At 64.3% G+C, this 55881-nt stretch carries 54 protein-coding genes (2 of these 54 only partly in view); 26 read left to right on the top strand and 28 right to left on the bottom strand.

What is annotated here, in order from left to right; translation table 11 throughout:
- From AC0WRY_RS12175 to AC0WRY_RS12230, 12 genes are all read right to left on the bottom strand, one after another.
- Positions 1-1320, bottom strand: partial view of a cation-efflux pump gene (locus tag AC0WRY_RS12175; RefSeq protein WP_194407211.1) — the 5' portion only. 54 nt of this gene lie to the left of the window's left edge; only the first 1320 of its 1374 coding nucleotides appear in the window; its start codon is at positions 1318-1320; its stop codon lies beyond the left edge, outside the window.
- A 129-nt stretch (positions 1321-1449) separates the two neighbouring features.
- Positions 1450-2418 carry a zinc-binding dehydrogenase gene (locus tag AC0WRY_RS12180; protein WP_194407212.1) on the bottom strand — a complete coding sequence of 323 codons (969 nt, stop codon included), beginning with the start codon at positions 2416-2418 and terminating at the stop codon, positions 1450-1452.
- A 25-nt stretch (positions 2419-2443) separates the two neighbouring features.
- Entirely contained in the window at positions 2444-3439 is a 996-nt protein-coding gene (locus tag AC0WRY_RS12185; protein ID WP_194407213.1) for an NAD(P)H-dependent flavin oxidoreductase, read from the bottom strand.
- Between the two features lie 245 nt (positions 3440-3684).
- Positions 3685-4335 carry a hypothetical protein gene (locus tag AC0WRY_RS12190; RefSeq protein ID WP_194407214.1) on the bottom strand — a complete coding sequence of 217 codons (651 nt, stop codon included), beginning with the start codon at positions 4333-4335 and terminating at the stop codon, positions 3685-3687.
- Positions 4336-4386: 51 nt separating this feature from the next.
- Positions 4387-4587, bottom strand: a complete 201-nt coding sequence (locus AC0WRY_RS12195; protein ID WP_049820038.1) for a hypothetical protein — start codon at positions 4585-4587, stop codon at positions 4387-4389.
- A gap of 169 nt (positions 4588-4756) precedes the next feature.
- A complete protein-coding gene (locus tag AC0WRY_RS12200; protein ID WP_491123158.1) occupies positions 4757-6163 on the bottom strand; it encodes a hypothetical protein in 1407 nt (468 codons plus the stop codon).
- Positions 6164-6813: 650 nt separating this feature from the next.
- Complete coding sequence (locus AC0WRY_RS12205) at positions 6814-7602, bottom strand: fumarylacetoacetate hydrolase family protein (protein ID WP_491123159.1); 789 nt, start codon at positions 7600-7602, stop codon at positions 6814-6816.
- Entirely contained in the window at positions 7599-8618 is a 1020-nt protein-coding gene (locus AC0WRY_RS12210; RefSeq protein WP_194407217.1) for a 2-dehydropantoate 2-reductase, read from the bottom strand. The genes AC0WRY_RS12205 and AC0WRY_RS12210 overlap by 4 nt, the downstream gene beginning before the upstream one ends.
- A 108-nt stretch (positions 8619-8726) precedes the next feature.
- Positions 8727-9155 carry a CBS domain-containing protein gene (locus AC0WRY_RS12215; protein ID WP_212067105.1) on the bottom strand — a complete coding sequence of 143 codons (429 nt, stop codon included), beginning with the start codon at positions 9153-9155 and terminating at the stop codon, positions 8727-8729.
- A 176-nt stretch (positions 9156-9331) separates the two neighbouring features.
- Positions 9332-10666: an oxalate/formate MFS antiporter gene (gene oxlT, locus AC0WRY_RS12220; RefSeq protein WP_194407219.1), complete on the bottom strand. Its 1335-nt coding sequence runs from the start codon at positions 10664-10666 to the stop codon at positions 9332-9334.
- 251 nt (positions 10667-10917) lie between these two features.
- The gene (gene oxlT / locus AC0WRY_RS12225) at positions 10918-12207 is read right to left on the bottom strand and encodes an oxalate/formate MFS antiporter (protein WP_211417589.1); all 1290 of its coding nucleotides are present in this window, start codon (positions 12205-12207) and stop codon (positions 10918-10920) included.
- Positions 12208-12451: 244 nt separating this feature from the next.
- Positions 12452-12589: a hypothetical protein gene (locus tag AC0WRY_RS12230; protein ID WP_194388353.1), complete on the bottom strand. Its 138-nt coding sequence runs from the start codon at positions 12587-12589 to the stop codon at positions 12452-12454.
- Positions 12590-12933: 344 nt separating this feature from the next.
- Here AC0WRY_RS12230 and AC0WRY_RS12235 point away from each other — a divergent pair, with 344 nt between their 5' ends.
- The gene (locus AC0WRY_RS12235; protein WP_491123160.1) at positions 12934-14265 is read left to right on the top strand and encodes an Hsp70 family protein; all 1332 of its coding nucleotides are present in this window, start codon (positions 12934-12936) and stop codon (positions 14263-14265) included.
- 145 nt (positions 14266-14410) lie between these two features.
- Here the strand turns inward: AC0WRY_RS12235 and AC0WRY_RS12240 are convergent, their stop codons facing one another.
- On the bottom strand, positions 14411-14854 hold the full coding sequence (locus AC0WRY_RS12240) for an SRPBCC family protein (RefSeq protein WP_491123161.1): 444 nt from the start codon (positions 14852-14854) through the stop codon (positions 14411-14413).
- A 220-nt stretch (positions 14855-15074) separates the two neighbouring features.
- Between AC0WRY_RS12240 and AC0WRY_RS12245 the strand changes: the two genes are divergently transcribed.
- A complete protein-coding gene (locus AC0WRY_RS12245) occupies positions 15075-16034 on the top strand; it encodes an alpha/beta hydrolase family protein (RefSeq protein ID WP_491123466.1) in 960 nt (319 codons plus the stop codon).
- 69 nt (positions 16035-16103) lie between these two features.
- Here AC0WRY_RS12245 and frc read toward each other — a convergent pair whose 3' ends face one another.
- From frc to AC0WRY_RS12260, 3 genes are all read right to left on the bottom strand, one after another.
- Complete coding sequence (gene frc / locus AC0WRY_RS12250; RefSeq protein ID WP_063195930.1) at positions 16104-17381, bottom strand: formyl-CoA transferase; 1278 nt, start codon at positions 17379-17381, stop codon at positions 16104-16106.
- A gap of 63 nt (positions 17382-17444) precedes the next feature.
- On the bottom strand, positions 17445-19178 hold the full coding sequence (oxc, locus tag AC0WRY_RS12255; RefSeq protein WP_194407223.1) for an oxalyl-CoA decarboxylase: 1734 nt from the start codon (positions 19176-19178) through the stop codon (positions 17445-17447).
- 73 nt (positions 19179-19251) lie between these two features.
- Positions 19252-19947, bottom strand: a complete 696-nt coding sequence (locus AC0WRY_RS12260; protein ID WP_194408241.1) for a GntR family transcriptional regulator — start codon at positions 19945-19947, stop codon at positions 19252-19254.
- A gap of 350 nt (positions 19948-20297) precedes the next feature.
- On the opposite strand from AC0WRY_RS12260, the gene AC0WRY_RS12265 reads away from it, so the two are divergent.
- The 11 genes from AC0WRY_RS12265 to AC0WRY_RS12315 all read left to right on the top strand — a co-directional run bounded on the left by AC0WRY_RS12265 (position 20298) and on the right by AC0WRY_RS12315 (position 33492).
- The gene (locus AC0WRY_RS12265) at positions 20298-22427 is read left to right on the top strand and encodes an acetate--CoA ligase family protein (protein ID WP_194407224.1); all 2130 of its coding nucleotides are present in this window, start codon (positions 20298-20300) and stop codon (positions 22425-22427) included.
- Positions 22428-22618: 191 nt separating this feature from the next.
- Positions 22619-23461, top strand: a complete 843-nt coding sequence (locus AC0WRY_RS12270; RefSeq protein WP_194408242.1) for an IclR family transcriptional regulator — start codon at positions 22619-22621, stop codon at positions 23459-23461.
- A gap of 104 nt (positions 23462-23565) precedes the next feature.
- The gene (locus tag AC0WRY_RS12275; RefSeq protein WP_194407225.1) at positions 23566-24534 is read left to right on the top strand and encodes a Bug family tripartite tricarboxylate transporter substrate binding protein; all 969 of its coding nucleotides are present in this window, start codon (positions 23566-23568) and stop codon (positions 24532-24534) included.
- Complete coding sequence (locus AC0WRY_RS12280; RefSeq protein ID WP_211417582.1) at positions 24531-25016, top strand: tripartite tricarboxylate transporter TctB family protein; 486 nt, start codon at positions 24531-24533, stop codon at positions 25014-25016. The genes AC0WRY_RS12275 and AC0WRY_RS12280 overlap by 4 nt, the downstream gene beginning before the upstream one ends.
- Positions 25016-26515, top strand: a complete 1500-nt coding sequence (locus AC0WRY_RS12285; protein WP_491123162.1) for a tripartite tricarboxylate transporter permease — start codon at positions 25016-25018, stop codon at positions 26513-26515. The genes AC0WRY_RS12280 and AC0WRY_RS12285 overlap by 1 nt, the downstream gene beginning before the upstream one ends.
- A 52-nt stretch (positions 26516-26567) precedes the next feature.
- Positions 26568-27365, top strand: a complete 798-nt coding sequence (locus tag AC0WRY_RS12290) for an NYN domain-containing protein (RefSeq protein WP_491123163.1) — start codon at positions 26568-26570, stop codon at positions 27363-27365.
- Between the two features lie 85 nt (positions 27366-27450).
- Positions 27451-29253: an adenine deaminase C-terminal domain-containing protein gene (locus AC0WRY_RS12295; protein ID WP_194407229.1), complete on the top strand. Its 1803-nt coding sequence runs from the start codon at positions 27451-27453 to the stop codon at positions 29251-29253.
- Positions 29254-29404: 151 nt separating this feature from the next.
- On the top strand, positions 29405-31195 hold the full coding sequence (gcl, locus tag AC0WRY_RS12300; protein ID WP_194407230.1) for a glyoxylate carboligase: 1791 nt from the start codon (positions 29405-29407) through the stop codon (positions 31193-31195).
- 13 nt (positions 31196-31208) lie between these two features.
- Positions 31209-31994, top strand: coding sequence for a hydroxypyruvate isomerase (gene hyi, locus AC0WRY_RS12305; protein ID WP_038947129.1), 786 nt, complete (start codon positions 31209-31211; stop codon positions 31992-31994).
- Between the two features lie 112 nt (positions 31995-32106).
- Positions 32107-32994, top strand: a complete 888-nt coding sequence (locus AC0WRY_RS12310; RefSeq protein WP_194407231.1) for a 2-hydroxy-3-oxopropionate reductase — start codon at positions 32107-32109, stop codon at positions 32992-32994.
- A 114-nt stretch (positions 32995-33108) separates the two neighbouring features.
- Complete coding sequence (locus AC0WRY_RS12315) at positions 33109-33492, top strand: DUF1236 domain-containing protein (RefSeq protein ID WP_018315876.1); 384 nt, start codon at positions 33109-33111, stop codon at positions 33490-33492.
- A 40-nt stretch (positions 33493-33532) separates the two neighbouring features.
- Here AC0WRY_RS12315 and AC0WRY_RS12320 read toward each other — a convergent pair whose 3' ends face one another.
- From AC0WRY_RS12320 to AC0WRY_RS12330, 3 genes are all read right to left on the bottom strand, one after another.
- On the bottom strand, positions 33533-33910 hold the full coding sequence (locus tag AC0WRY_RS12320; RefSeq protein WP_194407232.1) for a VanZ family protein: 378 nt from the start codon (positions 33908-33910) through the stop codon (positions 33533-33535).
- A gap of 77 nt (positions 33911-33987) precedes the next feature.
- On the bottom strand, positions 33988-34596 hold the full coding sequence (locus tag AC0WRY_RS12325; protein WP_194407233.1) for a thiamine pyrophosphate-dependent enzyme: 609 nt from the start codon (positions 34594-34596) through the stop codon (positions 33988-33990).
- Positions 34593-35159 carry a thiamine pyrophosphate-binding protein gene (locus tag AC0WRY_RS12330; RefSeq protein ID WP_194407234.1) on the bottom strand — a complete coding sequence of 189 codons (567 nt, stop codon included), beginning with the start codon at positions 35157-35159 and terminating at the stop codon, positions 34593-34595. Before AC0WRY_RS12330 ends, AC0WRY_RS12325 begins: the two co-directional genes overlap by 4 nt.
- Positions 35160-35400: 241 nt before the next feature.
- Between AC0WRY_RS12330 and AC0WRY_RS12335 the strand changes: the two genes are divergently transcribed.
- The 3 genes from AC0WRY_RS12335 (at position 35401) to AC0WRY_RS12345 (ending at position 37349) form a co-directional block, all read left to right on the top strand.
- Complete coding sequence (locus AC0WRY_RS12335) at positions 35401-36450, top strand: hydroxyacid dehydrogenase (RefSeq protein WP_194407235.1); 1050 nt, start codon at positions 35401-35403, stop codon at positions 36448-36450.
- A 115-nt stretch (positions 36451-36565) separates the two neighbouring features.
- The gene (locus tag AC0WRY_RS12340; protein WP_194407236.1) at positions 36566-37015 is read left to right on the top strand and encodes a flagellar basal body rod protein FlgC; all 450 of its coding nucleotides are present in this window, start codon (positions 36566-36568) and stop codon (positions 37013-37015) included.
- 121 nt (positions 37016-37136) lie between these two features.
- The gene (locus tag AC0WRY_RS12345; protein ID WP_194407237.1) at positions 37137-37349 is read left to right on the top strand and encodes a hypothetical protein; all 213 of its coding nucleotides are present in this window, start codon (positions 37137-37139) and stop codon (positions 37347-37349) included.
- A gap of 61 nt (positions 37350-37410) precedes the next feature.
- Here the strand turns inward: AC0WRY_RS12345 and AC0WRY_RS12350 are convergent, their stop codons facing one another.
- Positions 37411-37890 carry an Lrp/AsnC family transcriptional regulator gene (locus AC0WRY_RS12350; protein ID WP_194407238.1) on the bottom strand — a complete coding sequence of 160 codons (480 nt, stop codon included), beginning with the start codon at positions 37888-37890 and terminating at the stop codon, positions 37411-37413.
- 143 nt (positions 37891-38033) lie between these two features.
- On the opposite strand from AC0WRY_RS12350, the gene ald reads away from it, so the two are divergent.
- The gene (gene ald / locus AC0WRY_RS12355) at positions 38034-39149 is read left to right on the top strand and encodes an alanine dehydrogenase (protein WP_194407239.1); all 1116 of its coding nucleotides are present in this window, start codon (positions 38034-38036) and stop codon (positions 39147-39149) included.
- A gap of 36 nt (positions 39150-39185) precedes the next feature.
- Here ald and AC0WRY_RS12360 read toward each other — a convergent pair whose 3' ends face one another.
- The 3 genes from AC0WRY_RS12360 to AC0WRY_RS12370 are packed head-to-tail and all read right to left on the bottom strand — an operon-like array spanning position 39186 to position 43215.
- Positions 39186-41093, bottom strand: a complete 1908-nt coding sequence (locus AC0WRY_RS12360) for a flavin-containing monooxygenase (protein ID WP_194407240.1) — start codon at positions 41091-41093, stop codon at positions 39186-39188.
- Positions 41090-41725, bottom strand: coding sequence for a TetR/AcrR family transcriptional regulator (locus tag AC0WRY_RS12365; protein ID WP_194407241.1), 636 nt, complete (start codon positions 41723-41725; stop codon positions 41090-41092). The genes AC0WRY_RS12360 and AC0WRY_RS12365 overlap by 4 nt, the downstream gene beginning before the upstream one ends.
- Positions 41722-43215 (bottom strand): AMP-binding protein, encoded by a 1494-nt coding sequence (locus AC0WRY_RS12370; protein ID WP_194408243.1) that lies wholly within the window; start codon positions 43213-43215, stop codon positions 41722-41724. The genes AC0WRY_RS12365 and AC0WRY_RS12370 overlap by 4 nt, the downstream gene beginning before the upstream one ends.
- A gap of 174 nt (positions 43216-43389) precedes the next feature.
- Between AC0WRY_RS12370 and AC0WRY_RS12375 the strand changes: the two genes are divergently transcribed.
- From AC0WRY_RS12375 to AC0WRY_RS12405, 7 genes are all read left to right on the top strand, one after another.
- Positions 43390-44649 (top strand): ABC transporter substrate-binding protein, encoded by a 1260-nt coding sequence (locus tag AC0WRY_RS12375; protein WP_194407242.1) that lies wholly within the window; start codon positions 43390-43392, stop codon positions 44647-44649.
- Positions 44650-44738: 89 nt separating this feature from the next.
- Positions 44739-45641: a branched-chain amino acid ABC transporter permease gene (locus AC0WRY_RS12380; protein WP_194407243.1), complete on the top strand. Its 903-nt coding sequence runs from the start codon at positions 44739-44741 to the stop codon at positions 45639-45641.
- Positions 45638-46657: a branched-chain amino acid ABC transporter permease gene (locus AC0WRY_RS12385; RefSeq protein WP_194407244.1), complete on the top strand. Its 1020-nt coding sequence runs from the start codon at positions 45638-45640 to the stop codon at positions 46655-46657. Before AC0WRY_RS12380 ends, AC0WRY_RS12385 begins: the two co-directional genes overlap by 4 nt.
- Before the next feature lie 2 nt (positions 46658-46659).
- Positions 46660-47415: an ABC transporter ATP-binding protein gene (locus AC0WRY_RS12390; protein ID WP_194407245.1), complete on the top strand. Its 756-nt coding sequence runs from the start codon at positions 46660-46662 to the stop codon at positions 47413-47415.
- Positions 47412-48125, top strand: coding sequence for an ABC transporter ATP-binding protein (locus AC0WRY_RS12395; protein ID WP_194407246.1), 714 nt, complete (start codon positions 47412-47414; stop codon positions 48123-48125). The genes AC0WRY_RS12390 and AC0WRY_RS12395 overlap by 4 nt, the downstream gene beginning before the upstream one ends.
- 163 nt (positions 48126-48288) lie before the next feature.
- Positions 48289-48507 (top strand): hypothetical protein, encoded by a 219-nt coding sequence (locus AC0WRY_RS12400; protein ID WP_194407247.1) that lies wholly within the window; start codon positions 48289-48291, stop codon positions 48505-48507.
- A gap of 128 nt (positions 48508-48635) precedes the next feature.
- Entirely contained in the window at positions 48636-49694 is a 1059-nt protein-coding gene (locus AC0WRY_RS12405; protein WP_491123164.1) for a YeiH family protein, read from the top strand.
- A 132-nt stretch (positions 49695-49826) separates the two neighbouring features.
- On the opposite strand, the gene AC0WRY_RS12410 is transcribed toward AC0WRY_RS12405, so the two are convergent.
- The 5 genes from AC0WRY_RS12410 to AC0WRY_RS12430 form a co-directional block, all read right to left on the bottom strand.
- Positions 49827-50699 (bottom strand): ABC transporter ATP-binding protein, encoded by an 873-nt coding sequence (locus AC0WRY_RS12410; protein WP_285812084.1) that lies wholly within the window; start codon positions 50697-50699, stop codon positions 49827-49829.
- Entirely contained in the window at positions 50696-51604 is a 909-nt protein-coding gene (locus tag AC0WRY_RS12415; protein ID WP_491123165.1) for an ABC transporter permease, read from the bottom strand. Before AC0WRY_RS12415 ends, AC0WRY_RS12410 begins: the two co-directional genes overlap by 4 nt.
- Positions 51601-53022, bottom strand: coding sequence for an ABC transporter substrate-binding protein (locus AC0WRY_RS12420; protein WP_194407251.1), 1422 nt, complete (start codon positions 53020-53022; stop codon positions 51601-51603). The genes AC0WRY_RS12415 and AC0WRY_RS12420 overlap by 4 nt, the downstream gene beginning before the upstream one ends.
- A gap of 181 nt (positions 53023-53203) precedes the next feature.
- Entirely contained in the window at positions 53204-53980 is a 777-nt protein-coding gene (locus AC0WRY_RS12425) for a Crp/Fnr family transcriptional regulator (protein WP_211417559.1), read from the bottom strand.
- 179 nt (positions 53981-54159) lie between these two features.
- Entirely contained in the window at positions 54160-54471 is a 312-nt protein-coding gene (locus AC0WRY_RS12430; RefSeq protein ID WP_194408244.1) for a gamma-butyrobetaine hydroxylase-like domain-containing protein, read from the bottom strand.
- Positions 54472-54679: 208 nt separating this feature from the next.
- Here AC0WRY_RS12430 and AC0WRY_RS12435 point away from each other — a divergent pair, with 208 nt between their 5' ends.
- Both AC0WRY_RS12435 and AC0WRY_RS12440 read left to right on the top strand, forming a co-directional pair.
- Positions 54680-55453, top strand: a complete 774-nt coding sequence (locus AC0WRY_RS12435) for a ferredoxin--NADP reductase (RefSeq protein WP_194407253.1) — start codon at positions 54680-54682, stop codon at positions 55451-55453.
- Positions 55454-55557: 104 nt separating this feature from the next.
- Positions 55558-55881, top strand: partial view of a fumarate reductase/succinate dehydrogenase flavoprotein subunit gene (locus tag AC0WRY_RS12440; protein ID WP_194407254.1) — the 5' portion only. Its footprint extends 1419 nt past the window's final position; 324 of the gene's 1743 nt are visible here — the first part of the coding sequence; the start codon lies at positions 55558-55560; the stop codon falls past the right edge of the window.

Consider the following 55881-nt stretch of genomic DNA (forward strand, 5'->3'; position numbering starts at 1 on the left):
GCGCCGCAACGCGCGCTCGATCGCATCGACCTGCTCGTGCACCTTGATCACGCTCATCGAGGGTGTCGCGCGGCAGTGAAAGTTGACGATCTCGCCGGCATCGGTGTTGCGGACACGGACATTGTGGATGTCGTGGATCTCGCCGCCGGCGGCATAGTCCGCCAGCGCGGCGGCGATCGTCCGCACCCGCTCCGGCGCGGCATCGATGCCGAACGGAAGTTCCGGTTCCAGCGGTTCGATATGGACATCGACCTCGACGTCCTCGCCGAACTCCACCTGGATGTTGCGCTCCAGCGTGTTGGCGATGTCGTGGGCGGCGTCGAGCTGCATGCCGCCATCGACCTCGAGGTCGATGCTGACGATCAGCTTGCCGCCCAGATCGTGCACTGTGACGTGGTGGATGGCGAGCCCCGAATTGCGCGCGATGACCATGATGCGGTCGCGCACGGTCTCGTTGTCGCGCGCGACGGGCACCGCGGCGAAAGTGAGGTCGGCATCACCGAAGGTCTTGGTGACGGCGGCCTGCGCGTTGCGCTTGATGTCCTCGACACGGTCGATCGGATAGGTCCGCGGCACCTTGGCGATGGTGTCGATGAAGGTCGTCGCCCCGACCATGCGCACGCGCAGGCGCTCGACGTCGATCACCCCGGGCACGCCGCAGATCGCGGCCGTGGCCTTTTCCTGCGCACCCTCGGGAGCGCGGTCGACGAGCGTCTGCACGGTCGAGCCGGCCATGCGCAGGCCGAGAGCCGCGATCATCACGGCGACCGCCGCCGCCGCCGCGGCATCGCCCCACCAGAAGCCGAGGGCGGCGAGGATCAGGCCCACGATCACGGCGAACGAGCCCATCACGTCGGAAGCAAAGTGCAGCGCGTCGGCCGCGAGCGCCTGGCTTCGCGTCGCACGCGCGGCGCGGTGCAGGGCTCGGGCGCGCCAGAGATTGACGATGATGTCGATCACCAGCACGACGAACGGCACGGCCGAAATGGTTGGCGGCGGCGTCCCCTCGCGGAGCCGGCTATACGCCTCGACCAGGATGCCGCCGGCGAGCACGTAGAGCAGGGCGGTGACGCCGAGCGCGGAGATGCTCTCCAGCTTGCCATGGCCGTAATGGTGCTCATCGTCCGCCGGCTTGTCGGACACCCGCACCACCGCCCAGGTGATGATGGTCGCGACCAGGTCGATCGAGGAGTGCAGGGCCTCGGAGATTAGCGCGAGCGAGCCGATCGCGATTCCGACCACGAACTTGGCCGCCGCCATGGCGCCGCTGGCAAAGATCGAGATCGCCGCGACCGAGGTCTTGTCGTGCTGGGAGGTCATGGCGGGGGATTTAGCAGCCCGGGGCCGAACATCAAGCGGCGATCCACAGGAGTAGTCGCGAGTGAGTTGCAGGAGCGGGGCGATGTCATTCCGGGTTCGGTCCCGCGGACCGCCCCGGAATGACTTTCCTCACACCGTCACCACGATCTTCCCAAGATGCCTGTTCGCCTCCATGTGCTCGAACGCCCGGTCGATGTCGTCGAAGGAAAATACCTTGTCGATCGGCAGCTGCAGCTTTCGCGACTCCACCGCGCCCCAGATGTCCTTGCGGACCTCCGCGAAGATCTCGCGGACCTCCTCGATGGTGCGGGAGCGGAAGGTGACGCCGACATAGTCGATGCGGCGCGCCGCATGCAGGTCGAAGTTGAAATCGGCATGGGTGCCGCCGAGCCGGCCGACATTGACGATGCGGCCCTTCACCCTGGTCGCGGCGAGGTTCTGGTTGGCGACCTTGCCCGAGACCTGGTCGACGATGAGATCGACGCCTTCGCCGTTCGTCGCCTTCAGCACTTGGTCGACCCATTTGGGATCGGATGAGTCGACCGCGAGGTCGGCGCCGTATTCTTTCAGCCGGCCGCGCCTGACAGCATCGGTGGAGGAGCCGATCACGAGCTTTGCGCCCTTGAGCCTGGCGATCTGCATCGCCATCAGGCCGACGCCGGAGCTGGCACCCTGGATCAGCACGCTCTGGCCTGGCTTGACCCCGCCGACAGTGACCACGGCGTTGTGCATGGTCGCGAGCGCGACGGGCAGGGTGGCCGCCTCCTCGAAATTCATGTTCGAGGGTGCGTGGAACAGCCGGCCGTGATCGGCCAGCGTGTATTCGGCGAAGGCCGCGCCGCCCGAGCCCATGACGCGGTCACCGATCTTGACGCCCTTCGCATCCGGCCCGAGCTCGGCGACCTCGCCGGCCCATTCCATGCCGAGCACGGTGCCGACGCCGCCGGCCGCGCCATGGGCGTGGCCCTTGCGCATGCCGGTGTCGGCGCGATTGAGGCCGCAGGCGCGGACCTTGACGAGAACCTGCGTGCCTTTCGGCTTGGGTTGAGCGACGTCGGAAATCCGAGCGCCTTCAGGACCGTAGACATAGGCTTTCATGAAATCCTCTCGCCTCCTGAGGTGATTATTCCGCCGCTTCGCGTTGCGGCTGAACGATCATGCCTTCGAGCCGGCTGCGAATGATCGCCTCCGCCTCGCGCACGATGCGGGAGATCAGCTCGGCGCAGCTCGGGATGTCCTGGATCAGGCCCTGAACCTGGCCGGCCGACCAGATGCCTTCATCGGAATTGCCCGTGGCATAGACCATCTTGCCGCGGGCACCGGCGACGAGCTCGCGGATGTCCTCGAATTTTGCGCCTTCCTTCTCCATCGCGACCACCCTGGTCGAGATCTCGTTCTTGGCGACGCGCGAGGTGTTGCGCATGGTGCGGAAGATCAGCTCGGTCTCGCGCTCGTCATTGGCGACGATCTTCTCCTTGATGAGCTGGTGGATCGGGCTTTCCTTGGTGGCCATGAAACGCGTGCCCATGTTGATGCCGTCGGCGCCCAGCGCCAGCGCGGCGACGAGGCCGCGGGCATCGGCAAAGCCGCCGGAGGCGATCATCGGGATCTTGATCTTGTTGGCGGCGGCCGGGATCAGGATCAGGCCGGGGGTGTCGTCCTCGCCGGGATGGCCGGCGCATTCGAAACCGTCGATCGAGATGGCATCGACGCCCATGCGTTCGGCCGAGAGCGCGTGACGCACGCTGGTGCATTTGTGCACGACCTTGACGCCGTGCTTCCTGAACTCGTCGACATGCTCCTGCGGCTTGTTGCCGGCAGTCTCGACCACCTTGATGCCGCTCTCGATGATGGCGGCGCGGTACTCGGCATAGGGCGGCGGCTTGATCGCGGGCAGGATGGTGAGGTTGACGCCGAACGGCTTGTCGGTGAGGTCGCGGCAGCGCGCGATCTCCTTCCTGAGGTCCTCCGGCGTCGGCTGGGTCAGCGCGGTGATGAAGCCGAGCGCGCCGGCATTGGCGACGGCGGCGACCAGCTCGGCACGCCCGACCCATTGCATGCCGCCCTGGACGATCGGGTGCTCGACCCCCACGAGTTCAGTGAACCTTGTCTGCAGCATGATAAGTTTCCCCCAGCGATGGCCCGCAGGCTCTGTTGTCGGTTGATGCCGCAAGGATGCCGCCGGGGGTGGGAAAAGTCTATCAGCCGAGCGTGCGGTGGAGGCGGGGCGGCATGCGGGGGACGAGGAGATTCCGCGAGGCGGATAATTGGGGTGTGCCGCCTTTGCAGGGGCGTCCGCCAAGGCGACGCTGAGGCTGCTTTCTGGATTGCTTCGTCGCTACGCTCCTCGCAATGAGGGGAAAGCTACTCCGCCGACAGCCGCACCATCTGGCGGCCGCCGTTCATTTCCTTGAGGCGGTTGACGAAGTTTTCCGGGCGCTGCCAGCGGTTGGGGACCTCGAGGCCCATGAACTCGGCGATGTCGCCGATGAAGCCGGTACAATTGGCGGTCTCGGCGTTCCAGACCGGCGAGTTCGTCTGCAATTTCTTGATATAGGCGAACACGCGCTTGGCGTCGGCCTCGTTCAGATAGACGCGGTAGCTGGCGGTCAGATATTCCGGATCGAGATCGCCATAGCTCGCGCCGGTTTCCGACGGCACGAAGGTGATGTGGCCGAGCACGTAAGCGAGCGTGTCGCCGGCGGGCGTCAGCCCTGCGACCTCGACGGCCTTCTCGCTGGTCTTGCCGTACCAGACGAAGGCATGGCCCCAGCTGGCGGCCGTGCGGGCGCGGAAGTCGACGTAATAGGGACCTTTCTCCGCGCGCGCGAGCGAGCGCCGCGTCGATTGCGGCGCCGGCCGTGACGTGGAGTCGGTCGTGGCAAGCGCATTGGCATCCGCAGCGCGCTTGTTGGCTTCGTGGGCCGAAGCCGAGGGCATCAGGCAGGCGATCATCGCCGCGAGAGCGAGCCCGGCAAGAATGCAGGATCCCGATCGATCAGGTTTGTTCGTCACGCTGTGCCCCTCGACTGTCGGCCGCTTACGCTGGTCTTGCGCGCTAAAGCGTCAGTAGCGCGCCGCAACCGGGCCCGGCGCCTTGCCGATCGGGGCCTTTCCAACCGGGCTCTTGCCAATCGGCATCTTGCCGATCGGCGCCTGCTCGGAATAGACCGGCACGGGCTGGCGGCGCGGCAGATCCGCAGCGTTCGCGGCCGTCACCAGAGCAAGCGTGGCACCCAGAGCAATTACAATCTTCTTCACAGTGATACCCCTAGAAGGTTTGGCCCAAACACGGCCATGCCGTGTCCCCAGACACACCTCACAAAAGGGCGTCCGAATGCGACCAAGTTGCGGCGCGCACGGGGCATGTCAGCGGCATATGTCTGACGCGCAAAGATGTGATGTGTCTGGATGTTTCGAGACGGCGTGAAGCGCCTCACCCGATCCGATTGAGGCCATTCCTGATCGTCGCGAAGATGCCGCCGATGTCCTTGCGCAGGGCGTCGAGCGCGTTGAAATTGTCGAAGATGCGGGCGAGGCGGTCTTCGACCTCGCGCTTGCTCTGGGTCAGGGTCTCGACGCGCGAGGCCAGCGTCACGTCGCCGTTGGCCTCGATCTCGCTGACGGTCTTGGCGAGGAGATCGCGGGTCGCGCCGACCTCCGCGATCATGGCCTCGATGCCGAACACCGGCGCCTTGAGCGGGACGAGGTCGGCCTGCGACTTCGACAGCTCCGTCTTGAAGGCGTTCAGCGTCGCCAGTGTCTCCTGCAAGGCAGCCAGACGCTGGCGTGACTGGAGGACGAATTCGTTCAGCGCGTGCTGGCGGTCTGCGAGGGTCCTGCCGTCGGAATCGGTTTCGACGTCGGCGAGCGCGCGTTCGAGCTGGGCCTGGCGCTGGCCGAGCTCCTCGAAATCGAGCCGGATGCTTTTCAGGATGTCGAAGCTGTCGTCGATGCGGGCGAGACGCTGCTCGATCTCGATCTTGTTCTTCGAGAGTGTTTCGACGCGCGTCGCGAGCGGCGTCTCGCCGCCGGTCTCGAGCTCGTCGATGGTCTTGGCGAGGCGGTCGTGGCTGAGGCTGAGCTCGCCGATCAAGGCGTTGATGCCGGCATCCGAGGATCGCAGCGGCGCCAGCTCGGCGTGGGATTTCGCCAGATCCTCCTTGTGCCGGTTGAGGGTCGCGAATGTGTCCTGGACCGCGTTCACCCGCCCCAGAAGCGCCGACACGTCGCGCGCGATGTCCCGCTGCCGGTCGGCGAGGTTGTTCTTGCGGTCGTCGGTCTCGAGGTCGTGCAGCGAGCGTTCCAGCTGGTTCTGGCGGTCGCGGATCTCGGTGAAGACGGGCTCGACCGCGCGGCGCTGATCGGCAACCTTGCCGACCATCTCGCGCAGTGCCTGCTGGCGGCGGCGGATCTCGGCGAGCTGGTCGTGCATGTCGGTGGATTCGTTGCGGCCCTGCTGCAGCAGCGCGCGCTGCTCGGTCTCGCCGAGCTTGTCGTGGAGGGCGGAGACCGCTTCCCGGGGATCGCTTTCAATCAGGTGCTGGACGGTGGCGTCGAGATGGTTCTGCAGGGCGTGGGCGACGACGACGTCCTCGCGGGTCTTCTTGAGACGGTCGCGCAGCGTCTTCAGGCTGCGGTCCTGGCGTGACAGCCGCCAGGCAGACGCGCCGATCAGGGCCAGCGTCCCCGCCAGGATCGCGCCGACAGTGATGCGTTGCGGCATGGGAAGCCCCGCGAACCAGGCGGGCAGATGGGCAAAGTCGTAACCAAACGTCTGCTGGGCGAGAAACGCGATGACGGCCAGCAGCACCAACCAGGCAATCAGGAAAAACAGCCACATCGTGAATTCCTCACGCCGGCACACATTTTCGCCATGATTGCTATTGGAGAGCCGAACACCGCGCAAGGGGCTGTCGGAGGTGCATGATGCCTCGGGACGCGCGATCCACCGCTGATTGAGGGAAAGACGGCACGGCGGGGTGCCCCGGGTCTTCCCGCAGCGGTGGGGGCTCCGCCCCGGAATGACGGAGCGAGCATTTCTGTAGCCCGGATGGGCGCACGCGGGAGCATCGCGCGCGGGACCCGGACTACGCTCCATTCCACGCAGATTTCGTTACTCGCCTCAGCCGCCGACGCGACGCGGCGCGCTCATTTGCCGAGGAAGCTCGCGCGTTTCTTGTCGGCGAACCAGACGACGAAGATCGCGCCGAATGCGAGCGCAATGTACAGAGCCGTCCACAAAAGTGCATTATTGGCATTTGTCATGGCTTCCTCCCTGGCATGAGACATCGATCTCTTGCCGGAAAGGATAGTGGCGGCCGGGACGGCGCGATTTGCGCAGGATCAATTTTGCCGCGCTGCGGCGACGATGGCGATAGCCTGTAGCCCGGATGGAGCGAAGCGCAATCCGGGACCTGTGCATGACGATGGACTGCCCCGGATTACGCTTCGCTCCATCCGGGCTACTCCATCCGGGCTACGGCATCGCAGCTACAGCCGAAACTCGTTAGTGAGCTCGCCGATGCCGTCGATCGCGACGGTCACAATGTTCACCTCCTCCTTCATCACCCCAACGCCGACCGAGGTGCCGACGGCGATGAGATCGCCGGGGAGCAGGGTCATGTCATGGGAGATTTTGCTGACCAGCTCCTGCGCCGAGAAGATCATGTCGGAGATCGGATAGTTCTGCCGCTCCGCGCCGTTGAGGATGGTGCGCACCGTGAGTTTTGCCGGATCGAGGCCGGTTGCGATCACGGGGCCGAAGGGGCCGTAATCGTCGATGCCCTTGGCGCGGGCCCATTGCGGGAAGGTAGGGTCGCTGGTCAGGATGTCGTTGGCGGTGATGTCGTTGACGCAGGTGTAGCCGAAGATGAAGCCGTCGGCTTCTGCCGGCGAGACGCGCGCGCAGGTCTTGCCGATGACGATGCCGAGCTCGCCCTCATAGGTGGTCTTGCCGTCGTAGTAAGAGGGACGGCGGATCACGGCGCCCGGCGTTGTGATGCTCGTGGTTGCCTTGAGGAGATAGAGCGGCTCCGGCGGCTCGGGCTGGTTCAGCTTGGCGGCGAGCGCGTGGAAATTATTCCAGAGCGCGACGATCTTGCTGGGCGCGCAAGGCGCGAGCAGCTCGACCTCCGACAGCGCCAGCGTCCTGGCCGTGGCGGCGTTGCGGCCGAACATCTCGCCCTCATGCACGCTGATGCCCGATGAGGTCAGGGTGCCGAAACCGGTCGTGCCATTATTCCGGAAGCGCAGCCACTTCTTGATCTCGCCAGCCATCATGCCACCGCCAGTGCGCGGGGATCTGCCGGCGTCGATACGCCGTCGTAGAGCCCGGCGATGCGGGCGCGCTGGGTCACCATCGCCAGCACCGAGTCGAGTGCGGGCGTCGGGATGCCGGTGAGGCGACCCATCTCCTGCACGACGGTGACCAGCGGGTCGATCTCCATCGGGCGGCCGCGCTCGAGATCCTGGAGCATCGAGGTCTTGTGGGCGCCGACCTTGCGGGCGCCCTCGATGCGGCGCTCGACGTCGACGCGGAATTTGACCCCGAACGTCTCGGCGATCGCCTGCGTCTCCACCATGATCGCGCGCGACAGCGCACGCGTGGACGGATCGGTGCAGATCACGTCGAGCGTTGCGTGCGTGAGCGCGCTGATCGGGTTGAAGCAGACATTGCCCCAGAGCTTCAGCCAGATCTCGTCGCGGATGCGGTCGAGCACCGGGGCCTTCAGCCCGGCGGCGACGAACAGATCGGCGAGGCGCTGCACGTCTGGTGTGATCTCGCCGGAGGGCTCGCCGAGCGGGAAATTGTTGCCGTAGACGTGACGGATCACGCCGGGCGCCTCGAGCTCGGTGGCGGGATAGACGATGCAGCCGATGGCGCGCTCGGCGCCCAGCTCGCGCCACTGCCGCCCGCCGGGATCGATGCTCTCCAGCGTCGAGTTCTCGTATTGGCCGCCGTGCTTGTGGAAGTACCAATAGGGAATGCCGTTGACGGCGGTGACGATGCGGGTGTGCGGCCCGAGCAGCGGCTGCATCTTCTCGATCACGCCCGTGATCGAATGCGCCTTCAGCGTGATGATGATGTAGTCCTGCACGCCGAGCTCATTGGGGTCGTCGGTGCAGCGCGGATGCACGGTGTGCTTCTCCTCGCCCGCGAGCAGCGTCAGGCCGTGCTCGCGCATGGCGGCGAGGTGGGCGCCGCGTGCGATGAGGCTGACATCGGCGCCTGCGCGTGCGAGCTGAACCCCGAGATATCCGCCGATCGCGCCGGCGCCGTAGATACAGATCTTCATGAAATCCTCGCGGAGGGAGCCGAAGTCGGATTTTTGGGACGAAAGATCCGGTCCGGCTCGGAAGGATCCGAGCCGGGGCCGGTAGTCGCAGGGGAAGGGTCGTATCGTTTAGGCGGCCGCTTGCGGCGTGCCGTTGAGGGCCTCGTCGATGGCAGCTGCGATGTCGCGCATGCTGATCACGGAGACGAGGCTGTAATCGTCGATCACCGGCAGGTGGCGGATGTGGTGCCGGTTCATCAGGTGGCGGACGTCATCGATCGTGTCGCTCGAGGTGCAGGACACCAGCTGCTGCACCGAGACGAGCTGCGAGACCTTGACGTTGACGGCGTTCGTGCCGTGCTCGGCGACGGCGCGCACCACATCGCGCTCGGTGAACATGCCGACCGCGGTGTTACCCTCGGAGCGGACCACGTCCTTGACCACCAGTGCGCTGATGTTGTTGGCGCGCATCAGCTTGGCGGCGATACCCACCGTTTCGTTCATCCGCACCGTGACAACGCGCGGCGTCTTCTTGCGCAGAATGTCTCCGACCAGCATTGCAACCTCCCTGGGTGAATGTTGGGAGAAGTGTGGTATACATAATGCCAATCGTCAAGCGCTGGATTTGGCCGATCCGAAAAATCTTGCGACAGCGATACTGACGTTTGCCGTCGAGACAAAAAGAAAAGGGGCGCATCGCTGCGCCCCTTCTCGTTGTTGCGAATGTGCGGCGGCTACGCCGTCTCGGTCTTTGCACTTGTCTTCGCACTGCCGGTCGCGGTCTCGGTGCTCTCGGCTTCCTTGCCGAGGATGAAGGAGCGGCGCAGCGGCTTGATCACGAACAGCGCCATCAGCGCCGCCGTCGCATTCAAGGCCACTGCGACCACGAACACGGCCTTCCAGCCATAGGCCGCCGAGATCACGCTTGCGAGCGGAACGAGCAGGGAGGCGGTGCCCTTCGCGGTGTAGAGCATGCCATTATTGGTGGTTGCGAATTTCGAGCCGAAGGTGTCGCCGCAGGTCGCGGGGAACAGCGAGTAGATCTCGCCGAACACGCCGAAGTACACCGCGGTTGCCAGCACGAAGACGAGCGGGATGTGACCGTAGGCCGACAGCGTCAGCAGCATCAAGGCGGCGGTGCCGAAGGCGATGAACATGGTGTGCTCGCGGCCGATCGTGTCGGAGACGAAGCCGAAGAACGGGCGGCCGAAACCGTCGAAGATGCGGTCGAGCGAGATCGCGAAGGTCAGTGCCGCCATCTGGAAGCCGGCGAGCGTGACTGGCGTGCTCGCGATCTTGAAGTCGTGCGCGATCGGGGCGATCTGCGCCGCGGTCATCAGGCCGCCCGAGGCGACCATGACGAAGACGAGATACATCACCCAGAAAATAGGCGTCCGCAGCACTTGCGGCGGGGTGAAGTCGATCTTGGTCTGCGGCAAATTGAGCTGCTTCTTCTTCGGCGGGATCGAGAGCCGCGGCGGCTGGATGAAGAAGGCGAGCACGAACACGATCACGCCTTGGCCGATGCCGAAGGTGAGGAAGGCGTGCTGATAGCCGCTGGATGCGATCATGGCTGCGATCGGCACCACGGTGAGCGCAGCGCCCGCACCGAAGCCCGCGGCCGTCGCGCCGGCGGCAAGGCCGCGGCGATCGGGAAACCATTTCAGCGCGTTGCCGACGCAGGTGCCGTACACCGCGCCCGCGCCCATGCCGCCGATGACCGCTGCCGCGTAGAGCAGCGTGAGCGAGTCGGCATAGGAGTTGAGGATCCAGGACAGCGCGATCATCACGCCGCCGAACATGATGACGATGCGCGGGCCGTATTTGTCGACGAACCACGCCTCGACCGGCACCAGCCAGGTCTCGGTGACGACGAAGATGGTGAAAGCGAGCTGGATCGCGGCGCGCCCCCAATGATGGGCTGCGTCGATCGGATCGACGAACAGCGTCCAGCCATATTGCAGATTGGCGATCATCGCCATGCAGACGATGCCCATGGCGAGCTGGAACCAACGGAAACCGGTGCGAAGAGGCGCGGCCGTGACGGCGCCATCCGTGCTGGAAATCATCAAGAACCTCCCAACGCGCCTGATTGATTGCGACTTTGGATTGCAAGATGACCCAGTGTCGCAAATGTTGTGGCTTATCGTCGCAAGCGCAGGGCGGAGCTTGGTATACCATATTCCAGAAAGCAAGTGCTATCTGCGGCGGATTGTCACAAATCTTCGGTTCCAGCGGGGAGCTGGCGCCGCAAGCTTTCCCCAAACGAAAACGCCCGGCCGCAAGGCCGGGCGTCTGCTCGATGAAGCTGTGGTGGGCGTCAGGCGACCGTCGATTTTGCGACGACGACCTTGCGCCAGGGCTTGAGCACCGCGATCGCCAGCAGCGAGGCCAGGATGTTGGCGCCGGCTGCGATGATGAACACGCTGTCCCAGGTGCCCGACGATTGCTGCATGTAGTTTGCGATCGGTACCAGCAGCGCGGCGGTGCCCTTGGCGGTGTAGAGCAGGCCGGCATTGGTGGTCGCGAACTTGGCGCCGAACGTGTCGGTGCAGGTCGAGGGGAACAGCGAGTAGATCTCACCCCAGGCGAAGAACACGAAGCCCGAGAGCAGCACGAACCAGATCGGATCGTGACCCCAGAGGTAGAGCATCCAGATGCCGAAGCCTTCCATGCCGAAGGCGATGAACATCGTGTTCTCGCGGCCGATCATGTCGGAGATCCAGCCGAAGAACGGACGCGTCAGGCCGTTGAGCACGCGGTCGATCGTGGCCGCGAAGGTCACTGCCGTCATCGTCACCGCCATCAGCGTGACCGGCACGTTGTCGACCTTCCAGTCGGCCGCGATCGGCTTCAGGTTGGCCGTCACCATCAGGCCGCCGGCGCCGACGATCACGAACATGAAGTACATCAGCCAGAAGATCGGCTGACGCAGAACTTCGGTCGGCTGATAGTTGCGGCGGGTCTGCAGCAGATTGGCGTTCGCCACCACGTTCGGCACCTGGCCCGCCTTCGGCGACAGCAGGAAGAAGGCGAGGATGCAGATGATGATGCCTTGGCCGAGGCCGAAATAGAGGAAGGTGGTCTGGAAGCCACTGTCCTTGATCATGGCCTGGATTGGCGCGACCGTCAGCGCAGAGCCTGCACCGAAACCTGCCGCCGTGATGCCCGCGGCGAGGCCGCGCTTGTCCGGAAACCACTTCAGCGCGTTGCCGACGCAGGTGCCGTAGACGCCGCCGGCGCCGATGCCCGCAACAATCATGCCGAGGTAATAGCCGTTGAGCGTGGTGGCCTGTGCGTTGATCGCCCAGCCGATGGCGCAGAGCACGCCGCCGACCAGCACGACGATTCGCGGACCGTATTTATCGACGAACCATCCTTCGATCGGCACCAGCCAGGTCTCGAACAGCACGAAGAGGGTAAAGGCCCATTGGATCGATGCGCGATCCCAGCCGAACTTCTTCTGGATGTCGGGGACGAAGAACGTCCAGCCGTATTGATAGTTGGCGATCATCACCATCGCGCCTACACCGATCGCCAGTTGCGCCCAGCGATACGTGTCGCTAACGCGCGCGGTAGTAGGGGCGGTTGCCTGCACCATGTCCGTCATAAAGCCTCCCGTGGCGCCTCTAATTTTTCTGCGAGCGCTGGAGAGGCATTCTTGTATGCATTATGCCAAGCTTCAAGCGCTGGTCCGGCCACCGTGCGCAAATGTCGCAGCCTTGTTCAGCGGCAACTGTGACTCGGAACAGCACAAGTAGAAATGGCCCCGTCGTGCGGGGCCATTCATCAAAAGTAGCATGTGGATCGTTCTGAAACCGTCGCGCTGCGTGGCAGCGCGGGAAAGTAACGGCTTACAGGCCGAACCGCGGCAGGTCGCCGTTGTGGTTTGAGATCTCGGCGCTCGCCATCAGGAAGCTGTCGATCGCGGCCATCAGGCGGGCGAACAGCGAGGCGGAGGGGGCCAAAGCAACGGAAGCGGTCTTGGACATTGGAATTTCCTTTCTTGAGACGGTCAGTCTTGCGTCTCATGTCTGGGAACAATCTATGTATACCAGATGCCACTGTCCATGTGTTTGTTTGCATGGCAGCATGTAATGCGCCGCATTGCAGCATAACGCCGGGTTAATGCGGCCGGTTCGGGCATAAAATTGCCCATCTTGAGCCGCTGAGCGGGCCCTATCATTGCCGAAAGGCGCGAAAGCCTGGGCGGAATCCCGGAATCTCATTGCGGCGGGCGCCAGGCTCCGGCCGCACTGCAGCGGACGGGCTTGGCAGGACAAGTCAAAGCGGCTAGTGGTCCGCCCCCTTATCCAATCAACCGTCAGAGTGGTTCATGTCGAGCGCCTCGCCCGCCGTCTCGATCGGCATCGATTTTGGGACCAGCAATACGGTCGTCGCGCTCGCGGCGGACGACCGCCGGGTCGAGGCCATCCGCTTCGACCACGGCGGCCAGCGCCACAGCACCTATGTCTCGGCGCTGTGCTTCTGGGAGGACCGGCCGGGCGCCGGGGCCCAGGCCGAGGGCGGCCCGTGGGCGATCGAGACGTTCCTCGAAGGCCGCCACGTCTACCGGTTCCTCCAGTCGTTCAAGACTTTTGCCGCCAGCAGCAGCTTCCAGACCACGCAAGTGTTCCGGCAGCGCTTCAAGTTCGAGGACATCCTGGCGGCATTCCTGCGCACGCTGGCGCGCCATGGCGGTGAGAAGTTCGGCTTCGAGGCGTCCAACATCACGGTCGGCCGGCCCGTGCGCTTTGCCGGCGGCAATCCGGATGAGGCGCTGGCAATGCAGCGCTACCGTGCCGCCTTCGAGCGCCTCGGCGCCGGCCACGCGCGCTATGTTTACGAGCCGGTCGGCGCCGCGTTCTCCTTCGCCCGAAAGCTCGAGCGCGATGCCACCGTGCTGGTTGCGGATTTCGGCGGCGGCACCAGCGATTTCTCCGTGATGCGCTTTTCGCGCAAAGGCGGTGCCCTACGCGCCGAGCCGCTCGGCCATGCCGGCATCGGGATTGCCGGCGACACGTTCGACTACCGCATCGTCGATCACGTGGTCTCGCCGCGCCTGGGCAAGGGCTCCAGCTTCCGCTCCTTCGACAAGGTGCTGCCGATCCCCAGCGGCCATTACACCAATCTCGCGCGCTGGCACCAACTCGCGATGATGAAGAGCAACGGGGACTTGCGCGAGCTCCGGGAGCTTGCGCGCACCGCGCTGAAGCCTGAACTGCTCGAGGATTTCATCACCATCGTCGATCTCGACCTCGGCTTTGCGCTGTACCGCGCAGTGTCCGACGCCAAGGTTGCGCTGTCGGCGCAGGACGAGGTGAATTTCCGTTTCAGAGGCGGCGGCGTCGATATCGGATCGACCGTCACGCGAAAGAATTTCGAATCCTGGATCGCCGACGACATCGCTCGCCTCGGCGCCACCGTCGACAAGGTGCTGGGCGAAGCCGGCATCACCGCGCGCGAGGTCGAGAAGGTGTTCCTGACCGGCGGCACCTCGTTCGTGCCGGCGGTGCGAAAACTGTTCGCTGAACGCTTCGGCAACGAACGGCTGATGTCGGGCGACCAGTTCGAGTCGATCGCCTATGGCCTTGCGCTGATCGGGCACAGTCCGGAGCCGGATCGCTGGACCGCCGATGGCGGGATCGGAAAGAAGGCGGGCGCGTAGCGCTCGCTTCCTCGTTCTCCGCCATTGCGGGCGCAGCGCCGTAGGGTGGGCAATGCGAAGCGTGCCCACGTCCCGTACGCGACCAGAAACGAATGGCGGCGCGGCGCCAGTGCGGCTTGCCCGCCCTACGATACTGATGTCGCCGCTACTGATTGATCTCGGGCTCGACGAGCTTCGCCAGATTGCGCAGCGATTCCTGCCAGCCGAGATAGCAGGCCTCCGGCGGGATGACGTCGGGAATGCCGGCCTGCGTGATGTCGATCTCGGTGCCGACCGAGACTTTCTTCAGGATCACGGTCACCTGGATCTCGCCGGGAAGGTTGGGATCGTCGAACTTGTCGGTGTAGCGCAGGCGCTCGCCGGGCACGAGCTCGAGATATTCGCCGCCGAACGAATGGCTGTTGCCCGTCGTGAAATTGCGGAACGACATCTTGAACGTGCCGCCGACCTTGGGCTCGAAATGATGCACGGTGCAGGTGAAGCCGTTCGGCGGCAGCCATTTCGCCATCGCATCTGCCTCCAGGAAGGCGCGATAGACTTTCTGCGGGCTGGTCGTCAGGACGCGATGCAGGCGGATCGTGCTGGGCATGGTTGTTATCCTCATTGACTGATGGGCCCGAGATTGGCGTCTATGGCCCCTTCATGTCACGAGGACGACCGGGGCGCCGCCGATCCGACACGAGGTCTCGAGTTTTTTGGCGGGTGACCGGCCGCCGGCAATCTGCTTTCGCTTCAAAACCGAAGCCACAATTCCGCTGCCCTTCTTCGTTCAACTCTAGCGCGAAACCGGGGGACTTCCGTTGCGCAGGATGCTTTGGGCTTTTGCCGTCATTTTCTGCTGTTTCACGTCGACCGCGGAGGCTGCGGGCATTCAGCTCCTTGAATCCGGCCCGGCGCTGTCAGGCGCGATCTGGTATCCGTGCGCGGCCGAGCCGGCGCATGTGGCGTTGGGCAGCCTTGCGGTCGGCGCCGATTTCGACCTGAAGGGTGCGAGAGATTGTCCCGTCACCGGCGCTAAACTCCCGCTCATCATCTTTTCGCACGGTCGTGGCGGCTGGTTCGGCCAGCATCACGACACCGCGGAGGCGCTGGCCGATGCGGGCTTCGTCGTTGCGGCCGTCAACCATCCCGGTGACACCGCAAACGATTCCTCGCGGCGCGATACGCTGTACCTCTGGGGCTCGCGTCCGGCGGATATCGTTCGTTTGCTCGATTTCATGCTGAAGAATTGGAAGGACCGGGCGGTGATCGATCCCGCCCAGGTTGGGTTCTTTGGTTTCTCGAGTGGCGGTGCGACCGGCTTCGTGCTGATGGGGACCAAGCCGGATTTCGCGAGGGTCGCCAGCTTTTGCAAGGAGACGAGCGGCGCTTGCGCGCAGCTTCACAATGGCGAGACGCCACCCGAGCCGATCCAGGATGCGCGCATCCGCACCGCTGTCATCGTTGATCCCGCGCCAGGCACCCTAACGCGGGAGAATCTCGCCGTCGTGAAGGTGCCGTTCCAGTTCTGGCGCTCGCAGTTCGGCGGCCCCGGTGTCGGCGACGGCTCGGGCACGGAGCGCGTCGCGCAGGGATTGCCGGGCAAGCCGGAGATTCATGTCGTGCCGGCCGGCCATTTTGCGTTCCTCGCGCCGTGTTCGGCCGAGCTCGCGGCAGCCGTCCCCCGCATCTGTACCGACACGCCGGCCGGGTTCGACCGGGTGGGCTTTCATCGCGAGTTCAATGCAGCGGTGGTGAAGTATTTTCGCGATCAGCTCGGAGAGCACTAAGCTCGAAATCGGGATCAAACAAAAAGGCCGCCGAAACCGGCGGCCTTCGTCATTCGCTGTTGTGTCCGCTTACTCCGCGGCCTGCTTCTGCGGCGGGTCGAGCGCGCCGGACTTGTGGATCTCGGCGACCTGATGGTCGCTGAAGCCGAGCACCGAGCGCAGGATCTCGTCGGTGTGCTCGCCGAGCAGCGGGGAGCGCTCCACCTCGCTCGGTGAATCCGACAGCTTGATCGGGTTGCCGACCGAGATGTACTTGCCGCGGGTGGGGTGATCGACCTCGACCACGGTGCCGGTCGCGCGCAGCGACTGGTCTTCGGCGATTTCCTTCATCGACAGGATCGGGCCGCAGGGGATGTCGTCCTTGTTGAGGATTTCCATCGCCTCGAACTTGGTCTTGGTCATCGTCCACTGCTCGATGCGGGCGAAGATCTCGTTGAGGCGCGGCAGGCGGGCCGCAGGCTTCGCGTAGTTCGGATCGGTCTTCCAAGTGGGCTCGCCGATCACGTCGCAGATCTTCTCCCAGACCGGAGCCTGGGTGATGAAGTAGATGTAGGCGTTGGGATCGGTCTCCCAGCCCTTGCACTTCAGGATGCGGCCGGGCTGGCCACCGCCCGAGTCGTTGCCGGCGCGCGGCACGGCATCGCCGAACGGAATGCCTTCGCCGAACTGGCTGTATTCCTTGAGCGGGCCGTGGGCAAGGCGCTGCTGGTCGCGCAGCTTGACGCGGGCGAGGTTGAGCACGCCGTCCTGCATCGCGGCGGTGACGCGCTGGCCCTTGCCCGAATGCGTGCGCTGATAGAGCGCGGTGACGATGCCCAGCGCCAGGTGCAGGCCGGTGCCGGAATCGCCGATCTGCGCGCCGGTGACGAGCGGCAGGCCGTCGCGGAAGCCCGTGGTCGAGGCGGCGCCGCCGGTGCACTGCGCGACGTTCTCATAGACCTTGCAGTCTTCGTACGGTCCGGGGCCAAAACCCTTGATCGAGGCGACGATCATCTTCGGGTTGATCGCCTGGATCTTCTCCCAGGGGAAGCCCATGCGGTCGAGCACGCCGGGGCCGAAATTCTCGACCAGCACGTCGCACTTCTTGATCAACTCGGTGAGGACTTCCTTGCCCTTGGGGTTCTTGGTGTCGAGCGTGATCGAGCGCTTGTTGTGGTTGAGCATGGTGAAATACAGGCTGTCCACGTTCGGGATGTCCTGCAGCTGGCCGCGGGTGATGTCACCCACGCCCGGACGTTCCACCTTGATCACGTCGGCGCCGAACCACGCCAGCAGCTGCGTGCAGGTCGGCCCGGACTGGACGTGAGTGAAATCGAGAATGCGAACGCCCGTGAGCGCTTTGGTCATCTTGTTGCTCCGTACTGTGTCTGCCCCTGCAGCCGGCAGGGAATAAAGGGTTGAGGGGTGGACTTACTTCTTCTTCTGCAGAACGCTCTGCGGATTGAGGTTGCCGATGCGGCCGCTTTCCGAGCCGGCGGCCGGATCGATCACCGCGTTGATGAGCGTCGGCTTGCCGGACTTCATGGCCTCGTTGACGGCGCGCTTCAGCTCGTCGGGCGAGGTCGCGTTGACGCCGACGCCGCCGAAGGCTTCCATCATCTTGTCGTAGCGCGCGCCCTTGACGAACACTGTCGTCGCCGGATCGGAATTGGCGCCGTTGACGTCGGTGCCGCGATAGATGCCGTCATTGTTGAATATGACGACGCAGATCGGCAGGTTGTAGCGGCAGATGGTCTCGACCTCCATGCCGGAGAAGCCGAAGGCCGAGTCGCCTTCCACGGCCAGCACGGGATGGCCGGTCTCGAGCGCGGCCGCGATCGCCTGGCCCATGCCGATGCCCATCACGCCCCAGGTGCCGACGTCGAGACGCTTGCGCGGCCGGTACATGTCGATGACGCCGCGGGCGAGATCGAGCGTGTTGGCGCCCTCGTTGACGAGGATCGCCTCGGGGTGCTCCTTGATGACGTTCTTAAGCACGCCGAGCGCGCCGTGATAGTCCATCGGCGATTTGTTGTTCATGAGCTTCGGCGCCATCTTGGCGACGTTCTCTTCGCGCTTGGACGAGATGGCCTTGGTCCAGTCGGCGGGAGGGGCGGTCCAGCCCGTTCCCATCGCCTGGTTGAAGGCGGAGACGACCGAGCCGATGTCGCCGACCACGGGCGCGACGATCTCGACGTTGGAGTCCATCTCACGCGGCTCGATGTCGACCTGGATGAACTTCTTCGGGGATTCGCCCCAGCTCTTGCCCTTGCCGTGCGAGAGCAGCCAGTTCAGCCGCGCGCCGATCAGCATGACGACGTCGGATTCCTTCAGCACCGTCGAGCGGGCCGCGCCGGCGCACTGCGGATGGGTGTCTGGGAGCAGGCCCTTGGCCATGCTCATGGGGAGGAACGGCACGCCGCTCTTCTCGACGAAATTCTTGATCTCTTCGTCGGCCTGCGCGTAGGCCGCACCCTTGCCGAGGATGATGAGCGGACGCTTGGCGCTCTTGAGCACGTCGAGCGCACGCTTGACCGAAGCGGGCGAGGGGATCTGCGCGGGCGCCGCGTCGATCACCTTGACCAGCGACTTCTGGCCGGCATCGGCGCTCATGACCTGGCCGAACAGTTTTGCGGGGAGGTCGAGATAGACGCCGCCCGGACGGCCCGAGACCGCGGCGCGGATCGCGCGGGCGAAACCGATCCCGATGTCCTGGGCGTGCAGCACGCGATAGGCCGCCTTGCACAACGGCTTGGCGATCGCGAGCTGGTCCATTTCCTCGTAGTCGCCCTGCTGCAGGTCGACGATCTCGCGCTCGGAGGAGCCCGAGACCAGGATCATCGGGTAGCAGTTGGTGGTGGCGTGCGCGAGTGCGGTGAGACCGTTGAGGAAGCCGGGCGCGGAGACCGTGAGGCAGACGCCGGGCTTCTTGGTGAGATAGCCGGCGATGCCTGCGGCGTAACCGGCGTTCTGCTCGTGGCGGAAGGAAATCACGCGAATGCCTTCGGCTTGCGCCATGCGGCCCAAATCCGTGATCGGGATGCCCGGCACATTATAGATAGTGTTGATGCCGTTCAGCTTGAGCGCGTCGATGACGAGATGGAAGCCATCCGTCAGTTCCTGCTCGGTGCCCGGTGCCTCGGACTTGGTCGCGGTATTCAGCATGGGCCTTCTCTCCCTGGTCTCAAGTAGCGGGGCGAATTGTTCGCCCTTCTGGTGAACGTTGCTAGGTGAACAGTTACGTGAACAATTCCTGGCCATGCGCTTCGACGTAAGAGGCAAGGCCGAGGGTGTGGTCGCGGGCGCGCTTCTCCGCAAGTTCGGTATCGCGCGCTTCGAGTGCTTCGATCATCGCGAGATGCTCGGGCAGCGAGGTCGCGGTGCGGTCCTTGCGTCCGATGGTCAGCTGGCGATAGCCGCGCACGTGCAGCAGCAGGTCATTGGTGAGATCGACCAGCACCGGCGATTCCGACAGCGAGATCAGCGCCTGATGGAAGGCGATGTTGGCGCGCGAATATTCCTCGACATGATCCTCGGGCAGGCGGTCCTTGCCGAAGTCCTTGAAATAGTCGCGCAGCGCCGTGATGTCCTTCTTGCGCGCGGTGGTGGTGATGAGGCGCGCGGCCATGCTCTCCAGCGCCGCCCAGGCGCGGATCATGTCGACGATCTCGCTCTTGGTCCGGCGCACCACCATGATGCCGCGGCGCGGAACCGTCTTCACGAAACCGTCCTGCTCGAGCATCGCGATGGCTTCGCGGATCGGGGTGCGGCTGACACCCAGGCGTTCGGACAGCGCGCGCTCGTCCAGCATCACCGGCTCGGGCGTCGAATAGATGTCCATCTTGAGGATGGCTTCCTTCAAGGCGTCATACGCCTTGTTCTTGAAGCTGCTCTCCGGGGCAATACGAACGATTGCGATGTCTGCCTCGGCCATGTTCGGCAACGCCTTGGTTGGTTTCCGTAGTGACACGACGAATCTCCTCCAGTGGGAGTCGTCTTTTACAGGAATATTAACGGGAAAGTTTTTGGCATACCACATGCCAGAATGTCAAGGCGGCTATTTTTTGCGGCGTTCTAAGCCATGCTGCAGCTTGACAAGTTGGCTTCTGGCATACCAAATGCCATCGCCAGCCATTTTTGATCCAAAGCGGCGGAGTAATCTTGGGCTTTATGCCGCTCCCGCCCGCGACATGGAACAGAGCGCGGCGAATGGCAAGCATCACGGGCAGCCGCAAATACGCGCGCGCTTTGAAAAGAACGAACTGAGGTCAAGGGAGAAGCCACATGTCCAATTCCAAAGAAGCCGTCCGCAAGGTGCTTGACCAGGTCAAGGCGGACAACCGCACCAGCCTGACGGCCCCGGAAGGCAAGCTGGTCTGCGACGCCTACGGCATTCCGGTTCCAAAGGAGGGCGTGGCCAAGTCGGCGGGCGAGGCCGGCAAGATGGCCTCCTCGATGGGCTTCCCGGTCGTGATGAAGATCGTCTCGCCGGACATTCTCCACAAGACCGAAGCCGGCGGCGTCATCGTCGGCCTCAAGACGGCTGAGGACGCCGAAAAGGCCTACGAGACCATTCTGTCCAACGCCAGGAAGTACAAGGCTGATGCCAAGATCGAGGGCGTGCAGGTGCAGCAGATGCTGGCCGGCGGCACCGAAGTCATCGTCGGCTCGATCACCGACGGCTCGTTCGGCAAGCTGGTCGCCTTCGGCCTCGGCGGCGTGTTGGTCGAGGTGCTCAAGGACATCACCTTCCGCCTCGCGCCCGCGACCAAGGAAGACGCGCTCTCGATGCTCGACGGCATCCAGGCGCACGAGATTTTGAAGGGTGTGCGCGGTGGGGAAGCGGTGAACCGTACGGCGCTGGCCGATGTCATCGTCAAGGTTTCGCAGCTCGTCACCGATTTCCCAGAGATCGTCGAGCTCGACCTCAACCCGGTGTTCGCCACGGCGAAGAGCGCGATCGCGGCCGACGTCCGCATCGTCGTCGACTTCGCCTATGTGCCGAAGCCGAAGCCGCGCCCGACCGAAGAGATCGTCGCGGCGATGAGCCGCATCATGCAGCCGAAGGCCGTCGCCGTGGTCGGCGCCTCCGCCGAGGACGGCAAGATCGGCAACTCCGTGATGAAAAACCTCATCAACGGCGGCTACAAGGGCGACATCTATCCGATCCACCCCAAGGCGGCCGAGATCCTCGGCTACAAGGCCTACAAGAGCGTCAAGGACGTGCCCGGCGTGATCGACACCGCCGTGTTCGCGATCCCTGCCAAGTTCGTCGCGGCGGCGCTGACCGAATGCGGCGAGAAGAAAATCCCGGGCGCGGTGCTGATCCCGTCGGGCTTCGCGGAAGCCGGCGCGCCGGAGCTGCAGGCCGAGATCGTCGAGGTCGGCAAGAAGTACGACATCCGCCTGATGGGGCCGAACATCTACGGCTTCTATTATACACCGGCCAATCTCTGCGCGACTTTCTGCACGGCCTACGACGTCAAGGGCCACGCGGCGCTGTCGTCGCAATCGGGCGGCATCGGCATGGCCATCATCGGCTTCTCGCGTTCGGCGAAGATGGGCGTTTCGGCCATCGTCGGCCTCGGCAACAAGTCCGATATCGACGAGGACGATCTGCTCGCATTCTTCGAGCAGGATCCGAACACGAACCTGATCGCGCAGCACTGCGAAGACCTCAAGGACGGTCGCGCCTTTGCGGAAGCGGCAAAGCGCGTCTCCAAGAAGAAGCCGGTCGTCGTGCTCAAGGCCGGCCGTACCTCGGCCGGCGCCAAGGCGGCCTCGTCGCACACCGGCGCGCTCGCCGGCAACGACAAGATCTACGAGGACGTGCTGGCGCAGTCGGGCGTGATCCGGGCCCGCAGCTTGCGGCAATTGCTCGAATTCGCCCGCGGCGTGCCGGTGCTGCCGACGCCGAAGGGTGAGAACGTGCTGATCATCACCGGTGCCGGCGGCTCGGGCGTGCTGCTGTCGGACTCCTGCGTCGACAACGGCCTGTCGCTGATGTCGATGCCGCCGGATCTCGATGCGGCCTTCCGCAAGTTCATCCCGCCGTTCGGTGCGGCCGGAAATCCTGTGGATATCACCGGCGGCGAGCCGCCGATCACCTACGTCAACACGGTGAAGCTCGGCCTCTCCGATGAGCGCATCCACTCGCTGATCCTCGGCTACTGGCACACCATCGTCACCCCGCCGATGGTGTTCGCCCGCAACATGGTCGAGGTGAAGAAGGAGATGGAGGCCAAGGGCTTCGTGAAGCCGATCGTCGCCTCGCTCGCCGGCGACGTCGAGGTCGAGGAAGCCGCCGAATATCTCTACCAGAACGGCATCCCGGCCTATGCTTATTCGACCGAGTTGCCGGTCGAGGTCCTCGGCGCCAAGTACAGGTGGGCGCGCGGGGCAGGGCTGCTCTGACGATCTTCGCCTCTCCCCGCTTGCGGGGAGAGGCCGGAATTTGCGCAGCAAATTCCGGGTGAGGGGACTCTCCGCGAGTTTATCTGCCACTGTCCTTGCGGAGACTCCCTCACCCTGACCCTCTCTGAGCGAGCGAAGCTCGTCTCGGCCCCACAAGCGGGGGAGAGGGGAAAGAAGAGATGCAGGTCGCGATGAGCAAGAACGTGATCCGGCGCAAATCACTTGAGCCTCGATCGTCATCGGAGGCTGACCATGACGCACGCGACGGCGGCGTGCAGTCGGTCGACCGCGCGCTGTCGATCCTGGAAACACTGGCCGAGGACGACGAAGGCTACCGCCTCAGCGATCTCGCCATCCGCACCGGCCTGTCGGCCTCGACCGTGCACCGCTTGCTGGCGACACTGGAAAGCCGCCGCTTCGTCCAGTTCGATCGTGCGGCATCCAAATGGCACGTCGGCTCGCGCGCCTTCACGGTCGGCGCAAGCTTTGCGCGGCGGCGCAATTTCTCCACACAGGCAATTCCCTACTTGCGCAAGCTGCGCGATCTCACCCGCGAGACCGCCAATCTCGCCGTGGTCGACGACGAATTCATCATCGTGCTGACCCGGATGGAAAGCCGCGAGATCATGCGCTCGCTGACCCAGGTCGGCGGCCGCGTCGCCATGGTCACGTCAGGCGTGGGCAAGGCGGTGCTCGCGACCTATTCGGACGAGGACGTCGGCGCCGTCATCCGCCATCACGGCATGCCCCGCCTGACCGAGAAATCGATCGTGCGCCCGAGTGACCTGTTCAAGGAGCTCGAAAAGATCCGCAAGCAGGGGTTTGCGCTCGACGATGAAGAGGCCTGCATGGGCCTGCGCTGCATTGCTGCGGTGGTATACAACGACTGCGCCGAGCCGCTGGCGGCGATTTCGGTCTCGGGCATGACCAGCCGCCTGACCGACGACAGATTGCCGGAAGTGGGCCAAATCGTGCGCGACGTCGCCGGCGAGCTGACCCTTGCGCTCGGCGGGGTGATGCCGACGCCCCGCTAATTGGAAAATCCGGGCACTGTCGCTGGACAGCATCGGTCGTTTTGGCTGATATGCGACCAAACGACACAATGCGGCAAACGTCCGCATGAGCCTGGAGATGCCCAATGTTTCGATTTTCCACGCGCCTTGTCGGCGCAGCCGTCGCGCTGACCCTTGCGGCAGCGACGCCTTCTCTTGCCCAGCAGCTCGAACTCAAGCTGATGGCGCCGGCGGCCCCGGGCGGCGGCTGGGACCAGACCGCGCGCTCGATGCAGCAGGCGCTGGTGGCTTCGGGCGTTGCGCGCAGTGTGCAGGTCACCAATGTTCCCGGTGCGGGCGGCAGCGTCGGCATCGCCCAGTTCGTCAATGGCGCCAAGGGCGACGGCAACCAGATGATGGTCAACGGCTTCGTCATGGTGGGCGCGCTCGCCATGAACAAGTCGCCGGTGACGCTGGAACAGGTGACGCCGATCGCGCGTCTCACCGAAGAAATCCAGGTGATCGTGGTGCCCGCGAATTCGCCGATCAAGACCGCGCAGGATCTCGCTGCCGCGGTGAAGGCCGATATCGCCAAGGTGACCTTCGCCGGCGGCTCTGCCGGCGGCGTCGATCATGTGATGGCGGCACTGTTCGCCGGGGCCGTCGGCGCCGACGCCAAGAAGATCAATTACATCCCGTTCTCCGGTGGCGGCGAGTCGCTTGCCGCGATCCTCGGCGGCAAGGTCACCGCGGGGATTTCGGGCCTCAGCGAATATGAAGGGCAGATCAAGTCCGGCAAGCTGCGCGCGATCGGCGTGACCTCGGAGAAGCGCATCCCCGGCAGCGACATCCCGACCTTCAAGGAACAAGGAATTGACCTCGTGATCGCCAATTGGCGCTCGGTGGTCGCGCCTCCCGGCATCACGCCGGAGCAGAAGAAGACCTTGAGCGACGCGATCGAGAAGATGGTGAAGTCGGATGCCTGGAAGGAGATCCTCAAGCAGAAGGGTTGGGAGGACGCCTATCTCGGGGGAGACGCCTTCGCCGACTTCCTGAAGAAGGAAACCGTGCGGGTCACCGACGTGCTGAAATCGGTCGGCCTGGTCAAGTCATGACCTCGGGCGGTCCCACCCAGCCGCCGCGGCGCGTCGATCGCGCCGGTATCGTCATCGCTGCGCTGCTCGCCGTGCTCGCCGCGGTGCTGGTCTGGGACGCGCGCGGCCTGTCATCCACCGCGATGTATGGCATGGGGCCGGAGGCGATGCCGGTCGTGGTCGCCAGCGGCCTTGCGCTGCTCGCGATCGGCAATTTCATCGACGCGGTGCGCGGCAATCTGCCGGCGCGCGAGAGCACCGATCCGGTTCCGGTGTTTCTGATCCTCGTCGGCCTGGCGCTGTTGATCGCCATCATCGGCTTCGGCGGCGGCTTTATCCTTGCGACCTCGGCGCTGTTCGTGACGACGTCGGCGGCCTTCGGACGCCGGGCCATCCTCGTCGACAGCATCATCGCCGTCGTGATGTCGACCCTCATCTATCTCGCGTTCGACCGATTGTTGACGTTGAGCCTTCCGACCGGCCCGCTGGAGCGACTGCTGTGATGGACACTTTTGCGGCGCTGGCGCACGGCATGCTCGTCGCCATTCAGCCGATCAACCTGCTCTATGCGCTGATCGGCGTGTTCCTCGGCACGGCCGTCGGCGTGCTGCCCGGCATCGGCCCCGCGCTGACGGTCGCGCTGTTGCTGCCGGTGACCTACAAGCTCGATCCCGGCGGCTCGCTCATCATGTTCGCGGGCATCTATTACGGCGGCATGTATGGCGGCTCGACCACCGCGATCCTGATCAACACGCCCGGCGAGAGCGCTTCCATGGCGACCGCGCTCGAAGGCAACAAGATGGCCAAGGCCGGCCGCGGCGGGCCGGCGCTTGCGACCTCCGCGATCGGCTCCTTTGTAGCCGGAACCATTGCCACCATCGGTCTTGCCTTCCTCGCGCCGTGGCTGGTCGATTTCGCCGTGCGCTTCGGCCCCGAGGACTATTTCGCGCTGATGTGCGTTGCTTTCGTCACAGTGTCGGCGACCTTCGGCGATTCCCCGATCCGCGGCCTGACCAGCCTGTTCATCGGCCTGACGCTCGGCCTCGTCGGCATCGACAAGCTGACGGGACAGGCGCGGCTTGCATTCGGCGTTCCTGAATTGCTCGACGGCGTCGAGGTGACGACGCTGGCGGTCGGGCTGTTCGCGGTCGGCGAGGCGCTCTATGTCGCGTCGCGCCGCCACCACAGCGAGGAGAAGCTGGAGGCGGTGCGTGGCTCGCTGTGGATGACAAAGGAAGATTGGAAGCGCTCGTGGAAGCCCTGGCTGCGCGGCACCATGTTCGGCTTCCCGATCGGCGCGCTGCCCGCGGGCGGCGCGGAAATCCCGACCTTCCTGTCCTATTCGACCGAGAAGCGCCTCACGAAGTACCCCGAAGAATTCGGCAAGGGGGCGATCGAAGGTGTCGCGGGGCCGGAAGCCGCCAACAACGCCTCCGCGGCCGGCACGCTGGTTCCACTCTTGACGTTGGGGCTGCCGACCTCGGCGACGGCCGCGATGATGCTGGCGGGCTTCCAGCAATACGGCCTCAACCCGGGCCCGCTGCTGTTCGCCGAGCGGCCGGACCTCGTGTGGGGCCTGATCGCCAGCCTGTTCATCGCCAACCTGATGCTGCTGGTGCTGAACCTGCCGCTGGTCGGGCTCTGGGTGCGGTTGCTCGCAATCCCGCAGCCCTGGCTTTATGCCGGCATCCTCGTGTTCGCGACCATGGGCACCATCGCGGCAAAGCCCTCGGTGGTGGAATTGTCGATGCTATCAGGCTTCGGCGTGCTCGGCTTCTTGATGCGCCGGTTCGATTTTCCGATCGCTCCCGTCGTGGTCGGCCTGATCCTCGGCCCGATTGCCGAGAGCCAGCTGCGCCGCGCGCTCGCGATCAGCCTCGGCGATCCCATGACGCTGCTGCAGAGTCCGATCTCGGCGACGCTGCTCGGCCTCGCGCTGGTTGCGCTGCTGGCCCCATTCGTGCTGAAGGGGCTGGGGCGGTTCAAGGCGAACGAGGACTGACCGTCCTGGCGCACTTGTCGTCTCGTGTCGCGGCCATTCGTGGAGAACTGTCATGCCTTCCGAGCTCCGCTCGCCGCGTCTTGCGGTTCTGATCGACGCCGACAATGCCTCCGCGAAGATCGCGGACGGATTGTTCGAGGAGATTGCCAAGATCGGCGAGGCCAGCGTTCGCCGTATCTACGGCGACTTCTCCAATGCACGATCCAGGGGCTGGGCCGACATCCTGTCGAAGCACGCCATCATCCCACAGCAGCAGTTCGCCTATACGACAGGAAAGAACGCCTCCGACATCACGCTGGTCATCGACGCGATGGATCTGCTTCACAGCGGCCGGTTCGACGGCTTCTGCCTGGTGTCATCCGACAGCGACTTTACCCGCCTCGCGGCCCGCATCCGGGAGCAGGGCGTCGATGTCTTTGGGTTCGGCGAACAGAAGACACCGGAGAGCTTCAGACAGGCCTGCCGAAGGTTCGTCTACACCGAGAACCTGCTTGCCGGCACCGCGACCACCCACGACGCGGCCTCGAAGTCTGCGCCGCTTCAGCCGCCCGATGCGGCCACGCCCATCATCAAGAAGGTCATCACCCAGATGGAAAGCGAGGACGGTTGGGTCGCGCTCCGTGAACTCGGGCAGCGGCTAGCCAACCTCGCTTCCGATTTCGATCCGCGAACGTTCGGTTTTCGCAAGCTGAGCGACCTCGTCCGAAAGACCAATTCGTTCGAGATCGATGAGACAAACGGGCGGTCGGTGCGGATCAGGGTCAAGGTTGCCGCGCCAGCGACGACAGCACAGAAGTCGCGCAGGCGTCCAAGGTCGAGGGCGGCAGGCGGTTCGACGCCTAAGGCGTAAGCAGGGCGTGCCGTTATATTTGAGTTTGCCCGGTTTGGCGTAGGGCGTAACTATCGTTCGGCCGTAACGCCAAGCGAGGGTTCCCATGACCAAACTCACGCGCTTTTCCGTCGCACCGCTGCACAGCATGACCCGGCGTCTGGCCGATGTGGCCTCAGCACGCGTCGCGCCTGATCTCGTCATCACCGGTGCGCAGGTGCTCTCGACTTATTCGGAGCGCATCCATGGGAACCGCGAGGTCTGGATATCAGGCGGCCGCATTGCGGCGGTGAAGCCGGCCGGCGCGGCGAAGAAGATCTGGAGCGGCGCTGCGACTTACGACGCCGCCGGCGGCATCGTCGCGCCGGGTCTGGTCGATCCGCACATCCATATCGAGTCCTCGATGGTGACGGCTTGTGCCTACGCCGAAGCGGCGCTGCTGAACGGCACCACCACGATCTTCTGTGACAGCCACGAGATCGGCAACGTCATGGATGTCGCCGGCGTCGAGGCGATGCTGGAGGACGCGCGGCAGGCGCCGCTCTCGATCTTCCTGACGGTGCCAAGCACGGTTCCGGCGACCTCGGCCGAACTGGAGACCGCCGGCGGCGATCTCACACCGGACAAGATCGCCGGCCTGTTCGATCGCTGGCCGGAGGCCGTGGCGCTCGGCGAGAAGATGGATTTTGTGCCTGTTACGATGGGCGACGAGCGCAGCCACGCCATCCTCGCGGCCGCCTTGAAGCGTGGCCGTCCCGTTTCTGGCCACGTCTACGGCCGCGAATTCGTCGCGGCCTATGCGGCGTCAGGCGTCACCGACACCCACGAAGCGATCGACCGCGACATCGCTGACGATCTGCTCGACGCCGGCGTCTGGGTATTTTTGCGCGGCGGCCCGCCGACGACGCCCTGGCATTCGCTGCCGCAGGCGATCCGCACCGTCACCGAGCTCGGAGCCTCGCACAAGCGCACGGCGGTGTGCACCGACGACCGCGACGCCGACGATCTCCTGCTGTTCGGCCTCGACTGGGTGGTGCGCGAAGCGGTGAAGACGGGGATGTCGCCGGAGCAGGCCTGGTCGATGGGCTCGCTGCATGGCGCGACGCGCTTCGCCATGGATGGCGACATCGGCGGGCTCGGTGGCGGGCGCCGCGCCGATCTCGTGCTGATGGACGATCAGCTCAAGCCGCAATGCACCTGGTACGGCGGCGAGCTCGTGGTCGAGCATGGCAAGATCACTGATAGCCTCGATCGGGCGCTGTCGCAGCGCTATCAATATCCCAAAGCGGCTTACGCGACCGTGAAGCTGCCGGAGAAGGTCAAGCTGACGCCGGAGCTTCCGGCGAAGGCCTGTACGGTCAACGCGATCAAGACCGCGCTGCCCGGCATCACGTTGATCCACGAGAAGGTCAAGATCGAGCCGGCCAAGGGCTGGCCGGCGCTGTTTGAGCGCTATGGCCTCTGCTTCGTCGCGGTGGTCGAGCGCCACGGCAAGTCGGCTGGCAACGTCGCGCACGGCCTCTTGAAGGATTTTGGCCTGAAGCGCGGCGCGGTGGCCTCCAGCGTCGGCCACGACAGCCACAACATCATCGTCGCCGGCACCAACGAGCCGGATATGCAGGCGGCGATCGCCGCCATCAAGGCGCAGCAGGGCGGCGTCTGCGTCGTCGCCGACGGCGAGGTGAGGGCGCTGGTCGCGCTGCCGATCGCGGGCCTCCTGTCCGACAAGCGCGTCACGGAAGTGGCCGAAGAAGTTAAGGCCCTGAAGAAAGAGTGGGCCAAGGCCGGCTGCACCATCCCCTACATGGGTTTCAATTTGATTCCGCTATCGGTCATTCCGGAAATTCGCATCACCGACAAGGGCCTCGTGCTGGTGCCGCAAATGGAGCTGGCGCCGCTGTTCGAGTGATGGCTTTCACGCGTGCCTCAGCCTAACTGACTGAAGCTGCCGCGATTTTTCCACGGCTGCCGCATCGTGGAAAATAAAATCGATCTCGTTGAGATCGTATGCTGCGCGCCCGATGATCTCGCTCGCTGACGCAACTCGAGCGAGGTCCGATATGGCGAAGATGCGAGCTATCGATGCTGCCGTGCGAATTCTGGAAAAGGAGGGTGTCTCCACCGCCTTCGGAGTTCCCGGGGCTGCGATCAATCCGCTTTACTCGGCGCTGAAGAAGCGCGGCTCGATCCGCCACATCCTGGCGCGGCATGTCGAGGGTGCCTCGCACATGGCCGAGGGCTACACGCGCGCCAAGGCCGGCAATATCGGCGTCTGCATCGGAACCTCGGGGCCGGCGGGCACCGACATGATCACCGGGCTTTATTCCGCGATCGCCGATTCCATCCCGATCCTCTGCATCACCGGGCAGGCGCCGCGCGCGCGGCTCTACAAGGAGGATTTCCAGGCCGTCGATATCGAGTCGATCGCCAAGCCCGTGACCAAATGGGCGGTGACCGTGCGCGAGCCCGCGCTGGTGCCGCGGGTGTTCAGCCAGGCGTTTCATGTGATGCGCTCGGGCCGGCCGGGGCCGGTGCTGATCGACATGCCGCTCGACGTGCAGCTCGCCGAAATCGAGTTCGACGATGAGACCTATGAGCCGCTGCCGGTCTACAAGCCCACCGCGACCCGCAAGCAGGTCGAGAAGGCGCTGGAGATGCTCAACGCCGCCGAGCGGCCGTTGATCGTCGCGGGCGGCGGCATCATCAATGCCGACGCCTCGGATCTCCTGGTCGAATTCGCCGAGATCGCCAACGTGCCTGTTGTCCCGACCCTGATGGGGTGGGGCGCGATCCCCGACGATCACGTGCTGATGGCCGGCATGGTCGGGCTTCAGACCAGCCATCGCTACGGCAATGCCACGATGCTGGAGTCGGACTTCGTGCTCGGCATCGGCAACCGCTGGGCCAACCGCCACACCGGCTCGGTCGAAACCTACACCAAAGGCCGCACCTTCGTGCATGTCGACATCGAGCCGACGCAGATCGGGCGCGTGTTCAATCCCGATCTCGGCATCGTCTCGGACGCGAAGGCCGCGCTCGAGCTGTTCGTCACCGTCGCCAGGGAGTGGCGCCGGGCAGGCAGGCTTCGCGAGCGCCAGGCGTGGCCCGCTTCCTGCCGCGACCGCAAGAAGACCATGCTGCGCAAGAGTCATTTCGACAACGTCCCGATCAAGCCGCAGCGCGTCTATGAGGAGATGACCAAGGCCTTTGGTCGCGACACCTGCTACGTCACCGTGATCGGCCTGTCGCAGATCGCTGGCGCCCAGTTCCTCGGCGTCTATCGCCCACGCAACTGGATCAATGCCGGGCAGGCGGGGCCGCTCGGCTGGACCTTGCCCGCCGCCCTCGGCGTGCGTGCCGCGTGCCCGGATCGCGACATCGTTGCGCTATCGGGCGACTACGACTTCCAGTTCCTGATCGAGGAGCTCGCGGTCGGGGCCCAGTTCAATCTGCCCTATATCCACGTCGTGGTGAACAATTCCTATCTCGGCCTGATCCGTCAGGCCCAGCGCGGCTTCGACATGGACTATCATGTCCAGCTCTCCTTCGAGAACGTCAACGCACCGGAGCTCAATGGCTACGGCGTCGACCATGTCGCGGTCGCCGAGGGTCTCGGCTGCAAGGCGATCCGCGTCACCGATCCGAAGGACGCACAGGCGGCGTTCGCGACCGCGCGCGAATTGATGGCCAAGCACCGCGTGCCTGTCGTCGTCGAGTTCATCCTCGAACGCGTCACCAACATCGCGATGGGCACCGAGATCGACAACATCGTCGAGTTCGAGGAGGTGCTGGATCTGCCGCTCGACGAGGTCGGGACCGTCAGGCCCGGCGTGTTGCAGCCGGCTGAATAAGGGAAGAAGCATCATGCCGAAGTTTGCCGCCAACCTCACCATGCTCTTCAACGAGATGCCGTTCCTCGACCGCTTCGCAGCGGCGAAGGCGGCGGGCTTCTCGGGGGTCGAATATCTCTTTCCCTATGATTTCGACAAGGCGCAGCTGCGCGAGCAGCTCGAGGCCCACGGGTTGACGCAGGTGCTGCACAATCTGCCGGCGGGTAACTGGGCGGGGGGCGAGCGCGGCATTGCGATCCTGCCCGATCGCACCGCTGAATTCCGTGACGGCGTGTTCCGCGCCATCGACTATGCCAAGGCGCTCGATTGCGAGCAGCTCAACTGTCTCGTGGGTATTGCGCCTGCCGACGCCGATCCGCGCGAGCTGAACGAGACGCTGGTCGGAAACCTGCGCTTTGCCGCCTCGACGCTGGCAAGGGAAAACATCAAGCTGCTGGTCGAGCCGATCAATACGCTCGACATTCCCGGCTTCTTCCTCAACGGCACCGAGCAGGCGATACAGCTGATCTCGGAGGTGCGGTCGAACAATCTGTTCGTCCAGTACGACATCTATCACATGCAGATCATGGAGGGCGATCTCGCCCGCACCATGCAGGAATATCTGCCGCAAATCGCCCATATCCAGCTCGCCGACAATCCCGGCCGGCACGAGCCCGGCACCGGCGAGATCAACTATCCCTTCCTGTTCCGCCATCTCGACGCGATCGGCTATCGCGGCTGGATCGGCTGCGAATACAAGCCGCGCACTACGACGCTGGAAGGGCTTTCGTGGCACGCCGCGCAGACGTTTGAGACATAGGAGCTCGGGCTCAGATGCAGCTGCGATGACGGTGCGCTCCCTCTCCTGCAAGCGGGGAAGGTGTACCGAGCCAGTGGATACGACTTCGCCCAAATCGAGAGGAAACCCAGACATGATCGACATCGGCTTCATCGGACTTGGCACCATGGGACGGCCGATGGCCGGCCACCTCCTGAGCGCGGGCCATCGCGTTCTCCTGCACGACGTCGCGCCGGTTTCGCCGGAGCTGATCGCCGCGGGCGGCGTTGCGTGCAAGTCGGCCAAGGAGGTCGCGGAAGGAGCGGATGCCGTCATCATCATGGTGCCGGATACGCCGCATGTTGAGGCGGTGCTGTTCGGCAAGGACGGGGTTGCGAGCGGCATCTCCAAGGGCAAGATCGTCGTCGACATGAGCTCGATCTCGCCGTTGGCGACGAAAGAATTTGCGAAGAAGATCGAGGCGCTCGGCGCGGACTATCTCGACGCGCCGGTCTCAGGCGGCGAGGTCGGCGCCAAGGCGGCGAGCCTCACCATCATGGTCGGCGGGCCGGAACGGGCCTTCAACACCATGAAGCCGGCTTTCGACAGGATGGGCAAGAACGTCACCCGCGTTGGCGCCAATGGCGACGGGCAGACGACCAAGGTCGCCAACCAGATCATCGTCGCGCTGACGATCGAGGCGGTGAGCGAGGCGCTGCTGTTTGCATCGAAGGCTGGGGCCGATCCCGCGCTGGTGCGGCAGGCGCTGATGGGCGGGTTCGCCTCCTCGCGGATCCTCGAAGTCCACGGCGAGCGCATGGTGAAGCGCAATTTCGATCCCGGATTCCGCATCGAGCTGCACCAGAAGGATCTCAACCTCGCGCTGGAAGGCGCGCGCGCGCTCGGCCTGTCGCTGCCGAGCACGGCGGTCGCGCAGCAATTGTTCTCGGCCTGCGCCGCGCATGGCGGCAAGGGCTGGGATCATTCGGCGATGGTGCGGGCTCTGGAACTGATGGCGAGCCACGAGATCGCCGCAGCCTGAACTGTTACGCGGTAACAGTCTTCGTGTTTGCTGCGTCTTTCGCCACGGGGGAACCGGAACAATGCCCCGGCCCCGCGGTTGAAGGCGCAGGACAATCACTGGAGACAAAACAACATGAAAACCCGTCTTGCGATTACGTTGGCTGCCGCGTCGCTGCTGGCGTCGAGCGCCGCCTTTGCCCAGTCGACGACCGAGCAGGGCGCCAGGGATGGTGCGCGTGCGGGCGGCGACATCGGCGGTCCGATCGGAGCGATGGTCGGCGGCACCGTCGGCGCGGCCGTCGGCGCCGGTCTTGAAATTCCGAATGCGGTCCTCGGCGGAATTCCTCGCAGCGACTCCGTCGTGGTCGAGGAGCGCGTCGTGGTCGGTGAGCCGCTGCCACCCACCGTCGTGCTGCGGCCGGTGCCGAACTACACCGAGTATCGCTATGCGGTCGTGAACGATCGCCGCGTGATCGTGGAGCCACGCACGCGCCGCGTCGTCAAGATCATCGACTGATCGGCAATTCCATATGTTGAAAGACGGGCCCTGCGGAGTGTCACTCCGCGGGGCCTTCGCTTGTGACGGCGGGGCCAGCGCGAAAGCGCGTCAGCAGCCAATCGGCCACGGCCGCGAGCGCAAAGCCGATGCAGGCGGTGAGCGCGTCGACCAGAAAATCCTCCAGCCGGGCATGGCGTCCGGGTGCCCAAAACTGCATCAACTCGAGCACCCCGATCAGGACGATCGCGGCCGCTGTACTGAGCAGGCGCCGGCGCGGATAGGCGAGGCCGAAGGCCAGCCCCACCAGGATGAATGCGACTGCATGTTCGCCGTCCTGACCGAGGTCGGAATGAGGCCGCAGGCCGGGGGGACCGAGGGTCGCGAAGGTCACGGCGGCCGCGAGCAGCCAGGCAAAGGAACGTACCAAAATGGACATCCGTTTCGCTTAGCACAGATCTGCGGCGGGCCGGTACAGTCCCTCCATCAGATCGCTGTGTAGTTAATGACGAAACGTTAAAGTGGCTCGCGCACGCCGAGCCCATGCATGAACCGCTCCCGGATCTGCACGGGATCACGCCTCGTGGCGCCGACGCCGGGCTTGTCGTCGATCCGGACCGCAATCAGGTGTGGCTCGGCGGCGGACATGGCCGCGTCAACCAGGCGTTCGAAATCCTCCTCGTCCGCAGCCCACGCGCTATTGGCAAGGCCGGAGCCGATCGCGATGGCAACGATGTCCGCGACGCCCGCCGCAGGTGTCGGCTGTGCGCCGGTAATCTGGTAGATGCCGTTGTCCATCACGATCATGATGAGGTTCTTCGGCTTCAACGCCGCAATGGTCGAGAGCGCGCCGAGCTGCATCAGCAGCGAGCCGTCGCCTTCGAGCGCGAAGACTCGGCGGTCGGGCTGCGCCAGCGCCACGCCGAGCGCGATTGGAAAGGCGAGCCCCATGCTGCCAAGCATGTAGAAATTCTGCGGGCGGTGGCCGGCGGCCCAGAGGTCGAAATTGGTGTTGCCGATGCCGCCGATCACGGCTTCCTCGTGCTTGAGCTTTGCGATCAGCCGCGAGGTGACGTCGAAGCGGTTCATGACCTTGGTGTTGCGGGTATCCATCGCCAAACTCATTTGTCGAAGGTCTTGCCGCCGGTGAGCAGCGGGTTGAGGATCAGGGCCACCGGCGCCTGCGTCGTGACGGCCTGCTTGATCGAGCGGTCGGAGATGAATTCGAGCTCGTCGAGCCGGGTGATGGTGTGGTGCTCCAGCGCGAGCGAATCCAGCACCGGGCGCATGGTGCGGCAGACCAGCGACTGCCCGTAGTTGAACTCGCCGAGCGTGCCTCGTTCGGAGACGAACATGATCAGGGGAATCTGGTAGGGCACTGCGAGCGAGGCGAGCACGTTGGCGAGCGTCGCAAAGCCCGAGGTCTGCATCAGCACCGCGCCGCGCCGACCGCCCATCCAGGCGCCCGAGACGATGCCGACCGCCTCCTCCTCGCGAGCCGTGGTGAAGGTGGTGAAGAAGGGATCGGCATGCAGATTCTTGATCAGCGGGGTCAGCACGCGGTCGGGCACGTAGGGGACGAGGCTGATCTCGTTCCGCTTCAGGGTTTGCAGGACGATGCCGTGCCAGCTTCGGTCGCTGGACCCTTGGGTCGCCTCGGGCGAAGCCTGCCGTTCCGCAATCGCCATTTGCGTTCTCCCTTGCCGCCGCGCATGCTTCTTCCTTGGCCGCCGCGGCTGTCAGCCGAACTTGACGGAGCGAGCGGGATTGTCAACATGTCCGGGCCGGCACCGTGATCTGCGCCAGACGGCCTGCCATGGCCGGCACCGCCGTGTCATAAGCGGCGACAATTACAAAATGGGAGGGAGGCACGGACGGGCGCGGATCGCGCTGACCTTGCGGCCCCTCAAGAGAGCCGGAAGGGTCCTGATGTCCGTCAACAGCAAGCGCGTCTTCTACGTCAAATACCTGGCCAATCCGATCTACGTGGACATCCTGAAGGCGCGGCCCGACGTCCGGCTCGATCGGATCGAGAACGAGAGCCCCGAAGATTTCTACGCGCCGATCATGAGCGCGGCGCATGTCTACCAGATCGGCGCGGCCCGCGACGAACTCGCCCCGCATTTCCATGTCGATGCCGCCTTGCTGAAGCGCGCGCCGAACCTGCTACTTGTCTCCAGCAATGGCGCCGGCTTCGATCCTGTCGACGTCGAGGCCTGCACGGAGGCGGGGGTGCTGGTCGTCAACCAGTCCGGCGGCAACGCCCATTCGGTGGCCGAGCACGCGCTGGCGATGATGCTGACGCTGTCCAAACGCATCATCCAGTCCGATCGCAGGCTGCGCCGGGAAGCCAACGTCAACCGCAACGAGCTGGTCGGCAACGAGGTCGAGCACAAGACCGTCGGCATCATCGGCCTCGGCAATGTCGGCCGCCGCATCGCCGCTTTGTGCAAGGGCCTGCTCGGCATGAAGGTGCTGGCCTATGACCCGTATCTGTCGGCCGAGGTGATGGCCGAGCGGGGCGGGGAGAAGGTCGAGCTCGACGAGCTTTTGCGCCGGTCTGACTTCGTCTCGATCTCCTGTCCGCTCGACAAGGGCAGCCGCAACATGATCAGCACGCGCGAGTTTGCGCTGATGCAGCCGCATGCCTACTTCATCACCACGGCGCGCGGCTTCATTCACGACGAGGATGCGTTGCTCCAGGCGCTGCGCGACAAGCGCATCGCCGGTGCCGGCCTCGACGTCTGGTCCAAGGAGCCCCCGCCGCCGGAGCATCCGCTGCTCCAGTTCGACAACGTTCTGGCGAGCCCGCACACCGCCGGCGTCACCATCGAGGCGCGCCAAAACATGGGCCGGATCGCGGCCGAGCAGGTGCTGGACACGCTCGACGGCAAGCGCCCGCCGCGTATCATCAATCCCGAGGTCTGGCCGCGCTATGCGGAGCGCTTCAAGCAGGCGTTCGGCGTGACGCCGGGGTAGGGGCGCGAAGGGTCAGCGCGCTCCGATCATTGGTTACCGCGACGGAAAGGCAAAGCGCCGCATCTTATCGACGGGGTAAGTGGACGCGTATCACTTGTCCTGTAGTTGAAAGTCCATGAGCATATTCTCGATTGCGACATCCGGGCTTTCTGCGGTGAGTTTGCGTGTGAATGTTGCTGCGAGCAACATCGCCAACGTTCAAACGACGGGCCCGCTGCCAGCGTCGGGCGCATCGAGCCCGCAGGCCGCCACGGGCAGTTCGGGCATCGCTCCGACGTATCCCGCAGCTTACATGCCATTGCGCGTCGACCAGGTCGACCAATCGAGCGGCTCGACGCCGGGCGGCACGGTCGCGACGGTGTCGACGGTATCGCCGAGCTACACCGCACAATACGACCCAAGCGCTCCCTTCGCCAACCAGGATGGCCTGGTCGCCGCGCCGAATGTCGATATCGCCAGCGAATTCGTCCAACTGGCGGCCGCAAAGTACAGCTTCATTGCCAGCGCAAAGGTCATTCAGGCCTACGCGGAAACGGAAAAGTCGCTGCTCGACATCACCACATGAGGGCGGATTGCTGCCCGAATGGGCGCCGGGAACTTTGCCTGGCCTTGATCCGCGTCAAAATCTCCTTTCCCCATCCGGCCTAAATGGGACTAGAGTGTCGCCGGGGCAGCAGGGAGGTCCCATGTCAACCTATGTCGTCAAGTTCATGAAGAATGTGCTCGGCGAGTACGGCCGGCAGAGCGAGATTTGCCAGGGTACGCTGGAGATCGACGCCGCCGACGAGGACGAGGCCAAGGAGCGGGCGAAAGCGAGATTCTGCAAGGACCAGGCGCTGCATCACTGGTCGCTGCATGCCGACCGCATCCATGTGAGACCGGCCGATTATCCGTCGTGAGGGCTCGTTGTTCGAGCAAGCAGGGCGCACACTCAAGTGATTTGAGCCGCGGTCGACGCAGCTAGCGCTTGGCTTCGCCGAACACCACGATCGGCACTGCACGGTTGACGATTTCGCGCAGCGCGAAGCTCGATTGCACGCGTGCGACGCGCGGCAGCCGGGATAGCTCGGTGCGATGGATGCGCTCGAAATCCTGGATGTCGCGGGCCAGCACGATGAGGATGTAATCGTCGGTGCCCGACATCAGGAAGCAGCGCACGACGGAAGGGCATTTCACCACCTCCGCCTCGAATGCCTTCAGCGCGTCGTCGCTCTGGCTCTCCAGCGCGATCCGGACCAGCACCGTGGTGGTGAGGCCGAACTGGGTGAGGTCGAGCGCGGCCTGGTAGGCCTGGATGTAGCCGTCGTCCTCGAGCGTCTTCTGCCGCCGGGCCAGCGCGGTGCTCGACAAGCCGATCTTGTTGGCGAGTTCGGTATGACTGGCGCGCGCATTGGTCGTGAGTTCCGCGAGGATCGCGAGGTCTTTCCGGTCGAGGGCCAAAGTTTGGTCTCCAGCGTGAAAGGACATTTCGGCGCCGGAAACCGGCGCGGGCTCAATGAAACTAGCGGATATTTGCACGAAACCAAACCTGCCCCCTCGCTACGATGAAGAGCGGAATCAATGCGTTGGCCAGGGAGAGCAAGATGCGCGTCGGTGTTCCCAAGGAGATCAAGGTGCAGGAATATCGCGTCGGGCTCACCCCGGGCGCCGTCCGTGAATATGTCGCGGCGGGTCATCAGGTAGAGGTCGAGACCGGCGCTGGCGCCGGCATCGGCGCGCCCGACGAGGTGTATCGGCGGGCAGGGGCCAGCATTGCCGACAGCGCCCGCGACATCTTTACCAGGTCCGACATGATCGTGAAGGTGAAGGAGCCGCAGAAGAGTGAGTGGGCCCAGCTTCGAGAAGGCCAGATTCTGTTTACCTATCTTCATCTTGCGCCGGATCCGGAGCAGGCCAAGGGGCTGCTTGCCTCCGGCTGCACGGCGGTCGCCTATGAAACCGTCACGGACGCGAACGGCCACCTCCCGCTGCTCGCCCCGATGAGCGAAGTCGCCGGCCGCCTCGCCATCGAGGCCGCCGGCGCCGCGCTCAGGCGCTCGGCCGGCGGCCGTGGCCTGCTGCTGGGCGGCGTGCCCGGCGTGCAGCCGGCGCGCGTCGTCGTGCTTGGCGGTGGCGTGGTCGGAACGCAGGCGGCCCGCATGGCCGCGGGCCTCGGTGCCGAAGTCACCGTGATCGACCGCTCGATTCCACGCTTGCGCGAATTGGACGATCTCTTTGCCGGACGCGTGCGCACCCGCTTCTCGACCATCGAATCGGTCGAGGAGGAAGTGTTCGCCGCCGACGTCGTGATCGGCGCGGTTCTGGTGCCGGGCGCCAGCGCACCCAAGCTGGTGACGCGCGACATGCTGAAGACGATGCGGCCCGGTGCCGTGCTGGTCGACGTCGCGATCGACCAGGGCGGCTGTTTCGAGACCTCGCATCCGACCACGCATGCCGATCCGACCTATGAGATGGACGGCATCGTGCACTATTGCGTCGCCAACATGCCGGGCGCCGTGCCGGTGACCTCGAGCCAGGCCCTGAACAACGCGACGCTGCCGTTCGGCCTGACGCTGGCGAACAGGGGCTTTGCTGCGGTGCTGGAAAAACCGCATTTGCGCGACGGTCTGAACGTACATCGCGGCCGCATTACCAACAGGGCGGTGGCGGAGAGTCTCGGGCTGGATTTCGCGCCGGTGGAGAGCGGGCTGGCGGCATAAGAGTACACCTGTAGCTCCGCGGAGCCGGCGTCTTTCTTACCCCTTCGTCACCCTGTACTGCCGCAGATCCGGATCGTGCGTCATGCGCCAATAGTCCACGAAGCGCCACGGCATCGCCGAGAACACACGGCCGCTCGAGTTGCGGTAATAGGTGCTCATGCCCGGATGCGTCCAGATCATCGCCTCGTGCTCGGCGTCGACCTTGCGGACATAGTCGTCGAGCACGTCCTGGCGGACGTCGATCGCGGCGACGTCTTGCTCGATCATGCTGGCGAGACAAGCGGCGATGTAGCGGCTCTGGCATTCGGACTGGAAGATGACGCTGCCGCCATGGGCCGGGCCGGAGTTCGGCCCGAGCATGCAGAAGAAGTTCGGAAAGTCGGGCACGGTGAGGCCGAGAAACGCGGTTGGATTGTCGTTGGCCCAAGCCTCGCGCAAATCCTTGCCGTCGCGGCCGCTGATGTTGAGGCGGGCCGCCATTTCCGTCACCTTGAAGCCGGTCGCGACCACGATGATGTCTGCGGGACGATGCTTGCCGTCGGCGGTGACGATGCCGGTCTCGTCGAAATGGTCGATCGTGTCGGTGACGAGCTCGACATTGTCGCGCGTGAGCGTCTTGAACCAGTTGTTGTCGAGCAGGATGCGCTTGCCGTAGGGCGGATAGGTCGGCACGCATTTTTCAATCAGGTCGGGACGGCCTTGTAGCTCCGACAGGATAAAGTCCGTCAGCTCCTGGCGGTGCCGATCGTTGCCCTTGTTGACGGCGCGCTCGGGATGCGGCCAGGCCGGGTCCTTGCGCAGGAAAGGCAAGAGGCCGTCGCCATAGCGCCAGAACATGTTGAAGCGATACCACTGCACATAGAACGGCAGATGCGCCAGCAGCCAGCGCGCGCCCTCGCTGATCGGATCGGCATAACCCTTCACCGGCCGCGCCCATTGCGCGCTGCGCTGATAGACCGCGATCGAGGCGACGCGGCTGGCGATCGACGGCACCAGCTGCATCGATGTCGCGCCGGTGCCGATCGCCGCGACATGCTTGCCGTCGAGCTTGATGTCGTCGGACCACAGCGCCGAATGCAGGATTTTTCCCTTGAAATGCTCCTCGCCCTTGAAATGCGCGCGAGAAGGATCGTTGAGCTGGCCAATCGCGCTGACCAGCGCGGTGGATTCGAACGTCTCTTCGCCGTTCCCGGTCTTGAGCGCCGAGATCCAGCGCTTCTTGCCCTCGTCCCAGCGCGACGAGGTCAGTTCGGTGTTGACGCGTAGATGTTTTCGGATGCCGTATTCGTCAGCGACCTTCAGCAGATAACCGAGCAGTTCCTCGCGCTGGCAGAAGTAACGGGTCCATGCATTGCCCGAGCCGAACGAGTAGGAATAGGAATGGTTTGGCGTGTCGACGCCGCAGCCTGGGTAGCGGTTGATCCACCAGGTGCCGCCAAGCTCGGCGTTCTTCTCGACGATGGTGTAGGGGATGCCGAGATGGCCGAGCGCCACGCCAAGCGCGATGGCGCAGACGCCGGCGCCGACGATCAGTACATGCTGCACGGCGAGCTTGTCGTTCGACGGCTGCTTGGTCCAGCGCGGCTCACGCGAGACAAAGCCCATCTCCTCCCGCATCAGCGGCGCATATTCCGGCGCGACGTTCTCGCCGAGACAGGCGCGCATCATCTTCAGCAGCAGCTCCTCGCCGGGGTCGGCGATGACGGGTTTTGGCGTACCATCGACGAAGAGCTTGACCACTGCGGCGCGGATTTCGTCCTGGATCTCCCGCGGCACCCCGGCCTCGGGATCGGGAATGAGGCGGATATCGCGCTTCGGCAAGTACGGCGGCGCGAGCCATTTCTCGTCCCCGGTCATGTGCACCAGCACCATCAGGAGACAGCGGATGTCGCCTTCCGCGATTGTCGAGGCAAGGTCGAGCCTGTGCGGAGATTCGATGTTCATGGCATGTCTCCGAATCCGGTGAAGAGGCCGCGCGTCATCAGCTTGCGATAGGCGGAGATGACGTGCTCGGGCACGGCGGTGACGCCGTCTTGCGAATAGGAATAGCGGCGGCTGAGATAGCCGCGCGCGCCCATCAGCATGTGGACGATTGCCTCGAATTCCTCATCGCTATAATCGTGAATCGCGCCTGACGCGCGCGCCCGGCGCAGGATTCGGACATAGGCGACCGAAATGTTGTCGAGATGCTTCTGATAGCCGATGGGTGCGAAGAACTCGGCCTCGTTGAGGATGCGCAGGAATTCCGGCACCTCGCGGATGAAGTCGAAGAAAGCTGAGAAGCGCTCGATCTCCTGGCGTGCCGCATCCGCCGTGCCGGTGCGGGCGCGGATGAACTGGACCATGTCGAGGCCGATCTTCGGTAGCAGCTGGTCGAGCAGCTCCTGGCGGTTCTCGAAATGATTATAGAAGGTGCCCTGCGCGACGCCGGCCTGTTCGGTGATGCGGGCGACGGAGGCCTCCGCATAGCCATGCTTGCCGACGACCTTGGTGGCGGCCTCAAAGATCTTCTGCTTGGTCCAGGCGTTGCGCTCGACGCGGTTCAGCTTGGTCACCTTGGCGGTCGCTTGCGTCATTCAGACGTCTCCAGCTCGGCGCGCAGGACGCGCTTGAGGATCTTGCCACTGGGATTGCGCGGGAGGCTGTCTCGCAGGATCAGCTCTTTCGGCACCTTGAAGCTCGCCAGCCGCGCGCGGCAGTGCTCGGTGAGAGCAGGTAGCTCCATTACGGCACCTTCCGCCAAAACGACCACGGCGACCGGCCGCTCGCCCCAGCGTGTGTCGCGGAGGCCAATCACTGCGACTTCGCGCACCCCCGGTAATTCATAGATGACGCGCTCGACCTCGGAGGAGGCGATGTTCTCGCCGCCGGAGATGATCATGTCCTTCTTGCGGTCGGTCAGGTAGAGGAAGCCTTCCCCGTCGAGATAGCCGACGTCGCCGCTGCGGAACCAGTCACCGAAGAAGGCGGACGCCGTCTTCTCCGGATCCTTCCAATAGCCGCGCGTGATCTTGGGACCGCGCAGGCAGATCTCGCCGGTGACGTTCGGCGGCAAAGTCTTGCCGTCCTCGTCGCGGATTTCGATCTCGACATGGGCGATGGCGCGCCCGGTCGAGCCGATCTTCTCGATCTCGCGGCCGGCCTCCATGAAGGTGTCGCCGCCAACCGTTTCGGTGAGGCCATAGGCATCGATATAGCGCGCGTTCCGGAAATATTCGGAGAAGGCGCGGATGCGCATCTCCGGCGTCTTCTCGCCGCCGCCGATCGCCCATTTCAGGCTGGAGACGTCATAACAGTCACGCCTCGGGCAGGTCAGCATCGCCGTGGTCATCACGGGGGCGAACCAGGCGGCGTTGAGCTTGTCCTCGGCGATCGCCGCAAGTGCGCTCTCCGGCTCGAAATTGCGTTCGATGCGAATGAAGCCGCCATGCCAGAGCACGGCGATGCCGGGCAAATCGAGCGCGCCGACATGATAGAGCGGACCGACGACGAGCAGCCGCGTCTCGGCGCCAAGGCCGAGCGCGATCGTCTGGTCCGCGCACTTCCAGTAGAAATTGTCGTAAGAGAGCATCACGCCCTTGGGGCGGTCGGTGGTGCCCGAGGTGTACATCAGCCGCATCAGGTCGGATGGCGCGCAGCGATGCATCGGCGCGGGCGGCGCGTCGCCTGCGAGATGCGTGATGCTCTGCTGCGCGGTCTCGTCGAGCACGACCGTCCTTGTGCCCGCGGCGTTCGCGGCCAGTTCCTCGTCGACGATCAGCAGCCTCGCGCCAGCATGGCTGGCGATGTAGCCGACCTCGTCGCGGGAGAGGCGGAAGTTGATCGGTAGAAGCACCGCGCCGAGATGGCTGGTGGCGAAGACGAGCTCCAGGAACGCCGCGCTGTTCTTCATGAGCACGGCGACGACGTCGCCGGCGCCGATGCCTCGCGCAGCGAGCCAGCCTGCCGCCGTTCGGACGCGCGCATCGAACGCCGCGTAGGAAATCTCCTCGCCGCGATATTTCAGCGCGGGCCGGTCCGGCGTGCGTCGGGCATGGAAGGCGATGAAGCTCGAAAGATTGATCATTTTGCGGATGTTGGGCCGGTTGCCGGCCTCGATTCCTCCCTCGATGAATTCTGACTCGTAATTCATCTTTGGCTTGACGTCACCCCCCGCCCTCTGAAATCCTTGAGAACACGGAGACGAGACGATCTCCGGCAAGGGACCAGGAAAACGCCGACCCGAAAGAGGGAGGGGAAAATGACGAGAACCCGCAGTCCGGGGATCAGCCGCCGTTCAACACTGGCGCTGATGGGCGCCGGAGCGATGACGTTTGCCGCGCCCTGGGTGGCGCGCGCCCAAGCCAAGACCGTCAAGATCGGAATGCCGACGATCCTGTCGGGCCGCGTGGCGCAGCTCGGCACGTCCTCGCGCAACGCGGTGATGCTCGAGGTCGAGAAGGTCAACGCCGCCGGCGGCCTTGCCGGCCGGCAGATCGAGATGGTGATCCGCGACTCCAAGGGCCAGCCGCAGGAAGCCGCGCGCGTTGCGCGAGAGCTCGTCAACACCGACGGCTGCGAATTGCTGCTCGACGGCGAGGCGTCGTCCGGATCGTTCGCGGTGCACGAGGTCGCGCGCGATCTCGGCGTGCTCTGCATCCACACCTGCTCGGAAGCATCCTCGCTCACGGCCGATCCAAAGCAGCACATCCCCAACGCGTTCCGCTGCGTCCGTCAGGGCATTCATGATTCCATCGTCGGCGGCAGCTACGCCGCCTCGATCGCCAAAACCAAGGGCTTGAAGAAATGGGCGACCTGCTCGCCCGACTATGCCTATGGCCGCGACACCACCGGCGAGTTCACGCTGTACCTGAAGCGCTTTGCGCCTGACGTCGAGATCATCAGCGAGTCCTGGCCGAAGCTGTTCCAGCCCGACTACACCGAGGTGGTGACGAAGATTTTGCAGGCCAAGCCGCAGGCGCTGTACTCCTGCCTGTGGGGCGGCGATCTCACCTCCTACATCGACCAGGCCAACATCTACGCGATGTTCAATCAAATGGAGGTGTTCGCGGTCAACATGGCCGATTACACCGCGCTCACGGTGGTGAAGAACCTGCCCAAGGGCATCCATTCCGGCAATCGCTACATCAAGACGTTCCCGACCACGCCGGAGAACGCCGCCTGGGGTGATGCCTACAAGGCCAAGTACAACGAATACCCGACCAATTGGTCGTGGCAGAACGCGACCGCGGTGATGTTCCTGGCCGAAGCCGCCAAGAAGGCAAACTCGGCGGACGGCAAGAAGCTCGCGGAGGTGCTGAAGGGCCTCACCATCAAGTGCCCGTTCGGCGCAGACGGCACCGTGACGATGCGCGGCGAGGACCACACGCTGGTAGGCTACGCCATCGGCTGGGGCACCACGATCCCGCAGGAGCCCTATGTGCCCGAGGTCAAGGCCGGCGACTGGAAGACGATTTTCGAGCTCGAGGCCGAGTGGAAGAAGAGCAAGGGCTACACCTAATCCGATGCGCGGCGGGGCGGGTGACCGTCTCCGCCGTTTTCGTTTGGTCCTCCGCGCCGTCTTGGGCGCGCGACAATGAAAGTGCTTCCGTGGACATCGACGCGCTCGCCGGCTGCCTCGCCAGCTCCGCCTGCCTGGTGACGCAGACCACCAGCGGCCTCATCATCGGCATGCTGCTGTTCCTGGTCGCGGTCGGGCTGACCCTGATTTTCGGCGTGCTCAAGGTGGTCAATTTCAGCCACGGCGCCTTCTACATGTTCGGCGCCTATTTTGCGATGACGACGTATCAGCTCACGGAGAGCTTTGCCCTTGCGATGCTGGCCGGCGCAGCCGGCACGGCGATCCTCGGCCTGATCTTCGAGCGCGTGTTCATGAGCCGCGTCTATGGCGCCGACGTGTTGATGCAGCTCCTCGTCTGCTACGCCTTCGTGCTGATCTTCGACGATATCGTGCGCATCATCTGGGGACCCGAATTCAAGTCGATGGGCATGCCCTCGGCGTTCCAGGTGATGCCGCTGTTCATCGCCGGCGGCGTGGTGCCGCCCTATTATCTGTTGCTGATCGGCGTCGCGCTCGTCGCGGCGATCGTGCTCGGCATCGGGCTCTCGCGCAGCCGCATCGGCAAGGTGATCCGCGCCGCCGCGCATAATCCCGGCATGGTCTCCGCGCTCGGCATCAACACCGGCCTGATCTATGGCGGCGTGTTCGCGCTCGGCGGCATGCTGGCGGGCCTTGCCGGCGCGCTCGCAGCACCGGTGCGCTCGCTGACGCCGGGGATGGGTTTTTCGGTGCTGATCGAATCCTTCATCGTCACCGTGATCGGCGGCATGGGCTCGATCCTGGGCGCGCTGATCGGCGCGCTGCTGCTGGGCCTCATCCGCTCGTTCGGCTCGCTCGGCTTTCCCTTGTTCACGGAAGGGCTGATGTATCTGTTCATGGTGATCGTGCTGGTCTCAAAACCCACCGGCCTGTTCGGCAAGGAGGCGGCATGACCGAGCTCGAGGCCGGGCGTGCCGAGAGGTTGGTGCCAGTGCGCGGTGGCATCGCGCTTGGGCGTTATCGCGACGTCCTGATTGCGCTGATCGCCTTCACGGTGCTGGCGAGCCTTCCGCTGTTCACTGGCAGCAAGGCGCTGCTCGATTTCGTGATCCGCTGCTCGGCTTACGGCCTGTTCGCGACGTCGCTCAATCTCCTGGTCGGCTACACCGGGTTGACCTCGTTCGGCCATGGCATGTTCTTCGGCCTTGGCGCCTACGGCTTCGGCCTGATCATGCAGAAGCTTGCCGTGCCCATTCCGGTCGCCTTCGTCGCGACGCTCGCGATCACGGCGGTGGTCGCCGCTGTGATCGGCGCGATCTGCGTGCGGCTGAAGGAGATCTATTTCGCCTTCGTCACGCTCGCCTTCCAGATGCTGATCCACTCGACCATCCTGTCCTGGGCGTCCTTCACCGGCGGCGATCAGGGCCTGCGTGGCGGCATTCCGAGGCCTGCATTTCTCGGCATCGACCTGTCCAACCACGTCCATCTCTATGTCACGAGCTGCGCGCTTTTGGTCCTCGGCCTGCTGGCGATGCGACAGATCGCGCAATCGCCGTTCGGCTACACCTTGCGCATGATCCGCGACAATGCCGCGCGCGCGAGCTTCCTCGGCATCGACGTCTGGCGCGCCAAGCTCACCGTCTTCGTGCTGGCGGCGCTGTTCGCGTCCATGGGCGGCATGGTGATGGCGCTGTTCGTCTCGGGTGCCTATCCCGAGTTTGCCTACTGGACCATCTCGGGCGAAGGCATTTTCATCAACATGCTCGGCGGCGTCTCGACCTTCCTCGGCCCGATAGTCGGCACCGTGCTGCTCTTGCTGCTCAACGACACCGTCACGCGCGTCACCGAGTATCACGGCATCGTGCTCGGCGTGGTCATCCTATTCTTCGCGCTAGGCCTGCGCAAAGGCCTGCTCGATTTCGTCGCCGAATGGGTGACGCGCCGGCGCGAGACGGGCGAGGGGCCCTAGCCATGCTCGAGATCCGCAACCTCGCAAAGTCCTTCGGCGGCGTGAAGGCGACCAACGACGTCTCGCTCGACTTCCCCGACGGCTCGCTGACGGCGGTGATCGGCCCGAACGGCGCCGGCAAGAGCACGTTCTTCAACCTGATCACCGGCGCGCTCAAGCCTGACACCGGACAAGTCCTGCTCGACGGCGTCGATCTCGCCGGCCGCTCGCCGCCGGAGATCGTGCGGCACGGCATCGGTCGTGCCTTCCAGGTCGCCAGCATCTTCAAATCGCTGACGGTGCAGGAGACCATGCTCGCTGCTGTCAGCGCGGACCAGCGTTCATCCGCGGTGCTGCATAAACGCTTTCCATTGCCGGAGACGCGGGACCGCGCCGAGCATGTCATGGAGCTGCTGGGGCTCGCAAGCAAACGCAATCGCATCGCGGCGACGCTGTCGCACGGCGACCAGAAGCTCCTCGACATTGCCCTTGCGCTGGTGCTCGAGCCGAAAGTGCTGCTGCTGGACGAGCCGACGGCCGGCATGGGACCGGAAGAGCGCTGGCGCATGATCGACAAGGTGCGGGAGCTCTGGGAGATCCAGAAGATCACGGTCGTCTTCATCGAGCACGACATGGACATCGTGTTCAAGATCGCGCCCAAAATCGTCGTGCTCTGCTACGGCCGCATCCTGGCAACGGGCACGCCCGACGAGATTCGCAACAACAGCGCCGTGATCGATGCTTATCTCGGCGCCGAGCATGCGGGAGCGGCCGCATGAGTGCTGTCGTCATCGAAGTCGCTGATCTCGACGTCTATTACGGCACCAGCCAGATCCTGTTCGGTGTCGGCCTGTCGGTGCGGCAGGGCGAGACCATGGCGCTGCTCGGCCGCAACGGCGCCGGCAAGTCGACGACGATGAAGGCGATCATGGGGCTGGCGCCGCCGCGGCGCGGCCGGGTGAGCCTGCGCGGCGCGGTGATTTCCGGCCGCAAGCCGCACCACATCGCACGTGCCGGGCTCGGCTTCGTGCCGGAGGATCGTCAGATCTTCCCGGAGCACAGCGTCGAGGACAATCTGGTCATCGGGAAGAAGCGCGGGCCCGAGGGCCAGGACGAATGGCCGATCAAGCGCATCTACGACGTCTTCCCGCTGCTGGAGCCGCTGCGCCATCGCATCGCCGGGCGCCTCTCGGGCGGCGAGCAGCAGATGCTGGCGATCGCGCGCACGCTGATGGGCAATCCGGCACTGCTGCTGCTGGACGAGCCGAGCGAGGGGCTCGCGCCGATCATCGTGCAGCGGATCGGCGAGCTGCTGCGGCAGCTCCGTTCACTGGGATCGACCGTGCTGATTGCCGAGCAGAACATGCATTTCTGCTTGGGCCTTGCGAGCCACGCCACGGTCATCGACAAGGGCCAGATCGTCTATGCCGCCGGAATCGACGAGCTCAAGGCCAACGATACCATCCGGCGGCGTTATCTGGCGCTGTAACGGGCGGACCGGTGCCCAAATAGGGCATCAGAAGAAAACTATTGTCTCAGGGGCCTCTGGCGGAAGGAGTTTCCCCTCCGGGAGGCAAAAACGCCAATCGCTTCCATTGCCGTTTTCGGCCGAAACGACGACATTCCCATCACGATTTGATGGATTGACGGTCATGGAACGCACCGGATTTGAGCCCTTCGGCGAGCAGCTGGTGTCCGCAACGGACACTCAGCCGAAGTCGCGTGCCTCAAAGCTCCTGCTGCGGGCCGGCACGACGGTGTTCTGGTCGCTGGTCGCGGGCATCGTGCTGGCGCGGGCGGCCTTCTTCGAGCCGGGTATCTATGACGGCTTCAGCCGGGTCGCTTCGCTGGCCAGGGGCCTGATCTTCTAAGGCCGCCTGATCTTCTCAGCCGCTTATTCCGAGCTGACGGCAGAACTTCCCTCGGCCCTGATATGCCGAAAACTTATTCCCCAATCTGATCGCCGTGCGTATAAATCTTTCTCCTCTGGGAGAGATTTGTGTCGCAGAATCAAGCATCCAGCCCGACCGACGCCAAACCGACCACTGCCACGAGCCGCGTCGTCGCGCTGATTCCCGGCATTCTCCTCTGCGTTGCCGTCGCTGGCGTCTCGGCCCTGCTCGAGCACCTGGAACTGGGCTTCTTCGAGCATCCCTATGTCGAAGCGCTGGTGATGGCGATCCTGCTCGGCATGGCGCTTCGCAGCTTCTGGAAGCCCGCTCCGCGCTGGCAGGCCGGGATCGCCTTCAGCGCCAAACAACTCCTCGAAGTCGCTGTGATGCTGCTGGGCGCCTCCATCAGCTTCGCGGCCATCGCCGCCTCGGGTATCGCGCTTTTGGTCTCGATCGCCGCGGTCGTCGTGATCGCGCTCTGCGTCTCCTTCGGGCTCAGCCGCATGCTCGGCCTGTCGACACGCCTGTCGATCCTGATCGCCTGCGGCAACTCGATTTGCGGCAATTCCGCGATCGCGGCGGTGGCGCCGATCATCGGCGCCAACAACGACGAGATCGCGTCCTCGATCTCCTTCACTGCGATCCTGGGCGTGATGATGGTGCTGGGTCTGCCGCTGCTGATCCCGCTGCTGCATTTGTCCGCCACACAATACGGCATCCTTGCAGGCCTCACGGTTTATGCGGTCCCGCAAGTGCTCGCAGCGACGGTGCCGGCTGGTCTCGTCTCGACCCAGATCGGCACGCTCGTGAAGCTGATGCGCGTCCTGATGCTCGGGCCCGTGGTTGTCGGCCTGTCGCTCGTCGCCTCGCGCTGGCAGGCCGGCGCCAAGAAGGCCAATGTGGGGTTCTTCCGCCTGGTCCCCTGGTTCATCCTCGGCTTCCTCGCGCTGGCGACGCTGCGCTCGCTGGAGATTGTGCCCAGCACAGTGGTGGCGCCGATCACGAAGATCACCAGCTTTCTCACCGTGGTGTCGATGGCCGCGCTCGGATTGGGCGTCGACGTCCGCGTGCTCGCCAATGTCGGGGGCAGAGTGACGGCCGCCGTGACGATGTCGCTGATGCTGCTGCTCGGCATCAGCATCGCGCTGGTCCACTGGTTCAAGTGATCAGGGCAAACTGCCGTAGAGTGGGCAATGGCGCGATGCGCCGTGCCCACGATCCGTTTCGGTGCGCGACATTGGTGGGCTCGCTTAAGCTTCGCCCATCCTTATGAGACCGTCATCGCTGCGAGCCGAAATCTAAAGCACATCCGCCAGCGAATGCCCGTGCAGCTCGATGTTGAGCCCCTGCATTCCCATGTCGTTGATCTCACCGCCCATCGCCTTGAGGCTTTCCTCGCGGATCAGCGACATCAGCCCACGGCGGAGCGCCAGAAACTCCGACGACATCATCATGGATTGCTGGCGGGGCCGCTCCAGCGGGATCGGGATCTCCGCCTTGATCGAGCCGGGGCGCGCGGTCATGCAGTAAACGCGGTCGGACAGGAAGATCGCCTCGTCGATGTCGTGGGTGACGAAGAGCACCGAGATCTTCAGCCGCTGCCACATATTGGTGAGGATCTGCTGCATGATGACACGAGTTTGCGCGTCGAGCGCGCCGAACGGCTCGTCCAGCAGTAGCACTTTCGGACCGGTGGCGAGCGCGCGGACGATGCCGACGCGCTGCTTCATGCCGCCGGAGAGTTTTTCCGGATAATGCTTCTCGAATGCCTCGAGTCCGGCGAGGCCGAGCAGCGTGCGTGCCGCCCGCTCGCGCTGCGAGCGCGGCATGCCGCGCATCTTCAGGCCGAACTCGACGTTCTCGCGCACCGTCTTCCAGGGAAACAGCGAATATTGCTGGAACACCATGCCGCGCTCGGCGCTGGGGCCGTTCACGCGCTCGCCGTCGACGGTGACGATGCCGGTGGTGGGCTTGAGGAAGCCGGCGACTGCGTTGAGCAGCGTCGACTTTCCGCAACCGGAGGGGCCGACGATCGAGACGAACTCGCCGGGCTTCACATGGATTTGAGTATCGGTGACCGCCTGTACCGGTCCCTCGATGGACTCATAGGCGAGGGAGAAGTTCTTGACCTCGATATGGCCCTTCGGCGTGGCCGCAATGATCTCGTTCACGTCGTCCTCCATGGCATCACCAATCGTCCGGCCCCCCGGATCAACATGCTCGATCCGAGCCCGAGCACGCCGATCGCAATCATACCGAGCGCGATGTCGGCGTACTGGACCAGCGAATAGGCTTCCCAGGTGAAGTAGCCGATGCCGTATTGCCCGGAGATCATCTCGGCGGCGATCAGCGATACCCAGGCGACGCCCATGCCGACGGTGAGGCCGGTGAAGATGTGCGGCATCGACGCCGGGAAATAAACCTCACGGAAGATCGAACGCTCGCGCGCGCCGAGACATTGCGCGGCGCGGACCAGCACCGGATCGACCAGCGACATGCCGTGCAGCGTATTGACGAGGATCGGAAAGAACGAACCGAGGAAGGTGATGAAGACGATGCTCTGCTCGTTGGTCGGCCACAGCATGATTGCCATCGGCACCCAGGCGATCGCGGGAATCGGCCGCAGCACCTCCGCCACCGGGAAGATCACCTCATGCACTAGCTTGAAGCGGCCCATGATCAGACCGAGCGGTACGCCGACGATCGCAGCCAGCGAGAAGCCGATGAAGATGCGCCGGCAGCTGAGCAGAATGTGCATCAGGAATTTGGGGTCGTGAATCGCCTTGGTGAAGCTTGCATAGACCGCGAGCGGCGAGGGTACGTTGGTGAAGCGTACGAAGAACACGACGCGATAGGTCGTGAGCAGGTGCCAGACCAGCAGGAATGCGAGCAGCGAGATGACGCCGATGGCGGTCGCGCGCAGCCGGCCCTGGTTCAACCGGTACCATCGCAGCGCGAGCGTGCCGAAAGAGGGCGGTGTTACGGGAGGTGTGACGGCGGGCGCGAGGCCCGCCTCTGCAATGGCCGGTGCCGGCATGCTGTCCTCGGAATGTCTGAGGAGGGCGGGACTGCTCACGTCTTGCCTCCGCCGACGGCGATCTTCACTGCGTCATCGAAGCCGAGCACCTTGCCGCTGATCTTGGCGGCGTAGGCTTCGGCATCCTTCTTGAGAAGGAACGGGGCGACCTCGCCATTGCCGATCGCGAAGAAGGCCTGATCGGCGAACAGCTTGATGCCGCGGGTCGAATCGAAGACGTAGGCCACGTTGATCTTCTTGCCCTTGGCCTTGTAGTCAGCGTAGGCGCCAAGTGTGCAGGCGGCGGACGAGAAGGGCATGATGCCGGCGCCATCCACCCAGACCTCGCCGGCCTTGCGGGGGTCGGCGATCGGCTTCTTGCAGAAGGAATCTTCGCCGGAGATCTCGTAATTCTTGGTGCTTGCAAGCTGGGCGTCATAGTCGAGCTTCATCTCGGCAAAGGCCTTGCGGATGTAGCTTTCGTCGACCCATTTCTTCGGATCAAACTCCTTCATGCGGCCGAGGTTCTGCAGCACCTTGACGTCGGTCGCTGCGGCATCGATCAGCGCCGGCTTGATGGTGGGGTCGGTGGTCATGTTGCCGCCGGGGCCCAGGAAGATGTAGACGACTTCCTTGTTGATGCCGGTCCATTCCTGGATTTTCTCGGCCGCGAGCTTGGGATCGTCGCGCAGCCACTGATTGGCGGCGATCAGCGCCTTGAAGTAGGCGACGACGACCTCGGGATACTTCTCCGCAAAGTCGGTTCTCACGACCACGCCGTGCCACGTCGGCAGATTGGTCTCGACGCCGTCGAAGATCTTTCGCGCGAAGCCGCGGAAGGGCAGCAGCTCGGCGAACGGAACGAAGTCGGCGTGCGCGTCAATCTTCTTCTCCTGAAGATTGGTCGAGCCGACCTCGGGGCTCTGGCTGACGAGCTGAAAGAAGTCGGACGCGTAGCCGCGATCCTGCATCGCCTTCAGCACCATGCCGTGCGCCGCGGAGCCGAACGGCACGCTGACGAGCTTGCCTTTCAGGTCGGCGAGTTCGTAATAGGGCGAATCCTTGTGAACGACGATACCGTTGCCGGAACCAGCGAGGCTGTAGGCCGCGACGCCGACGAGGCGGCTCTTGCTGTCGGGATTGCTCTCGAAGGTGAAGCCGTTCACGATCAGCGGATAGTCGCCCATCATGCCGATCTGCAGCTTGTTCGCCATCATCGCATTGGTGACGGGCGGACCGGAGGTGAAGTTCTGCCACTCCAGCTCGAACTTGATGTTGGCGTACTTGCCGTCCTTCGGTAGGTACTTTTCGAGGAGGTGCAGCTGTCGGATGACGACGCCCGCAGTCACCGTGTTGGTCGTGGTGTCCTGCGTTCCGATGCCGAGCGTGACGGTTTCCGCGGAGGCTGGCGGCGCAGTTAGAAGCGCCAGCGACGTCACCGACATCGCGATTGAGAGCGTGGGAAGATGGCGGACCATTCTCATCCTCATTCGGTTGGATGTGCTGTGGTGGCCATGATTGGGGGAGGGAGGGGGCAGGGCAAATCCGGAATGGTGACCGCAGTCGATTAGTTGCCGGGAAAAGGTGATTGCATACTCCTTGGGCAGTCCTGCACTATAAAGCCGCTTGCCTGTGCACCGGCCTTGGCCGCAAATTCGCCTAGTCAGATGCGTGACCACGCATCTCCTCCAATATGTCGGTCCGGCAGACCACGATCTGTGACCGCTTGGTCTGCACGATTCCCTTTTCCTGCATGCGCTTCAGGCTGATCGTAACCCATTGCCTGGTGGCGCCGACCATGTGGGCGATGTCGGCGTGGGTGAAGGCGGCCGCGATCACGCGACCGTCGGCATCCTCGACGCCGTAAAGCTCGACGAGATGGAGCAAGAGATGCGCGAGGCGTTGGGTGATCGAGCGGGTCCCCAGCATCTGCGCCAGGGCGGAATAGCATTTGCCCTTGAAGGTGAGGCCCTCGATCAGGCCGATCGCGAGGTTCGGGATCTCGGCGGCGAGGGACCGAAGTTCCTTTCCGGGGAGGTGCACGACGCTGCAATTGCTGGACGCAACGCCGGACCATTGATGCACCGTGCCTTCGAAAACCTCAGGCCCGCCGACGAAATTGCCGACATGCCAGTAGGCGAGCGTAATCTCGCGCCCGAGCGGCGAGGTGTAGAACACGCGGATGCGGCCGCTCTCGATCAGCCAGATACCGTCATGCTTGCCACCCTGGCTGAACAGCGTCTGGCCGCGGTTCAGCACCTTTCGTCTTCCCTGCTTGAGCACCAGCTCCCGCTCGCGCGGCGTGAGCTTGTCCATCAGCGGCGGTGGGCCGCCGATCCATTGCTGGTTCTCGGTGAGCAGCAGCGAGGAACTGCCCGCAGGCCGGACTGCGGGGGGGACGGTCCCGCGAACCACGTTTGCCGCCTGCAACATCATCTGCCTCCGGAACGTTCAAATCGTTCTAAAGAGGAGCAATGTCCGTGCCAGATGGGGGCGAGGTTTCCTCTGCCGTCATGCCCGAGGGCGTGTCCCGGGCATCCACGTTCTTGGAGCGGCAGGAAATTTAGGGAGCCGGGACAAGCCCGGCCATGACGCCGGTTTGAGCAACCGAACGCTCAGGATGCAGGGTTGTCTGCTGCAGCCAGGCTCAGCAAATACGGCTTCGGGTAAATCCCCCGGTTGTGCCCATCCGAGAACGCGATGTTCAGCCCATAACCGAGATCGCCGATCTCGGTGATCGCAATGCCCGGGAACGTTTCCGGGAATCGACCGTCGAAGCGGGCGCGGGTGCAATGGGCGCATTTGCAGGAGAGGCGGAGCGTTTCGGCGGGCACGGCCAGTGCGTCGTCCTGCGCAGTTCGGACGAGCAGCGATGCCAGATCGGCACTTGTTTCGTAGTCGGCAACGGTCGGTGCCACCAGGGTCATGGTCATGACAAACCTCCGGCTTCTTCCTACGTCGACGCGGAGCCGGACGGATAGCAACTAATTGCCGAAGCGGATGCGTGGTGCCCCCTTCAGGGCCTTCGCTCGATCATCGTCCGCGAAATGTGAAACTAATCGACAGGGAATCTCACTTCCGAATTGCCGGACTCTCTTCTCTCCGTGACCTTGACGCCATCGAGAAGGAGAGATCATGAGCGCCTTTCAGAAGGAAACGGTTTTGTCGGTCAGGCACTGGACTGAATCCCTGTTCAGCTTCACCGCGACGCGCGATCCCGGCTTTCGATTCCAGAACGGCCAGTTCGCGATGATCGGGCTCGAGGTCGAAGGCAAACCGTTGATGCGGGCCTACAGCATGGCCAGCGCCAATCACGAGGAAGCGCTCGAGTTCTTCTCGATCAAGGTGCAGGACGGCCCGCTGACCTCGCGCCTTCAGAAGATCAGGGAGGGTGACGTCATCCTGGTCGGCCGCAAGGCCACGGGCACGCTGATCACCGGCAATCTCATTCCCGGCAAGCGCCTCTTGCTGCTCTCGACCGGAACGGGGCTCGCGCCGTTCGCCAGCCTGATCAAGGACCCCGACGTCTACGAGAATTACGAGACCATCGTGCTCGCCCATGGCTGCCGGCAGGTCTCCGAGCTCTCTTATGGCGAGCACCTGGTCGAAGGCCTGCGCAATCATGAGTTCTTCGGGCCGCTGATCCGCGACAAGCTCGTCTACTATCCCACCGTCACCCGCGAGCCATTCAGGAATCGCGGCCGCATCACCGACTTGATCGCATCGAACCAGCTGTTCGACGACATCGGCCTGTCAGGCCTCGATATCGAGACCGACCGCATCATGCTGTGCGGCAGCCCGGCGATGCTGGAGGAACTTCCCGCGATGTTTTCCGCGCGCGGTTTTGTCGAGGGCAATCACAGCCGTCCCGGCCATTTCGTGATCGAAAAGGCCTTTGTCGAGCGCTGACGCGCAAATCGCACCCCAGCGACAACTAATTGCTATCGCCGGGACGTCTGCTGAACAAATCTGATGCAAAGGCGCCGGACCTGCCGGCGAACCAGGAGCAAGTGATGTCACTAGATCAGATCGTCGACGGACTTTCGGAGGTTTCCTGCGATGTGCTGGTGATCGGCGGCGGCACGGCCGGCCCGATGGCGGCGCTGAAGGCAAAGCTGAAGAATCCGAAGGCCAATGTCGTCCTGCTCGAAAAGGCCAACGTGAAGCGCTCCGGCGCGATTTCGATGGGCATGGATGGCCTGAACAACGCCGTCATCCCCGGCTATGCGACGCCGGAGCAGTACACCAAGGAAATCACAATCGCTAACGACGGCATCGTGGACCAGAAGGCGGTCTATAAATACGCGCAGAATTGTTACTCGATCATCGAGGAACTC

The sequence above is a fragment of the Bradyrhizobium sp. T-12 genome (genome assembly GCF_058314695.1).

Bases quoted from the DNA above. Each gene is read 5' to 3' on its own strand.
- oxlT (WP_194407219.1), bottom strand. From the start codon at position 10,666: ATGATTTCCAGCACGGATGGCGCCGTCACGGCCGCGCCTCTTCGCACC.
- AC0WRY_RS12375 (WP_194407242.1), top strand. From the start codon at position 43,390: ATGACGAGAACCCGCAGTCCGGGGATCAGCCGCCGTTCAACACTGGCG.
- AC0WRY_RS12320 (WP_194407232.1), bottom strand. From the start codon at position 33,910: ATGTCCATTTTGGTACGTTCCTTTGCCTGGCTGCTCGCGGCCGCCGTG.
- AC0WRY_RS12395 (WP_194407246.1), top strand. From the start codon at position 47,412: ATGAGTGCTGTCGTCATCGAAGTCGCTGATCTCGACGTCTATTACGGC.
- AC0WRY_RS12245 (WP_491123466.1), top strand. From the start codon at position 15,075: ATGCTTTGGGCTTTTGCCGTCATTTTCTGCTGTTTCACGTCGACCGCG.
- AC0WRY_RS12315 (WP_018315876.1), top strand. From the start codon at position 33,109: ATGAAAACCCGTCTTGCGATTACGTTGGCTGCCGCGTCGCTGCTGGCG.
- oxc (WP_194407223.1), bottom strand. From the start codon at position 19,178: ATGCTGAATACCGCGACCAAGTCCGAGGCACCGGGCACCGAGCAGGAA.
- AC0WRY_RS12370 (WP_194408243.1), bottom strand. From the start codon at position 43,215: ATGATCAATCTTTCGAGCTTCATCGCCTTCCATGCCCGACGCACGCCG.
- AC0WRY_RS12340 (WP_194407236.1), top strand. From the start codon at position 36,566: ATGAGCATATTCTCGATTGCGACATCCGGGCTTTCTGCGGTGAGTTTG.
- AC0WRY_RS12280 (WP_211417582.1), top strand. From the start codon at position 24,531: ATGACCTCGGGCGGTCCCACCCAGCCGCCGCGGCGCGTCGATCGCGCC.
- AC0WRY_RS12425 (WP_211417559.1), bottom strand. From the start codon at position 53,980: ATGATGTTGCAGGCGGCAAACGTGGTTCGCGGGACCGTCCCCCCCGCA.
- AC0WRY_RS12265 (WP_194407224.1), top strand. From the start codon at position 20,298: ATGTCCAATTCCAAAGAAGCCGTCCGCAAGGTGCTTGACCAGGTCAAG.
- AC0WRY_RS12390 (WP_194407245.1), top strand. From the start codon at position 46,660: ATGCTCGAGATCCGCAACCTCGCAAAGTCCTTCGGCGGCGTGAAGGCG.
- AC0WRY_RS12335 (WP_194407235.1), top strand. From the start codon at position 35,401: ATGTCCGTCAACAGCAAGCGCGTCTTCTACGTCAAATACCTGGCCAAT.
- AC0WRY_RS12275 (WP_194407225.1), top strand. From the start codon at position 23,566: ATGTTTCGATTTTCCACGCGCCTTGTCGGCGCAGCCGTCGCGCTGACC.
- ald (WP_194407239.1), top strand. From the start codon at position 38,034: ATGCGCGTCGGTGTTCCCAAGGAGATCAAGGTGCAGGAATATCGCGTC.
- gcl (WP_194407230.1), top strand. From the start codon at position 29,405: ATGGCGAAGATGCGAGCTATCGATGCTGCCGTGCGAATTCTGGAAAAG.
- AC0WRY_RS12400 (WP_194407247.1), top strand. From the start codon at position 48,289: ATGGAACGCACCGGATTTGAGCCCTTCGGCGAGCAGCTGGTGTCCGCA.
- AC0WRY_RS12210 (WP_194407217.1), bottom strand. From the start codon at position 8,618: ATGAAGATCTGTATCTACGGCGCCGGCGCGATCGGCGGATATCTCGGG.
- AC0WRY_RS12240 (WP_491123161.1), bottom strand. From the start codon at position 14,854: ATGCCCAGCACGATCCGCCTGCATCGCGTCCTGACGACCAGCCCGCAG.
- AC0WRY_RS12185 (WP_194407213.1), bottom strand. From the start codon at position 3,439: ATGCTGCAGACAAGGTTCACTGAACTCGTGGGGGTCGAGCACCCGATC.
- AC0WRY_RS12290 (WP_491123163.1), top strand. From the start codon at position 26,568: ATGCCTTCCGAGCTCCGCTCGCCGCGTCTTGCGGTTCTGATCGACGCC.
- hyi (WP_038947129.1), top strand. From the start codon at position 31,209: ATGCCGAAGTTTGCCGCCAACCTCACCATGCTCTTCAACGAGATGCCG.
- AC0WRY_RS12200 (WP_491123158.1), bottom strand. From the start codon at position 6,163: ATGTGGCTGTTTTTCCTGATTGCCTGGTTGGTGCTGCTGGCCGTCATC.
- AC0WRY_RS12420 (WP_194407251.1), bottom strand. From the start codon at position 53,022: ATGGTCCGCCATCTTCCCACGCTCTCAATCGCGATGTCGGTGACGTCG.
- AC0WRY_RS12360 (WP_194407240.1), bottom strand. From the start codon at position 41,093: ATGAACATCGAATCTCCGCACAGGCTCGACCTTGCCTCGACAATCGCG.
- AC0WRY_RS12230 (WP_194388353.1), bottom strand. From the start codon at position 12,589: ATGTCCAAGACCGCTTCCGTTGCTTTGGCCCCCTCCGCCTCGCTGTTC.
- AC0WRY_RS12260 (WP_194408241.1), bottom strand. From the start codon at position 19,947: ATGGCCGAGGCAGACATCGCAATCGTTCGTATTGCCCCGGAGAGCAGC.
- AC0WRY_RS12285 (WP_491123162.1), top strand. From the start codon at position 25,016: ATGGACACTTTTGCGGCGCTGGCGCACGGCATGCTCGTCGCCATTCAG.
- AC0WRY_RS12180 (WP_194407212.1), bottom strand. From the start codon at position 2,418: ATGAAAGCCTATGTCTACGGTCCTGAAGGCGCTCGGATTTCCGACGTC.
- oxlT (WP_211417589.1), bottom strand. From the start codon at position 12,207: ATGACGGACATGGTGCAGGCAACCGCCCCTACTACCGCGCGCGTTAGC.
- AC0WRY_RS12430 (WP_194408244.1), bottom strand. From the start codon at position 54,471: ATGACCCTGGTGGCACCGACCGTTGCCGACTACGAAACAAGTGCCGAT.
- AC0WRY_RS12295 (WP_194407229.1), top strand. From the start codon at position 27,451: ATGACCAAACTCACGCGCTTTTCCGTCGCACCGCTGCACAGCATGACC.
- AC0WRY_RS12235 (WP_491123160.1), top strand. From the start codon at position 12,934: ATGTCGAGCGCCTCGCCCGCCGTCTCGATCGGCATCGATTTTGGGACC.
- AC0WRY_RS12385 (WP_194407244.1), top strand. From the start codon at position 45,638: ATGACCGAGCTCGAGGCCGGGCGTGCCGAGAGGTTGGTGCCAGTGCGC.
- AC0WRY_RS12435 (WP_194407253.1), top strand. From the start codon at position 54,680: ATGAGCGCCTTTCAGAAGGAAACGGTTTTGTCGGTCAGGCACTGGACT.
- AC0WRY_RS12215 (WP_212067105.1), bottom strand. From the start codon at position 9,155: ATGCTGGTCGGAGACATTCTGCGCAAGAAGACGCCGCGCGTTGTCACG.
- AC0WRY_RS12270 (WP_194408242.1), top strand. From the start codon at position 22,619: ATGAGCAAGAACGTGATCCGGCGCAAATCACTTGAGCCTCGATCGTCA.
- AC0WRY_RS12365 (WP_194407241.1), bottom strand. From the start codon at position 41,725: ATGACGCAAGCGACCGCCAAGGTGACCAAGCTGAACCGCGTCGAGCGC.
- AC0WRY_RS12330 (WP_194407234.1), bottom strand. From the start codon at position 35,159: ATGGCGATTGCGGAACGGCAGGCTTCGCCCGAGGCGACCCAAGGGTCC.
- AC0WRY_RS12310 (WP_194407231.1), top strand. From the start codon at position 32,107: ATGATCGACATCGGCTTCATCGGACTTGGCACCATGGGACGGCCGATG.
- frc (WP_063195930.1), bottom strand. From the start codon at position 17,381: ATGACCAAAGCGCTCACGGGCGTTCGCATTCTCGATTTCACTCACGTC.
- AC0WRY_RS12345 (WP_194407237.1), top strand. From the start codon at position 37,137: ATGTCAACCTATGTCGTCAAGTTCATGAAGAATGTGCTCGGCGAGTAC.
- AC0WRY_RS12325 (WP_194407233.1), bottom strand. From the start codon at position 34,596: ATGAGTTTGGCGATGGATACCCGCAACACCAAGGTCATGAACCGCTTC.
- AC0WRY_RS12205 (WP_491123159.1), bottom strand. From the start codon at position 7,602: ATGATGGCTGGCGAGATCAAGAAGTGGCTGCGCTTCCGGAATAATGGC.